The sequence below is a fragment of the Rhodococcus sp. PML026 genome, assembly GCF_000963615.1.
GTDB classification, from domain to species: Bacteria; Actinomycetota; Actinomycetes; order Mycobacteriales; family Mycobacteriaceae; genus Rhodococcoides; species Rhodococcoides fascians.
Genome location: NZ_KQ031371.1, coordinates 542567 through 589636, shown reverse-complemented (window position 1 = coordinate 589636; position 47070 = coordinate 542567). Strand labels below are relative to the sequence as shown.

39 protein-coding genes and 1 pseudogene are annotated in these 47070 nt (G+C 63.8%); 18 read left to right on the top strand and 22 right to left on the bottom strand.

What is annotated here, in order from left to right:
* The coding region (locus VF34_RS10255; RefSeq protein WP_045841387.1) for a transposase at positions 1–478 on the top strand (478 nt) is incomplete at its 5' end.
* 459 nt (positions 479–937) lie between these two features.
* Here VF34_RS10255 and VF34_RS10250 read toward each other — a convergent pair.
* Complete coding sequence (locus tag VF34_RS10250; protein ID WP_231578188.1) at positions 938–2137, bottom strand: DDE-type integrase/transposase/recombinase; 1200 nt, start codon at positions 2135–2137, stop codon at positions 938–940.
* A 209-nt stretch (positions 2138–2346) separates the two neighbouring features.
* On the opposite strand from VF34_RS10250, the gene VF34_RS10245 reads away from it, so the two are divergent.
* The 3 genes from VF34_RS10245 (at position 2347) to VF34_RS10235 (ending at position 4075) form a co-directional block, all read left to right on the top strand.
* Positions 2347–3036 carry a DUF998 domain-containing protein gene (locus tag VF34_RS10245; RefSeq protein WP_231578209.1) on the top strand — a complete coding sequence of 230 codons (690 nt, stop codon included), beginning with the start codon at positions 2347–2349 and terminating at the stop codon, positions 3034–3036.
* Between the two features lie 64 nt (positions 3037–3100).
* On the top strand, positions 3101–3667 hold the full coding sequence (locus VF34_RS10240; RefSeq protein WP_082079178.1) for a DUF3558 domain-containing protein: 567 nt from the start codon (positions 3101–3103) through the stop codon (positions 3665–3667).
* Positions 3668–3679: 12 nt separating this feature from the next.
* A complete protein-coding gene (locus VF34_RS10235; protein WP_045841349.1) occupies positions 3680–4075 on the top strand; it encodes a hypothetical protein in 396 nt (131 codons plus the stop codon).
* A gap of 60 nt (positions 4076–4135) precedes the next feature.
* Here VF34_RS10235 and VF34_RS10230 read toward each other — a convergent pair whose 3' ends face one another.
* Entirely contained in the window at positions 4136–5509 is a 1374-nt protein-coding gene (locus VF34_RS10230) for a dicarboxylate/amino acid:cation symporter (protein ID WP_045841348.1), read from the bottom strand.
* Between the two features lie 314 nt (positions 5510–5823).
* On the opposite strand from VF34_RS10230, the gene VF34_RS10225 reads away from it, so the two are divergent.
* From VF34_RS10225 to VF34_RS10215, 3 genes are all read left to right on the top strand, one after another.
* On the top strand, positions 5824–6501 hold the full coding sequence (locus tag VF34_RS10225) for a SanA/YdcF family protein (protein WP_045841347.1): 678 nt from the start codon (positions 5824–5826) through the stop codon (positions 6499–6501).
* Positions 6498–7199, top strand: coding sequence for an aminoglycoside 3'-phosphotransferase (locus tag VF34_RS10220; RefSeq protein ID WP_045841346.1), 702 nt, complete (start codon positions 6498–6500; stop codon positions 7197–7199). Before VF34_RS10225 ends, VF34_RS10220 begins: the two co-directional genes overlap by 4 nt.
* A 91-nt stretch (positions 7200–7290) precedes the next feature.
* Positions 7291–8886, top strand: a complete 1596-nt coding sequence (locus VF34_RS10215) for an ABC-F family ATP-binding cassette domain-containing protein (RefSeq protein WP_045841345.1) — start codon at positions 7291–7293, stop codon at positions 8884–8886.
* 9 nt (positions 8887–8895) lie between these two features.
* On the opposite strand, the gene VF34_RS10210 is transcribed toward VF34_RS10215, so the two are convergent.
* The 8 genes from VF34_RS10210 to VF34_RS10175 all read right to left on the bottom strand — a co-directional run bounded on the left by VF34_RS10210 (position 8896) and on the right by VF34_RS10175 (position 18969).
* Positions 8896–10512 carry an AMP-binding protein gene (locus VF34_RS10210; protein WP_045841344.1) on the bottom strand — a complete coding sequence of 539 codons (1617 nt, stop codon included), beginning with the start codon at positions 10510–10512 and terminating at the stop codon, positions 8896–8898.
* Between the two features lie 20 nt (positions 10513–10532).
* A complete protein-coding gene (locus VF34_RS10205) occupies positions 10533–11849 on the bottom strand; it encodes a DUF2786 domain-containing protein (protein WP_045841385.1) in 1317 nt (438 codons plus the stop codon).
* Positions 11850–11939: 90 nt separating this feature from the next.
* A complete protein-coding gene (locus VF34_RS10200; protein WP_045841343.1) occupies positions 11940–12749 on the bottom strand; it encodes a serine hydrolase in 810 nt (269 codons plus the stop codon).
* A 174-nt stretch (positions 12750–12923) separates the two neighbouring features.
* Positions 12924–14522, bottom strand: a complete 1599-nt coding sequence (locus VF34_RS10195) for an FAD-dependent oxidoreductase (RefSeq protein WP_052054977.1) — start codon at positions 14520–14522, stop codon at positions 12924–12926.
* Between the two features lie 61 nt (positions 14523–14583).
* Positions 14584–15603, bottom strand: coding sequence for an AurF N-oxygenase family protein (locus VF34_RS10190; protein ID WP_032364396.1), 1020 nt, complete (start codon positions 15601–15603; stop codon positions 14584–14586).
* Positions 15604–15695: 92 nt separating this feature from the next.
* Complete coding sequence (locus VF34_RS10185) at positions 15696–16994, bottom strand: T3SS (YopN, CesT) and YbjN peptide-binding chaperone 1 (RefSeq protein ID WP_052061240.1); 1299 nt, start codon at positions 16992–16994, stop codon at positions 15696–15698.
* 91 nt (positions 16995–17085) lie between these two features.
* Complete coding sequence (locus VF34_RS10180) at positions 17086–18246, bottom strand: hypothetical protein (protein WP_052054975.1); 1161 nt, start codon at positions 18244–18246, stop codon at positions 17086–17088.
* 48 nt (positions 18247–18294) lie between these two features.
* The gene (locus VF34_RS10175) at positions 18295–18969 is read right to left on the bottom strand and encodes an NUDIX hydrolase (protein ID WP_045841341.1); all 675 of its coding nucleotides are present in this window, start codon (positions 18967–18969) and stop codon (positions 18295–18297) included.
* A 62-nt stretch (positions 18970–19031) separates the two neighbouring features.
* On the opposite strand from VF34_RS10175, the gene VF34_RS10170 reads away from it, so the two are divergent.
* Complete coding sequence (locus VF34_RS10170) at positions 19032–19958, top strand: ADP-ribosylglycohydrolase family protein (RefSeq protein WP_045841340.1); 927 nt, start codon at positions 19032–19034, stop codon at positions 19956–19958.
* Positions 19955–20464: an O-acetyl-ADP-ribose deacetylase gene (locus VF34_RS10165; protein ID WP_045841339.1), complete on the top strand. Its 510-nt coding sequence runs from the start codon at positions 19955–19957 to the stop codon at positions 20462–20464. Before VF34_RS10170 ends, VF34_RS10165 begins: the two co-directional genes overlap by 4 nt.
* Here VF34_RS10165 and VF34_RS10160 read toward each other — a convergent pair.
* Complete coding sequence (locus tag VF34_RS10160) at positions 20461–21159, bottom strand: excalibur calcium-binding domain-containing protein (RefSeq protein WP_045841338.1); 699 nt, start codon at positions 21157–21159, stop codon at positions 20461–20463. The genes VF34_RS10165 and VF34_RS10160 overlap by 4 nt on opposite strands.
* Before the next feature lie 164 nt (positions 21160–21323).
* Positions 21324–21674: a VOC family protein gene (locus tag VF34_RS10155; RefSeq protein WP_045841383.1), complete on the bottom strand. Its 351-nt coding sequence runs from the start codon at positions 21672–21674 to the stop codon at positions 21324–21326.
* 149 nt (positions 21675–21823) lie between these two features.
* On the opposite strand from VF34_RS10155, the gene recC reads away from it, so the two are divergent.
* Genes recC through recD form a run of 3 tightly spaced genes read left to right on the top strand, consistent with a single transcriptional unit; the run spans position 21824 to position 30290 of the window.
* Entirely contained in the window at positions 21824–25102 is a 3279-nt protein-coding gene (recC, locus tag VF34_RS10150) for an exodeoxyribonuclease V subunit gamma (RefSeq protein WP_045841337.1), read from the top strand.
* Positions 25099–28431, top strand: coding sequence for a UvrD-helicase domain-containing protein (locus VF34_RS10145; protein ID WP_045841336.1), 3333 nt, complete (start codon positions 25099–25101; stop codon positions 28429–28431). Before recC ends, VF34_RS10145 begins: the two co-directional genes overlap by 4 nt.
* A complete protein-coding gene (gene recD, locus VF34_RS10140) occupies positions 28428–30290 on the top strand; it encodes an exodeoxyribonuclease V subunit alpha (RefSeq protein ID WP_045841335.1) in 1863 nt (620 codons plus the stop codon). The genes VF34_RS10145 and recD overlap by 4 nt, the downstream gene beginning before the upstream one ends.
* 4 nt (positions 30291–30294) lie before the next feature.
* Here the strand turns inward: recD and VF34_RS10135 are convergent, their stop codons facing one another.
* From VF34_RS10135 to VF34_RS10120, 4 genes and pseudogenes are all read right to left on the bottom strand, one after another.
* A complete protein-coding gene (locus VF34_RS10135) occupies positions 30295–31137 on the bottom strand; it encodes a TY-Chap domain-containing protein (protein WP_052718656.1) in 843 nt (280 codons plus the stop codon).
* 79 nt (positions 31138–31216) lie between these two features.
* Positions 31217–32386 (bottom strand): annotated as a pseudogene (locus VF34_RS10130) (sulfite reductase subunit alpha); the annotation flags it as partial.
* Between the two features lie 111 nt (positions 32387–32497).
* Positions 32498–33970 (bottom strand): DUF2079 domain-containing protein, encoded by a 1473-nt coding sequence (locus tag VF34_RS10125; RefSeq protein WP_197077452.1) that lies wholly within the window; start codon positions 33968–33970, stop codon positions 32498–32500.
* A 50-nt stretch (positions 33971–34020) separates the two neighbouring features.
* Positions 34021–35001 carry a GTP pyrophosphokinase gene (locus VF34_RS10120; protein WP_027497694.1) on the bottom strand — a complete coding sequence of 327 codons (981 nt, stop codon included), beginning with the start codon at positions 34999–35001 and terminating at the stop codon, positions 34021–34023.
* Between the two features lie 90 nt (positions 35002–35091).
* Here VF34_RS10120 and VF34_RS10115 point away from each other — a divergent pair, with 90 nt between their 5' ends.
* The gene (locus VF34_RS10115) at positions 35092–36066 is read left to right on the top strand and encodes a sigma-70 family RNA polymerase sigma factor (protein WP_045841333.1); all 975 of its coding nucleotides are present in this window, start codon (positions 35092–35094) and stop codon (positions 36064–36066) included.
* 6 nt (positions 36067–36072) lie between these two features.
* Here VF34_RS10115 and VF34_RS10110 read toward each other — a convergent pair whose 3' ends face one another.
* Both VF34_RS10110 and VF34_RS10105 read right to left on the bottom strand, forming a co-directional pair.
* Positions 36073–36480, bottom strand: a complete 408-nt coding sequence (locus VF34_RS10110; RefSeq protein WP_032364405.1) for a VOC family protein — start codon at positions 36478–36480, stop codon at positions 36073–36075.
* A 166-nt stretch (positions 36481–36646) separates the two neighbouring features.
* Positions 36647–36916, bottom strand: a complete 270-nt coding sequence (locus VF34_RS10105; RefSeq protein WP_032364406.1) for a hypothetical protein — start codon at positions 36914–36916, stop codon at positions 36647–36649.
* A gap of 267 nt (positions 36917–37183) precedes the next feature.
* Here VF34_RS10105 and VF34_RS10100 point away from each other — a divergent pair, with 267 nt between their 5' ends.
* Both VF34_RS10100 and VF34_RS10095 read left to right on the top strand, forming a co-directional pair.
* The gene (locus VF34_RS10100) at positions 37184–38365 is read left to right on the top strand and encodes an NAD(P)/FAD-dependent oxidoreductase (RefSeq protein WP_045841332.1); all 1182 of its coding nucleotides are present in this window, start codon (positions 37184–37186) and stop codon (positions 38363–38365) included.
* A 58-nt stretch (positions 38366–38423) separates the two neighbouring features.
* Positions 38424–39650 (top strand): hypothetical protein, encoded by a 1227-nt coding sequence (locus VF34_RS10095; RefSeq protein WP_045841331.1) that lies wholly within the window; start codon positions 38424–38426, stop codon positions 39648–39650.
* Here VF34_RS10095 and VF34_RS10090 read toward each other — a convergent pair.
* Genes VF34_RS10090 through VF34_RS10075 form a run of 4 tightly spaced genes read right to left on the bottom strand, consistent with a single transcriptional unit; the run spans position 39567 to position 44551 of the window.
* On the bottom strand, positions 39567–41009 hold the full coding sequence (locus VF34_RS10090) for a GntP family permease (protein WP_045841330.1): 1443 nt from the start codon (positions 41007–41009) through the stop codon (positions 39567–39569). The genes VF34_RS10095 and VF34_RS10090 overlap by 84 nt on opposite strands.
* Positions 41006–41644 carry a bifunctional 4-hydroxy-2-oxoglutarate aldolase/2-dehydro-3-deoxy-phosphogluconate aldolase gene (locus tag VF34_RS10085; protein ID WP_027497688.1) on the bottom strand — a complete coding sequence of 213 codons (639 nt, stop codon included), beginning with the start codon at positions 41642–41644 and terminating at the stop codon, positions 41006–41008. The genes VF34_RS10090 and VF34_RS10085 overlap by 4 nt, the downstream gene beginning before the upstream one ends.
* Complete coding sequence (locus tag VF34_RS10080) at positions 41641–43254, bottom strand: N-acyl-D-amino-acid deacylase family protein (RefSeq protein WP_045841329.1); 1614 nt, start codon at positions 43252–43254, stop codon at positions 41641–41643. The genes VF34_RS10085 and VF34_RS10080 overlap by 4 nt, the downstream gene beginning before the upstream one ends.
* 13 nt (positions 43255–43267) lie before the next feature.
* Entirely contained in the window at positions 43268–44551 is a 1284-nt protein-coding gene (locus tag VF34_RS10075) for a type III PLP-dependent enzyme domain-containing protein (protein ID WP_045841328.1), read from the bottom strand.
* A gap of 114 nt (positions 44552–44665) precedes the next feature.
* Here VF34_RS10075 and VF34_RS10070 point away from each other — a divergent pair, with 114 nt between their 5' ends.
* From VF34_RS10070 to VF34_RS10060, 3 genes are read left to right on the top strand one after another with little or no spacing between them, the layout of a single operon-like run.
* Positions 44666–45688: a sugar kinase gene (locus VF34_RS10070; protein ID WP_045841327.1), complete on the top strand. Its 1023-nt coding sequence runs from the start codon at positions 44666–44668 to the stop codon at positions 45686–45688.
* Positions 45685–46437 carry an IclR family transcriptional regulator gene (locus VF34_RS10065; RefSeq protein WP_045841380.1) on the top strand — a complete coding sequence of 251 codons (753 nt, stop codon included), beginning with the start codon at positions 45685–45687 and terminating at the stop codon, positions 46435–46437. The genes VF34_RS10070 and VF34_RS10065 overlap by 4 nt, the downstream gene beginning before the upstream one ends.
* 41 nt (positions 46438–46478) lie before the next feature.
* The gene (locus VF34_RS10060; protein WP_032384918.1) at positions 46479–46880 is read left to right on the top strand and encodes a RidA family protein; all 402 of its coding nucleotides are present in this window, start codon (positions 46479–46481) and stop codon (positions 46878–46880) included.
* Positions 46881–47070 lie beyond the last annotated feature (190 nt).

Genomic DNA, 47070 nt, shown 5'->3' with positions numbered 1-47070 from the left:
TACCGCCATCGCGGACATGGCTGCGCATTCGTCGTTCACTCCGGTGGTGACCCGGCTGGGGTGCCTTCGTGGGGTGGCGACGTTGACAGCGTTCGGTTTGGCGACGGAGATCGGTGAGTGGGACCGGTTGACCGGCCGCTCGATCGGTGCGTTCGTCGGGTTGATCCCGACCGAGCATTCTTCCGGTGAATCCCGGTCGCAGGGCGGTGTCAGCAAAACCGGCAATGCTCACGTACGCCGACTGCTGGTCGAGGCTGCCTGGCATCATCGCAAGCCGTATCGGCCGGGGCGTGAACTGGTGGCACGGTGGAAGGCGTCGACTCCCAAAGCCAAAGCGCGAGGACATCAAGCGAACCGGCGGCTGCACGCACGGTGGGAACATTTCGACGAACGCGGTAAACGTGCGGTGGTCGCCAATGCCGGGATCGCACGAGAGCTGGCCGGCTGGTGCTGGTCGTTGGCCACGCTCGAGGAATGACTGAAGCTCCGACGCCGAAGTAGCGATCTGCGTCGGGATAGATGTCCGGAATGAACGGTCGACGACGATGTGGGATGTGGCCGAGCGTCTGGGAGTGACCCGCTAGCCGCCTATGAGCAATCCTCAACTGCGCGTTGGGATCACGCTCGACTCATAGACTTGCGATCCACTCCAGCCGAAACAGTCCGTCCTGCGGTAACCAACCCGCGTATATGAGAGTTGACGACGCGTCGAACACTACGACACGCTCACCTCCCACTCGCATCGATCACCATCCCGGCAACAGGAAGCGGTGGCACACACGACGGTGCGTGCCACCGCTTCACCATGCCGTCGTTGACAGGCCGACCTCCATATGAGAGCGGCTTCGCCGCATGTGCGCGGAAATTCGTAGCAGAGACCGTGTGCTGTCTTGATACATGTGGGACACGGGTGTCTCGATACATGTGGGACACGATTCTAGGCTGCGGGGCGGTGGAGTTGTCCTTGGTAGCGCTTGTCGGTGTTCAGGTGCAGGTGGCCGAGGACGTCTCCGCTTGCCGTGTAGGCGGTGACGTGGTTGCCGTCGCGTAGGACGGTCACGCGAGTGTAGGCGTGGGGTCGTCCGACGGAGATCGTGTGGTTGCCGACGGCGATCACGCCGGAGTCGGAGACGCGATGGGTGCCGACGGAGGCGTCGACCTGGGCGGGTAAATGCTGTGGACCGCCGAGGGTCGCAGCTCGGTTCCATGCCTGATCAGGGGGCATTTTCACGGCACTGTGGCGGCGGTCGGTGTTGTAGAACTTCTGGTATCGGTTGCATGATTTCTGTAGTTGCGCTGCGGTGGCGGGCCGGGTGGGTTGGTCGGTGAGCCACTCTTTGAAGGTCCGGTGGTGGCGTTCGACTTTGCCGTTGGTCTGCGGGTGGTACGGACTCGAGTGGATGAGCCGGGCACCGGAATCGGTGACGAATGCACCGAACTTCGAGCGGCCCTTCGATGCGGTTGCGCAGAACGCCATTCCGTTGTCGGACAACACTATTGCTGGCACACCATAGTCGGCGAACGCTGTACCGATGGCGGTGATGGCTCCGGCGGTGGTCTCGGCGTGGCAGACGTACGTCGCGACGAGGGTGCGGGTGCAGTCGTCGAGAACCTCGAAGACGGTGGCTTTCCCACCGCCGGCGAGTACGACTTCGGTGGCGTCGATCTGATAGCAGTCACGGGGTCGGGCGTATTGGAACCGGCGGTAGGACGATTTGGGTCGCTTCTTGGGTTCCGGGGTCACCAGGCCGTGGCGGGTGAGGATGTTGTTGATGGTCGATCGGGCTGGGATCTTCCAGCCTTTGCCGGCCCAATCATGTTCGGCGGCAATCTTGGTCAGCTCGTAGCGGATGTTGTCGGCACCGTTTTCGCGGCCCAATTCGCCGCGGAGCGCGATGATGTGGGCTTCGACAGTGTCAGGGGTGCGTGCCGGGCTCGAACGAGGCCGGCGGGAGTCGAGCTCCCACCGGCCCCGTTCCCGGATCCGGGCGGCGTGACGGTTGGCAGTACTGCGGGAGAGCCCGTGATCGGCGCAGAAGCCAGACAGGCCTCGTTCGTCGAAGACGTCAGCTCCCTCGATGATCCATGCGGTCAAGGTGGCGTCGAGCAGGTTCATCCGGGCATCCGATCTGGCCATGGATTACTCCATAGCCGGTCACAGTGCCCCGCAGCATCACCACAGCCTGTGTGTCACATGTCCGTGGACATCTCGTGTCTCATATGTCCCCGGACTGAACACGTAGCAGAGACCGAGTTTCCGCGCACAACGATCCAAGGGGGTTCGAGCAACGGTTCGGGCACCATGGAGGTCGGACGCGACCGACGTCGTTCGTGAGAGGGGTCTTCGTGTCGATTCGTCCGGCCGAGGTCGGCACCGTGTCGATCGTGTTGGGAGCGCTGGTCGTTCTGGTTCTCGATGCTCACACTGCATGGCAGACGCCTTCGCACCTTCGGCGCACGATCAGTGAATACGGACTCGGCGCACAGCAGTGGGTGTTCTCGATCGGGGTCGTCCTGCTCGCGTTGGGTTCTGCTTTCACTCTGCTGGCCGCGGTGCGACAACGGCTCACCCGACATACCTCGGTAGCGTCCTTGTGTCTGATGCTGTGGACTATCGGCCTTGTTGCCGTTGTCGCCGTGCCGAAGCAAGATTGGTCGAACGACGCGTCACTGAGCCTCGGCGGGACGATCCATCGACTCGGTGCGGCAGTGGCGTTCGTCAGCATCCCCGTCGCGGTCTTCGCGTTCTCGCGGCCCTGGATTCGTCAGGGTCCATGGACTGTCCGGGCACGAACGACACTGTGGCTGAGCGTGCTGTCCGTCTGCACGCTGCTCCCGATCGCATACGCACTCGTTGTCGGTGCCGTCGGCACGCGACCCTGGTATCGGGTGGTCACCCTCGGCTACGTGGAGCGCGTGCTCGTCGTTGCCGAAGTGATCGCATTGATCTCGCTGGCCTTGTGGGTGTGGGCAGCCGAACGTAGGAGTCCTGCTTCCGTGAAGTCGCAGGAGATCGAGGCCTCGCGGCCCGTCTAGGGAACCGATCGCGCGTTGCGTGCGTCCAACCTGTCAGTGCCGTCGGAGTCGAGAGGTTGAATGAATGCGTGTGATGTCTGGACGTCGAATTGCTGTGGCGTGCAGCGCGGTGCTGTTGCTGACGGGATGCGCCGGCTCGACGAATGAAAGCCCGGTCGCGAGCGAGGACACATCCACGTCGGCGGTGACACCGGGTCCACGAGAGCCATTCGATCCATGCACTATCCCGAAATCTGCGGTGACAGCAAGCGGCTTGGACGTGAGTACGGAACGACCCGACTTCGCTGGAATCACCACATACCCGGGTTGGAAGAACTGCACGTGGGATGCACGAGGGCCGGAGGCCTGGTACTACCTGTCCGTCATGTCGTCGATCAACTCGATCGACGAGTATCTGCGTAGCCCACAGAACGAGCGGCAACTCTCAGTCCAGGTCGGCTCGCGTGACGCAGTTCAATACAACTCCGACTACCAAGGAAACCCGCCGACTGGATGTGACATCGCATTTGACGTGAACGGAAATCTGATCATTTTCGTGGTGGACACGATTGGTTCAGAAGACACCTTGGGTGATCCGTGCGAAGAGGTTATGGAGCACGCAATCAAGCTCGAGCTGCACCTACCGAAGTGAGGAAGTAGACGCATGACCGACAGATCGTTCGGACTCACCGACAACCTCATTCATTGGCAGATGCTGCGGGACCGAGCCTCCGCAGGCGAGCTCTCGGTCGAATCGGACGTTGCCCAGCGGTGTGACAGGGCATGCGAGATTTATTTGCTCGACCTGTCCAGGATGCTCGAGATGACCAAGGGTCTGTCGAGGCCTGAAGCTTTTGGCAATCTGCCGTCAGCCCAACAACTCGGAGCCAAATTCCATCGCCTTGCTGTCGGCGAAGAAGGCTCCGCTCGCTTTGCGATCAAGCAGCAGATCGAGATCATCAAGACCATGCGCGAGTTCTTTCGACACTATTTCGCGAGTGTCGAGGCCGTGGACAGTGCCACCGCGGCAACAGTCGAAGCGCTGTCGCCACCGCGATAGACGAAAAATCCCGACGACCCAGTTGCTCGGTCGTCGGGATCGGTCGTTCGAAACGTGCTGCTAGCGAGCCAGTTCCACTTCGGCTTCCTCGTCGACGAAGGGATCGCCGTTGCGCGGAGCGTTGTAGCGCTCGAGATTCAAGATGCCTTCCCGCTTGGCGACGATGGTCGGCACCAGAGCCTGGCCGGTGACATTGACCGCGGTACGGCCCATGTCGACGATCGGTTCCACTGCGAGCAGCAGGCCGACGCCGGCGAGAGGCAGGCCCAAGGTCGACAACGTAAGAGTCAGCATCACCGTCGCGCCTGTCGTTCCTGCTGTTGCCGCTGAACCGATCACAGACACGACGATGATCAGCAGGTAGTCGGTGATGGTCAGGTCGATACCGTAGAACTGCGCGACGAACAGTGCTGCGATGGCGGGATAGATTGCCGCGCAACCGTCCATCTTCGTCGTCGCCCCGAGCGGTACCGCAAACGAGGCGTACTCACGCGGCACGCCCAGGTTGCGTTCGGTGACGCGCTCGGTGAGAGGCAGAGTGCCGATCGACGATCGCGAGACGAAACCGAGCTGGGTCGCGGGCCACACGCCCGAGTAGAAGGCGCGCACCGAAAGACCATGAGCGCGAACGATCAACGGGTACACCACGAAGAACACAACAGCCAGGCCGACGTAGATCGAGACGGTGAACACTCCGAGCGAACCGATGGCGTCCCAGCCGTAGGTGGCCACAGCATTGCCGATCAGAGCAGCAGTGCCGATCGGCGCGAGGCGAATGATCCACCACAGCACCTTCTGGACAATGGCCAGCAACGAGGCGTTGAACGCGAGGAAGGGCTCGGCCTTCTTGCCGACCTTGAGTGCAGCGATACCGATGGCAGCGGCGATCACCAGCAACTGCAGGATGTTAAAGCTCAACGACGTGGTCGCGGTACCGCTCTCGGCAACCGTGGTCTTCGCACCGAGCGCGAGGAAGTTGTTCGGCACCAAACCGGTGAGGAACGACCACCAGGATCCGACGCTGGACGGATCTCCTGCCGAGTCCGCCCCAGCGCTGGTCCGCGATCCGGGCTGGGCGACCAGACCGATGACGATGCCGATGATCACCGCGATGAACGCCGTGATGGCGAACCACCACAGCGTCTGGATTGCCAGACGTACAGCGTTCGTGACTTCACGAAGATTGGCGATGGAACTGACGATGGCCGTGAAGACCAGCGGAATGACCGCGACGGTGAGCAGCTTGACGTAGCTCGAACCGATGGTCGAGAGGGTACCGACCAACCAGTTTTCGTTGCCGTCGGCCGCGTCGGGCATCGATCGAGCGATCAGCCCGAACACGACACCGAGTACGAGACCGGCAACGATTTGTGGACCGAACGCGGTTGCCCAGGTAGGGACACGGCGCGTACGGGTAGCGCTGGGCGCAGACATGGTTATGCCTTTCGAAAAGAAGAGACGCCGACAGAGGTGGGCGAGAAAGTGCTCATCGGGACGATGTGCCCGACGGAGAGGTTGCGGTCTAGAGGACCGTCAACAGGTAGCGCTGGCTTGCAGACGCAAGTCGACGTAGCGTCGAGAGGTCAGCAGCGGATTCACTGGTAAGACGGTACTCGTCCGACAATCGCCGCGACGGGCAGGGTTCTTCTGAGGGTTCACTGTGGAATCGATGAGGGTGCGCTGCGCGATCGACGGTTCGCCGATTTCGTGAGCTACGTTGAGTTTTCCGCAGCCGACGAAACGAGATCATGAGTACGACAGCAAAGCCTCGAGGACTGGTTCGGCGACTACTACAAGCGATGTGCGCTGTTGTCGCAGCGCTGGTCGCGGTCGTTCTGGCATCGGCCGGATGGGTTGCGTACGCGACGGCGGGCAAGGTCTACGACGTCGACGACGCACCGGACGCGCCAGTAGGGATCGTTCTCGGTGCCCAGGTGCGCGACGGCAAACCGATGCGCTTTCTCGCCGGTCGGCTCGACACCGCCATTCAGTTGATGGAGGCCGGAAAGATCAAGGCAATCCTTGTCTCCGGTGATGCAGACGGCAAGTCCGGCAACGAGATTCAGGCTATGACCGAGTACCTGATCGAGCATGGAATCGACCCTGACGTCATCATCGGAGACGATCACGGCATCGATACCTACGACACGTGCGCCCGCGCGAAAGAGACGTTCGGCGTCGAACGTGGACTCATCATCAGTCAACCCCTTCACGTCTCGCGCGCCGTGGCGCTGTGCGAGGACATGGATCTGGAGGTCGACGGCGTGACCGCCGATTGCATCGACTGCAACACGCTCGCTGTTGTGCGGAACTACGCACGAGAGTTGTTGGCACGCCCCAAAGCAGTTCTCGATCTGTGGTCCGGACGCGATCCAGTCGTTGTGTCCCCGCCGAACGATTCACTTGCGACAATCACCGGCAAATGAGCGTGCCCGACGGCGATATCGCGGTCCCGACCGTCGTACGAGAGTTGGCAGGGTACGACGGAATCGAACCTGTGTGGTCGAATGTGCTGGGAGGCATGACATTCCGCCTCGGCCAGGCGCGCTACGTCAAGTGGACGCCGGTCGAAAGCTCGATCGACCTGGAAGACGAGCGGTGTCGTCTGGACTGGGTAATTCGGTACACCCCGGTTCCGAAAGTCCTCGAAACCGGTTCGGACGCTACCGGGTCCTGGATGATGACTGAGGCTCTGCCGTGGGAGAACGCCGTCGCCGATCGCTGGATGGAGGACCCGGCCACCGCGGTCCGAGCGGCGGCAACCGGCCTTCGCGCGTTTCACGATGCAGTCCCCGTCGCGCAGTGCCCGTTCGACTGGTCGGTGGTCTCTCGTATCGGCGATCGCGAGTTGCCGGTGAAATCTCCGTCGGTCGATCGACTGGTCGTGTGTCACGGCGACGCCTGCATGCCGAACACCCTGATCGCCGCCGACGGATCCTGCGCAGCGCACGTGGACATGGGCAGCATGGGCGTCGCCGATCGTTGGGCAGACCTGGCACCGGCAATCTGGAGTACCGAGTACAACTTCGGCCGGAGCTACTGCGATGCATTCTTGGATGCGTACGGCATAGACCTCGACCGTGAACGGCTCGATTACTACTTGTGGTTGTGGGAGTCGACCTGATCGGCGACGCGGAGTGTTCGCGCAGACGCGACTACAGTGAGCGAGTCGGTTCGACGACTCAGCGAACCCCGTGCTTTACAGGAGTGGACGCTTGAGCTGGATTCGCTTGAACGACGTTGCCAAGGGATACGACCAGAAGGTGATGTTGCGTGAGGTGTTCTTCCGCCTCGCCGACGGCGATCGCATCGGTCTGATCGGCCGCAACGGCACAGGCAAGACCACCCTGCTGCAGCTTCTCCTCGGCCGAGAGACCCCGGATTCGGGGGGCGTCGACGTCACCGAGGGTGCTCGCATCGGCTACTTCTCGCAGTTCTCCGAACTGGACGGCGATCGCAGCATTCAAGCGGAGCTCGAATCTCTCTTCGGTGCCGTCCACGCAATCGAGACCGAGTTGGCCGAGGTCGAGGCCGCATTGGGCGGTGACCTGGACGAGAAGCAGATGTACAAGCTCGTCGATCGTCAAGCCGAACTGCTCGACGCCATGGAGAACAGTGGCGGTTGGACCTACCACCAACAGATCGACACCGTGTTGTCGATGCTCGGATTCAACGCCGAACGACGGGAGCTCCCCGTCGATCGACTGTCCGGTGGTTGGCGCAACCGCGCGGCGTTGGCCAAGATCCTCATCGAGGCCCCGGACGTCCTGCTCCTCGACGAGCCGACGAACTTCCTCGATGTTGCCGGAATCGCGTGGCTCGAACGCTGGCTACGAGACTTCCGCGGTGCGCTACTCGTTGTCTCGCACGACCGCGCATTCCTCGAGCAGGTCGTCACCAGCATCGTCGAAATCGAGAACCATCACCTGCAGACCTATGACGGTAGCTACTCGGAATACGTGCAGCAGAAGCAGTTTCGACTCAAGAACCTCGAACGTGAGTTCAGCAACGAACAGCAGCTGCTGGCCTACGAGCAAGAAGCGATCAGTGATCGTAAGGAAGCAGTGAAGAACCCCAGCGGAGTGCTCAAACGTCGACTGGCGAACATCAAGAAGAGCAAGAGCCCCCGCCCGGTCGACACGGTGGTCACCGCAATCTACGGCGGTTTGCATGTGCACGACAACCTCGCGGAGATCACGGGAATCGCGAAAAGCTATGGCGAGCAACGACTCTTCGAGAACATCTCGTTCACCGTGCACCGCGGTGACCGTATCGCCATCACTGGGCCCAATGGATGCGGAAAGACCACGCTGGTCGACATCCTCGTCGGTGCCGAGCAACCCGACAGTGGCAAGATCAAATGGAAGACCAAGGCACCGTCCTTCATCTATTACAACCAGGTGCTCGCCGATCTCGATCTCGACGACACTGTCTCGCACTCGGTCAACGCGATGCCGGGCAGTCTCGCTCTGACGGCGACGAAGAAAGAAGTCCACCGCTTTCTCACGTTGCTGCAGTTCTCCGAGATGGATCTGAAATCGAAGATCGGCGTGCTGTCCGGAGGGCAGAAGGCACGAGTTGCATTGGCGCAGTGCCTGTTGTTCGGCGCAGGCGTCATCGTGCTCGACGAGCCCACCAACCACCTCGACCTACAGAGCACCCAGGTGCTAGAACGTGCGCTGATGGCCTTCCCCGGTGCTGTGATTCTGGTGAGCCACGACAGGTTCTTCGTCGAGAAGGTGGCATTTCGGCAGCTGTCGTTCGACGGCAAGGGCGGCGTCACCGAAATCGCCGGTGTGCAGATGGCGTGACCAGAGAAGCTATCCGTTGATCTTGGACGCGGACGTGCCCCACTCGGCGTCGCGCAACTCCTTTTTCCTGATCTTGCCCGTCGATGTCTTCGGCAGCTCGACGATGAACTCGACGTTGCGCGGAGCCTTGTACGACGCGATGGCCGATTTCACGTGCGCCACGAGCTCGGCTTCCGACACGTCCGCGCCGGCCACCAGCACTACGAACGCCTTCGGCCGTTCTCCCCACTTGTCGTCGGGCACCCCGATGACCGCAACATCCGCGACGGCAGGATGGCTCGCCAGTGCCTGTTCCACTTCGATGGTGGAGATGTTCTCGCCGCCGGAAATGACGACGTCCTTGGCGCGATCGAGTAGCTGAACGTAGCCGTCGGGATGCATCACCCCGAGGTCACCGGAATGGAACCAGCCGCCCGCGAAAGCCTGTGTCGTTCCGGCCGTGTCGTTGTAATACCCCTTCATGACGTTGTTGCCGCGCATGACGATCTCACCCATTTCGGTGCCGTCGGGTTCGACATCGATCAAAACCCCACCGGGGCCAGGCTTGTCGCGGACCACCCGTAAACGGTCCGCAGTGAGCATGCCGACTCCCTGTCGAGCCAAGCGACGGGCCTGTTCGTCGGCGTCCAGTTCGAGCCATTCCTGCTTCGCCTCGCACACCGAATACGGACCGTAGGTTTCGGTGAGGCCGTAGACGTGTACGAGCGTTGCTCCCAATGCTCGAATCTTGGCGATGATCGTCGGGCTCGGAGGAGCTCCCGCAGTGACGATGGTCAACGGTCGATCGAGTGAATGTGCCTCTGCAGCAGTGGCGAGAGTGGTCAACACGGTCGGCGCACCGGCAAGGTGATCGACGCCGTTGTCGATGGCCGACCAGATGGCGTCGCCGCGCACTCCGCGAAGGCACACGTGTGTGCCGGACGCGGCCGTGACCGCCCACGTGGTGCACCACCCATTGCAGTGGAACATCGGCAGAGTCCACAGATAGCGTGTGTCGACCCCGAATCCCTGGTGGTGAAGTTCCCCCAGGGAATTGAGGTAAGCACCGCGGTGGGTGTACATCACGCCCTTGGGTCGACCGGTGGTGCCCGAGGTGTAGTTGATCGTGATGGTCGACGTCTCGTCGTCGACCTCCCAATCCATCGGTTCGTCCGTGCCCCGTTCGAGGAACGCGTCGTATCGCGTGGTGTGCGGCAGCCTGTCGTACGTGCCGTCCACCGAGGGGGTCTCGACGATCTCGGTGACCGAATCTGCGATGGGATCTGTTCCGAGACCGGCCAGCAGTACCGAATCACCCACCAACAGAACCGAACCGGAGTGATCGCAGATGTACCGAACTTCGTCCGGCGAGAGCCTGGTGTTGATCGCGACCAGAACGGCACCGGCCAGTGGCACCGCGTAATGCGCGAACAGTAGCTCTGCCGAGTTCGACGCCATGTAGGCCACCCGATCGCCGTGGCCGACCCCCGACGCGCGCAGTGCATGCGCGAGCCGGGTGACGGCGGCGGCGAACTGCTCGTAGGTGAAGGTGCGCGGACCATCCTCCACGGCGATCTTGTGGGGATGAACCTCCGCAGCGCGTTCGAGAAAGCGAAGTGGTGTCAGCGGAGTATCCAGACCGGTCATGCCAGCCAATGTAGCGCGCACTACGAGGCCAGATCTGATTTGTCGATACGTTCGCGCCCACCGGTAAGGTCGGCGCGTTCGGCGGCGGCACGGCCTGCACGTCGACCCGCATGATCGCGTGCCTCGATACGCACCTCCGTTGTCGACGGATACATGGCCGTGAATGCCTTGTTCACGGCATCGCTGCGCTCGGCCAAGATCGGCAGCAAGGCGCTACCGTGATGCTCCGACGCCGCCTTTGTAGCTCGCTCCCGAGCTTCCAGCAAGCGCTGGCCGATACGGTGGGCGTACGCGATCAGAAAAGATTTTCTGAAGCTGCGACCTCGGGCTTCCGGTGATTCGGCGAGTTCGTCGAGTGCGCGAGAAGACTGCACGAGTAGCGATGTGAACAGCAGCTCGCACAAATCCAGATCGACTTCGAGCCCGACGATGTTGACCAGAGCGAATCGCTTGTACCACAGGGTTCGGGCACCATTCGCTTCGCAAACACTGTGCAGGAGAAGAGACTTGGCCTCCGAGTACGGACTGTCGACCAAGATGCGGCGGGTGGTTACGTCGCCGATCGAACCGCGCGGGTTGTCGGACTCGAGCAGCGCATGGTCGATGGCATAGCGGGTCATGAGATCTTGAGCCTTCGCCGAAAACGCCTCGGCCTCGGCCGGAAACTGGGTGGACTCCGCCTTTGCCAGTAACCCCCGGATCTTGCCCAGCATCTTGGGATCCGAGACGCCACTCTTGTGGGCCGACGACGGTGCTGGCGAGGATCGAACCGACGACCACTGCGATGGAATGGGAACCAGCTTGTCGAGTGAACCCAGTGAGGTCGTATGACCGAGGACGGTCAACACCGTGTTCCAGGAGTCGGACGTGGAGACCCGAGGTCTCGCACACCACCTTCGGAGGCGTTCGACGGACACGCCTGCGGTGGAATCGATTTTCAGATCGATCAGTTGCTCTCGCCAGGAATCGGGTGCGTTGGTGAGGGCAGAGGAACGCCCCGCATGGGTGGCGATCGCCTCCACCACGAGCATCCCGGCCGCGCCCCCGGCCATCTTTCGAGTAGCGTGCGCGAGTTCGGCCGGCTGCCAACCGATCTCGAACAACCTGTCGACAGAGTGGTCGAGTATCCGTGCTGATACGGCGTACGCAGGATCGACCTCGGGCGTGTACTCGAATTTCGCGAGACGGTCTGCAACCAGCCGAACGTACGCCTTCCACCCTGACCCTCGAGTGGCGTAGTCGAGGCCCATTTCGACGAGGCGAACCGGATCCGCGTCCGGCCGGATTTGACCGGTGCGGTGAAAATTTTGAAAGCTGTCCAGATCGATACGACTCATCGTCGTCCCCTCCACGTCCCCCGGTGTGGTCCCCGAACTTTTCGGTGAATCGCAGAGTAGGGGAGGGGTCCGACAAGTTATTCGAACATGTCAGCGAGGAGCGAGCATCAGCAGCAGTTCTTCCACCGACGGCAGGCCGGGAATCACGGGAAGGTTCGGTACAGGAGAAGCAGCGGGCGGTGCCGTCAACTCGACGCCGCCCAGCGCTGCCAGGACGTCGTCGGTCTGTGAGCGGCGCGGTCCATACGTGTTGGAAGCCACGACGAACTCGTCACCGATCGACGTGGACGCAACCACGCTCGATCCGTCGTCGGCCCATCCCCATTTGCTACCGGTCACGCCGGGTAGTTGCTGGGTGCCCCAGTCCTGCACGGTTCCGTCGGCTGCAACCGGTGCGGCGGAGTTCATCCAGCCGAGGACCGGGCTGGCGGGGTCTGTTCGCTTCTTCGCCGCCAGGAATCGCACGGTGTCGGCTGTGCTGGTGTAGGAACTGCCCCAGAAACCGCCCCGCGAGGTAGAGGTGAGTCCGAACTCCGTTGCCGTCGAATCGATGGCCTGGGGATATTTGTTGTCGAGTACCGAGGCGGCACCGTCGTCACTGACCTGGACCATGCGTGCGGCCAGGTCGCGATCTCGCGGCGAACCGTCTCCGAAGCGCACGACGTAGTCGGCCATGTAGAGCTTGACCGTCGACAACCCCGGGCGCGCCGAATTGTCCTCTGCGCTGCCGACGTACGTACCCGTCGGGACGTGTTCGTACGAGATCGACGTCCGCGCCGGCACATCTGCCAGATCGCCCGGTGTGGGCAGAGCCTGCGCCGGTGCGGCGCACGCGAGCGCCATGGCAATTCCGACAAATGGGACAGCGGCTGTGGTTGTGATGCGACGCAGGCCCGGCATCTCGGTCTCCTCGAGGTGTTGGCCCGCCGCGAATCGGTGGCCGATACACCCCAATCTACCCCGATGGTCGTCGCTTCAACCTCACGCCCGGACCGGATGAATGTGGCTTTGTTGCACTCAGAACGACTGACAGTCGCATTGATCCCGACCGGGTGGGGTGTCGGAGCCGATCGGTCAGGATCGGCGCAGTGCCAGCAATTTGTCTTTCGAGCGCCGCAGCGACCCTCGACCCGAGCTCGCCGTCCATGCGCTCGGCAGATCGATCGGATCGGTCAGGCGGCCTGCGTTGAAGTCGTCGACCAGATGTCCGACGGTCTCCTGGGCACACGATTTGTTGGTGCCGATGAAGCCCGAAGGTCCTCTCTTGATCCACCCGGTGACGTACGTACCGGTCGACGGGGATCCGCCCACTTCCTCGAGTACGCGGCCGCCGAGGTTGGGGATGATGCCGACTGCGTGATCGAACGGAATTCCTGGCAGCGCGACGCCGCGGTATCCGATCGAGGTGAGGACGAGGCCGGCGTCGATCGTTTCGATCTCGCCGGTGGCGGTGCTGCGCACTACATCGTCGGTGTCGGCGGTCAGACCCATGCGCTCGAACTCGACCCCGGTGACCCGATCCGTGCCCAGGATTCGAGTGGGGGAGAGCAGGTAGCGCAGCGTGACGCGCTTTCGGCCGTCGATGTGCTCGGGTGACTCGTCGACGTGCCGCAGCAGTTGCAGCTTCTGGGCGACCGCGTGAGGCAGGTCGTTGGTGCCGGCCAGTCGTACCGTCACCGGATCCAGTGCGAGCTCGCTGCGATCGACGGTGAGATCGATATCGGGGACGGTCAGCAGTCCCGCGAATTCGGGCACGGTGAACGCGGATTGCGCCACGCCACGCCGACCGACGACCATTACCTCTCGAATGGCACTGTGGCGCAGTGCTTCCAAGGCGTGGGGGGCGATGTCGGTCGCGGCGAGTGCGTCGGGGTCCATGGTCAGGATCCGGGCCACGTCGAGTGCGACGTTGCCGTTGCCGATGACGACCGCTCGTTCGTGTGACAGATCGAACGTCCGGTGAGCGTGATCGGGATGGCCGTTGTACCAGGCGACGAAGTCGGTCGCCGACGTGCGCCCGGGCAGTTCGGCTCCGGGGATACCGAGTTCGCGATCCGACGACGCTCCGACCGCATAGATCACGGCGTGATGGGTGTCCATCAACTCGTCGTGCGTCACGTCTTTTCCTACCTCGACGCCGAGGTGATAGGTGAATCCCTCTTGCGCCGAGATGGTTTCGAACAGCCGTGACACTTGACGTGTCTTCTGGTGGTCGGGTGCAACACCCAGGCGTGCCAGACCGTGCGGTTGCGGAAGCCGATCGTAGACATCGACGCTGACCCCCGGCTGCGTGAGCAGCTCGTCGGCCGCGTACATCGCCGAGGGTCCGGACCCGACGATCGCCACCCGGAGCGGTTGGCGATCTCTCGACACCGAGGCGGCCGGCGTGACCGGAGCCAGAATCGGCCGTGGCGGCCGCTCCTGCTTGTAGAAGTCGGCATTGATGGTCAGGAACGGAAGTTGAGCCTCGGTCAGTTTGGCCTGGGGAACGATGGCGTCCACCGGGCAGGCCGACACACAGGCACCACAGTCGACACACGATTGCGGGTCGATGTGCAGCATTTCCGCCGTCAGGAAGTCCGGCTCGTCGGGGGTGGGGTGTATGCAGTTGACGGGGCACGCGTAGACGCATGACGCGTCGCTGCAACATGATTGGGTGACGACGTGGGGCATGTGGGGTTCCTGACGGCGGGCGCTGCTGTACGGATAACTGGCGCGTGGGGTGTCGAGAGGGCTATGCGGCGAACTGGCTGGAGCTGCGGTCCGGCTCACTACGGAAACGTGATGCCTTGCCGTCGATTCCGCACAGCTTCCACATCAGGCGAGCCGCCCGGTTCATCATTCCGGTATCGGTGGCCAGCATGCGCACATCACCGAAGTAGTCCTGCAGAGCGTGCTGCGACTGCTCGGTTCCCCAGAAGAGGTCCTTCTTGACGCTCTTCGGAATGTCGAACTTCGTCCAGAATTTCTTCGGCGGGATGACGATGACGTCGCACAGAATGCGCATCGTGACGGGGAAGGCCAGCGACAGCAGGAAGCGTCCGATCTTGGACATCTTGGGCACACGACGACGCAGGAGCTGGTGCGCGAAGGAGATGTGCCGAGCCTCCTCGGCCACGTGAATGGCCATCACGCTCTGCATGATCGGATGGATCTCTTCGCCCGAGCGAAGCACCGACTTCTGGATGTGGTCGATGGGTTCCTCGCCTGCGAGGACGCCGACGAAGAACAATTCGGGTAGCAGCGTCGCGAACAGGGGGATGAACGGCGAGAGCATCTTCATCGGTCGACTCATGCCGGGAGCGTCGGAACCCACCCGATTGACCATCTCCTGGAACATCAGGGTGTGGTTGCACTCTTCGATGGATTCGTGGGTGCAGTAGCGCGCCTCGGCCGAACCGTTGGGCAGCGAGAATACGTACTGCATCATGCCGCGGATCAGGATGTTCTCGAACTGCAGGCCGACCTTGGCGACATTGGCCTGACGCCACATACCGATCTCGATCTGCCGGTCCAGCGGCAGGGACTTGTACCAGTCATGGCCCCCGATGGGGTCGGTCTTGGCGGGCAGTACCCAGCGGGGATCGTTCGCGGGAACCGCGAACTTCTCGGACTCCCAGTCGATGTCGACGTAAGGATCGAAGTGTTTGTGCACCGAACCCTCGGACAGCAACGTGAGTGTTTCGTTGTACTGCTGCTCGTCCGTGGCGTCGATGTCCACCGAAACGGACGTGGTGCCGGTCGTCAGTGTCATGGCTTCTCCAAACGTGATGCGAACATGGAGTTAATGTAACCCCAGTTAACATGAAAGGGAAGCCCGTCGACATTTTTCTGTTTCGGATGGCGCTACTGATCGTCCGAACGCTCGTCGGACACCTCCGCGACTTCGTCGGTCTCGAACAGCTGCAATTGGATCGCCGACGGATCGACCACAGGAGTGACCTGTTCGGGGGTGCTCCGCAGCACCTCCCGCAGGGCAGCCACTGCGCGACCCCAGTTCGCGGCCTCGCGATCCGCCTCGTCCACATCGCAGTGTTCGTCGCCCAGGTCCGCGGCTACCGCCATGCCGCGCCACGATGCCTCCTGCTCGGCGCTGATGCGGAGATACGACACGACCACGTCACGGTCCGAAGAGCAGCACTCGAGGACGGTGCGTGGCTCGACAGCATCGGGCGAATCCGCGATCAGCTCTATCAACGCGAGCAGACCGTCCGGGAAGTCGTCACCTTCGAGGACCGGAGGAGTCGGTTCGCCGAGCCTGCCCCCGAAGTCCTCGGCGAACTTGTCGTCGACCTGCTCCCACACGTGCGAGAGCATCCGGACCGCCCACAGCAGGTGATCGGCCACGAACGGTGATCCGCTGACACGTACCTGGGCCACGATGCAGTCCTGGACGAGATGCAACATCACATCGGGAAGCTGCACGTTGAGATCGACCAGCAACTCGGCTGCACGGGTGCGACCGGTGACCGCGTGCACCAACGTCGAGTTGATCTCGACGACCGGCTCGGTGGATTTGACCGTGACGTATGCGGTGCCGTTGACGAATCGCAGAGGGATGTCGCCGTCGGGGTCGTGATCGGGCGGAAAGCCGAACCAGGGTTCGAGTGCACGATCGACGAGTTGCTGCAGGTGGTCCTTCCCTTTCGGCTGCACGCACAGTGGAACGACTGCCGAGACGGGTTCGGTGCTGGCCTCGAAGCTCGGCACGTCGTAGCGTCCGGTGGCCCGCGAACTCAGAAAAGACGGGTGTGGCAGGCCCCAGATGTCACGGAACACCGCGACCGTCTTCTTCGCCAGATCATCGGACCACGAGCGATTGCGGTCGACGTGGGGTGGCGTCGGCTCGGAATCCCGAGACGTTCGAAAGCCCAACGCGTTCAGTGCTTCTCGCTGAGCGTCGGTGATGGCGCGACTACTGTGGAGGTGCTCGTTGGCGGGCAGCTCGCAGCGAACCATGTCGAGATCCCATGCGTAGAACTGGACGCAGGCCGCGGTGTCCGGAACGCCGTCCGTGCTGTCGTATCGAGACTCGATCACCAAGGCGTCACCGTCGCGCATGGCGCTGACGTACTCGCCGAGCCGGCGCTGGAAGTGCATCCATGCCGAGTCGACGTCGAAGTCGAACTCGAGTGAATCGCTCATGTCGGCTCCTTACCCGAATCGCGCTGAGATAACGCGGCGTCGGTCACGCTAGCGGCGAGCACCGACAGAGTCTCGGCGCGCGCGAGTGCGTTCACGACGACGCCGAGTCCTCGAGCGGCTCGTGCGTCTCCTCGTCCAGCGCCCCGAAAGGGTGCGCCTCGGCCACCCCGTCCAGAACAGCGGGACGCAGCGCATGTGGAACCGCCAGGACCTCTTCGATTCGCACGAGAATGCCTTGCTCGATCAGAGATCGAACCCGATGGTCGATCAGCTGCGCCGTCCGCAGGTCCTCACCTTCCAAATCGGCGTAGTCCTCGCCCTCGTTGTTCAGAGGCAGCTCGTCGGTCATCGCGGCCAGCAGGGTCTGAACCGCGAACGTGTTGGCAAGCGAACGGGACACGTCGGGGTCGTCGGCGTCTCCGGACAGCTGCACTCGGACGTGTTCGGCAACCAGCTCATGAACGGTCTCCGCCTCACGCTTGGCCAGAGAGGGGGCGTTGTCGCCGAGCTTGGCCGTGTCGCCGTCGATCCGGACCAGTTCGGTCGCGATGGCCGTCGACCAGTAATCGACGGCTGCAACGTCCGAGGACTCGGTGAGTCCGGCGGGGTCGAGTGGGGCCGGGCCGACAGCGGTGCGTAGATGGACGTCGTCCGACACTGCGAGTCCGTCGGCGACGCGAGCAACGATGTCATCGAGCGCAGGCAACAGCGGCAGAGCCGAAATGGCCGCAAGCTCCTGGTCGAGCGAAACGTTCGGCAGATCGATGTCGTCTGCGTCGAGCATGTCGGGCTCGTCGCCCTCGAGGAAGTCGGAGAGGTCTTCCATGCAGTGTGCGTAGTCCTCGGGGCTGCCGTCCCACAGATCGGTCTCGTCGAGGAACGTCAGATACTGCAGTGACGTCAGAACGAGGTTCACCGCCGTGTCCTCGGCTGTCTCCGATTCCTCCTGCAGAATGCGTTCTGCAGCATCCACCAGCAGGTGCGCATCGGCGGGAATCCACGCGCTGGGGGAGAACCCGTGGCGCGCACCGGACAACTGGGTCAGTGTCGACGACACCAACCGTGAGATTGCCTCGGCCTGCTCCGACATCTCGCTCTCGTCGAGCCACTCGACGAAACCGTCGATCAGATCGCTGATCCGCTCGGATACGACACCGGTCGGTGCCGGCCGAGATTGCTGGTGACGCCGTTGCCGGGCCTTGGTCTTTTCTGCACGTTTCTGTCCGCGGTTGGCAGGCCGCTTCGATCCCATGGCTCGCAGCTTATCCGCTGACATGTCCGGTTTCGTCGCGTGACGCCTCTAGCCGCGAAGGAACGAGTCCGCGGAAGCGGCCAGTGCAGCATCGGGTGCCCGGCGATACAGCTCGGCCGGGCGACCGCCACCTGCCGTCGTCGTCGTGCTCGTTCCCTCGAGCGCGGTGATGACGTGGCGGCGAAACGTGTCTTTGGAGAACGCGCGATCGAAGACGATTTCGTACAGCGATCGCAGTTCGAGGAGCGTGAAGGTGGAATCCAGAAATCCGGCAGGGTCGATCTCTCGCGCGTAGCGAGCTCGGAGGTCCAGCACTGCCTCGGTGACCATCTCGCTGTGATCGAACGCCAGCGTCGAGCCCGGCACCACACCGTCGATGGCGACCGATTCGGATGTCGCAGGCAGTGATCGACTCGGTGTTGCTGCGCCGTGCGCCATCGACAGCACCCAACCGCGGTCGTCGCGGCCGGGCTCGTCGAAGAGCTTGAGCTGGTGGAACTGCAGATCGACGATGTTCGCCTTGGACTCGAGTGCGCGTTCGGCGGCTTCGGTCAGGGTTTCCGACGGGCGCAGAAACGTTCCGGGAAGCGCGAGGCCCCGCTCCGAGGGCACGACAACGACCTGCAACTGCTGTTCACGGACCGTCAGGACCGCGACATCGACCGCAACCGAAGGGCGCGGGTAATCGGTCAGAGCCTTGCCGTCTCGGTCCGTCCACGTCATGGGTTGCAGCTTAGCGCAAGTCTGATCTATTGTTAGATCAACAACGATCTAAGGGGCAGCGAATGAACTTGACCGACAATCAGCGGGATCGGGCGCGTGGGGTACTGCTCGGCACTGCAGTGGGCGATGCGTTGGGCGCGGGGTACGAATTCGGATATCCGACGCCGGAGACTGCCATTGCGATGATCGGCGGCGGCGCGTTCGACTGGGCCCCGGGGGAATGGACCGATGACACGTCGATGGCACTCTGCGTTGCGAGCGCTCTCGAGATCGACGGAGACGTCGATGAGGTGGCAGCGAACTTCCGCGCCTGGTTCGCGGTGAATCCTCCCGACGTCGGCAATCAGACCCGGAAAGTGCTGTCGCAGAGAGCGAGCACCGGATCGGAGATGGCCGCGGTCGCGGCGTCGCTGACCGGCCGGGCCGGTGGAAACGGCTCGTTGATGCGGACCGCGCCCGTCGCGCTGGCCTATCTCGACGACGTGACCGGATGCCGGGCTGCTGCGGAGCGGATCAGCGCGCTGACCCACTCCGATCCTCGTGCCGGTCAGGCATGTCAACTGTGGTCGCACGCGATCCGGCACGCGGTGCTACACGGAACGTACGACGGTATCGCCGACTTCCTGCGCCACGAAGAACCCGATGTCCGGGACTTCTGGCAGCCGCTGCTGGACAGCGCTCAGGAGGGCGAGCCGACCGACTTCCCGAAGAACGGTTGGGTCGTGCACGCGCTCCAGACGGCCTGGTGGGCGATACATCGCGCGGCAGACGCATCGTTGCCCCTTCCTGCCGCGCTCGAACTGTGTGTTCGAGCAGGCGGAGACACCGACACCACCGCCGCGATCGCAGGCGGACTTCTCGGTGCACGGTGGGGCGCGTCGGCGGTCCCGACGCAGTGGCGCGAGCTGGTCCACGGCTACCCGGGGCTGCGCGCCGACGACCTCGATCGCATCGCCATCGCGATCGCCGAGAGAAAGGACGACGCATGACGATCATCGACGTAGTGCATGGTGATATCACCGAGGTGGCCGCAGACGCGATCGTCAATGCGGCCAACACCCGACTCCTCGGCGGTGGCGGGGTGGACGGCGCGCTGCATCGGGCCGGAGGCCCCACGATCCTCGCGGAATGCAAGGCGTTGCGGGCCACCACCCTGCCCCACGGCCTCGACACCGGTGCCGCTGTGGCCACCACCGCAGGCAGGTTGCGCGCCGAATGCGTGATCCACACCGTCGGCCCGCGCTATTCGAAGAACGAAGACAGATCCGAACTACTACGCCTGTGCTACCAGCGCAGCCTGGCGCTGGCGGCGTCGATGAATCTGAAATCCATCGCCTTTCCGCTCATTTCGGCCGGGTCCTACGGTTGGCCGATGCACGACGCCATCACTCGACAGGTCCTTGCCGTCAAGTCGGCGCGGCCATCCGTCGACCTCGTCATGCTCGTCGCATACTCTCGCGAGGCTGCGGAGCTGACACGGCGGATGGTGAACTAGTTCTCGCAGCCGACCCCGTCCCCGTCGCGGTCGAGTTTGCTGCTGTATCCCGGGTCGCCGGCGTAAATAGGGGCTGCGCCTGCTGCACGCACCGCGGAGCAGTTTGCGTAGTAGGCGCTCTCCGGCACCGCTGCCAACGGCGCGGGAACGGTGTAGACGGGCTCGGGTGTGTACACCGGCTCCGGGATGTAGACAGGTTCGGGAATGTAGACGGGCTCGGGATCGGGGATGTACTCCGACGTCGTCGGTATTTCCACGATCGCGGCGACGGGCTCTGTTGTGGGTGCGGCCGTGGTTGTCGTGGTCGGTGCCGGCGTGGTGGTCGTCGGACGTGCGGACGTCGTCGTCACGGTGGGTAGCGCGGGCACGGCCGCGACCGGGGTGACGGCCACCTTCTCGGGTTCGGTCGATCCCGTCAGTCCCATGACGATCAACGCCGGAAGAACAGCGATCGCCGGTACGGCCCAGCCCTTGCGTCCACGCTCGGGGGACAACCGGAGGTACGCGACGCCCGCAGCGAGCATCGATGCGCCGACGAGTACCGCACCGAACTCGAACGAGATTATGGCTCCGATCAAGAAGATCGCGCCGAAAATAATTGCCGCCCAGGCGAAGATCTTGCCGACGAGGGGTCGTCGAGAAGGAGCTGGCTCGGGTGCGGGGCGCTGGAACGGTGGTGGGTAGGCATTGGTCATGTCGGATCGTCCTCGGGTCACGGGGTGTCGGTGTCGCGGCGAAGGGTGTCCGCGAGACGGGAGCAACCCCACGTTCTTCCGAACCGGGCGGTCGCATTTCCTTCCACCATGTCGCACCGCGTGCGAGCGTCGTTACACCTCGAGCCGAGACGGCACGCCCCGGCTCAGTAGTGCTCGCGAAAACCGCCGATAGCGGTGATGGAATTGCCGTCGGGATCCGTGGCCGTGGACAGCCGAACGCCCTTGTTCGCTTCGACGATGTCGGCGAAGTCGATTCCGCGCGAGTGGGCCGCCGACACGAACGGTTCGAGGTCGTCGACCGCCACATTGACCAGCGACGAGCCTGCACGCTCGGAATCGACGGTCACCTGCACCCATGCTCCGGGAGCGGCCTGCCACTCCACCAGTGTCGACATCGGATTGTTGTCCGCCCGGCGGTCGAACAACTTCTCGTACCAGGCGTTCGCGATATCGATGTCCCGGACCGCCACGACCGCCAAAATGTGTCTGAACATGTCGTTCTCCTCCGTTGCTGTCGGGTTCTGCACATACGGACCGGTGCCGAGGGCTCGACTCACCGGACAGAACTTGTCGGTGGCTCGAGTAGGGTCGTCACCAGTCCGAATTCGGGCGTTCTCAGACGAGCAGGCAGGGGACTTCGACCGTGTTGACGCTCCACCGCGCCGAACGTGCAGGAACGCTCGCTGCAGCCCTCGCCGATGTTCTGTCGGAGCCGTTGCCCGATGCCTTCGTGCCCGAAATCGTGTCGGTGCCGGCAAGAGGTGTCGAGCGGTGGCTCACCCAACGTCTGTCGAGCGTCCTGGGCGCTCCCGACGGTGATGGAATAGCCGCGAACATCGAGTTTCCGAGCCCGGCGAGGTTGGTCGCGCGCACCATCTCCGAGGTCGACGGCATCGATCCCGACGACGACCCGTGGTCTCACAATCGAGTGCTGTGGACCGCGCTGTCGGTGATCGACGACTGCCGCACCGAACCGTGGGCCGCGGTGCTCTCCAAGCATCTGGGTTCGGGATCGGACGATCATCGGGTAGGGCGCCGCTGGTCGACGGCCGCGCACATCGCGGAGCTGTTCCGCGCCTACGGATCTCAGCGACCCCAGATGCTGCGCGACTGGCGCGCCGGACGATTCACCGACGGGCTCGGCCAGGAACTGGACGACGACCTGACGTGGCAACCGCGGATATGGAGCCTGGTACGCGAGCGGATCGGCAGTCCGAGTCCCGCCGAGCGCCTTCCCGATACGTGTTCGACACTGCGATCGGAACCGAACGCGGTGGACCTACCGTCCAGGTTGTCGGTGTTCGGTCCGACTCGGCTGACCGCCGACCAACTCGACATCCTGCACGCGCTCGCGCACCACCGCGACGTCCACATCTGGATCCCACACCCCAGCCCGTCGATGTGGGCCACACTCGCCGACATCCCGGCGGCCACCCGACGGCGCGACGATGTGACCGCTCTGGCCGTCGAGCACCCGCTGCTGGCGAGTCTGTCGCGCGACGTGCGGGAACTGCAGGCAACCATCGGCTCGATCACCGATCACACCGTGCACCACGAAGGGCCCGAACCAACGCGGACCTTGCTCGGAACGATCCAATCCGACATCGCCGGCGACGAAGTGCCCTCCCGCGCAACGACGGTCGGCGAAGCGGCGCTCGCAGACGGCACCGTGCAGATTCACGCATGTCATGGGCCTGCCCGCCAGGTCGAGGTGCTGCGCGAGTCTCTGCTGCATCTGTTCACCGACGACCCGACTCTCGAACCCCGTGACGTGCTCGTCATGTGCCCGGACGTCGAGACCTATGCGCCGCTGATCCGTGCCAATTTCGGCCAGGCCACATTGGTGCATCCCGGTCATCGGCTGCGGGTCCGGCTTGCCGATCGGGGCCTGCGTCGCACCAATCCGGTACTGGATGTAGTGGCTACGGTGCTCGACTTCTCCGAGGGGCGAGTGACGGCCAGCGAACTACTCGATTTCGCGGCGAGCGGCCCGGTGCGGCAGAAGTTCTCGTTCACCGACGACGACCTCGAACGCCTCCGCGAATGGGTCGCCACGTCCGGAGCCCGCTGGGGTTTGACGGTACGACAACGAGAATCCTTCGGTTTGAACAACTTTCGGCAGAACACCTTCAAGTCCGCACTCGACCGTATCCTCCTCGGGGTAGCGGCGGACGAGAGTGGGAACGACTATCTCGACCTCGCGCTGCCCCTCGACGACGTGGACAGTAACGACATCGGGCTCGCGGGCCGATTCGCCGAGCTGGTCGACCGGCTCGCCTCGGTACTACGGGCGCTGTCCGGGCGCGCCCCGGTGACCGAATGGACGCGGCAGCTCGGCCGCACCCTCGATCTGCTTGCCGACGTGCCCACCGCCGACGAATGGCAACTGGCGCAAGCGCATCGTGAGATCGCCGAGGCCACCGAACACGGCGACACCGCCGAGCTGCGGCTGGCGGACGTGCGCGCCATGCTCGGTGGCCGGCTCACCGGCCGCCCCACCCGAGCGAACTTTCGCACCGGAGAGCTCACCGTGTGCACGATGGTGCCGATGCGATCGGTCCCGCACCGCGTCGTGATCCTTCTCGGTCTCGACGACGAGGTGTTCCCCCGCGTCGGCAGCCTCGACGGAGACGACGTCCTCGCACGCGACCCGGCCGTCGGCGAACGCGACATCCGCAGCGAGGACCGCCAACTACTGCTCGACGCCGTGATGTCCGCCGAAGAAAAGCTACTGCTCTTCTACACCGGTGCCGACCCCGTCGACGGATCGACCAAGCCGCCCGCGATCCCGCTGCGCGAGTTGATGGACGTCCTCGACGTGACCGCCGGCAAAAGCGTCGAACACCGGCATCCGCTGCAGCCCTTCGATCCTCGCAATTTCGAGGCCCGACACCCGTTCAGTTTCGACACGGTGGCGTTGGCGGGCGCAGTGTCTCAGCAGCGACCGTCCGTACCGGTGCCGTTGTTCTTGCCAGATGCATTGCCCCCAGCGAATTCGGGCGACGTGGAACTCGCCGACGTGATCGCGTTCGTGGAGAATCCGGTTCAGGCGTTTCTGCGTCAACGTCTCGGGTTTCGAGTTCCCGAGCTCGAAGACGATCTGGCGGACAGTCTCGACATCGAACTGGATCCGTTGTCTCGGTGGAACATCGGCGATCGGATGTTGGCGGCGGTGCTGGCCGGCACGGACATCGGCGAATTCGCCGACGCCGAATGGCGGCGAGGCACGTTGCCTCCGTTTCATCAAGGTCGGCGCGAGATGTCCGACATCCGCCGAGTCGTCGGAATCATCGCCGACGCGGCCGCGCCGTTTCACGACGGCCCGGCCGAGACCACCGACATCGTGGTCGATCTCGGTGATGGGCGACGTCTGACCGGTACCGTCACCGGCATTCACGACCGGACACTCGTGCGTTCGTCCTATTCACGGCTGGCGGCCAAGCACAGGCTCGCGGCGTGGGTGCGTCTGCTGGCGGTGGCATCGTCCGAGCCGGGGGAGTGGAGCGCGGTCACCATCGGGCGCGCCAGCGGAATGCGTCCGCCTCGCCGGTCCCGCCTGACGACCCCTCCGAATCCCCTCGCGGTACTCCGCGACGTGGTGGACCTGTGGGATCGCGGATTGGTTGCGCCGCTGCCGATCTCGACCGGAACGACAGCTGCCTACGCGGAGAAGCGGTTCGGCGGCGGATCGATCGAGGACGGTTACGAATCTGCCGGCTGGGCGTGGCGCGGCGATTTCGGTGACGGCACCGACCGATCGTTGCGATACGTGTACGGCCCGACGCTCTCGTTCGGAACGTTGCTCGATCCGAGCCCTCTCGACGACGAGACCGACCCCGCGAACGAGCAGAGCCGCTTCGGAGTTCTCTCCCGCCGGTTGTGGGATCCATTGCTGACCGCAGAGAACATGGGGAACGCATGACCGCCGCACGCGGATTCGACCTCCTCGGTCCGATGCCCACCGGGACGACCGTGCTCGAGGCCAGTGCCGGAACGGGCAAGACGTACGCGATCGTCGGACTTGCGGCGCGGTACATCGCCGAAGGACTGGCCGAGATCTCGGATCTTCTGCTGGTGACATTCAGTCGGGCGGCGACCCAGGAATTGCGCGATCGCACCCGCAGCCGGTTCGCGTCGATCGCCCGAGACCTCGGTGATCCGGACGCTGCGCGTGGTGCGCGTGACCCTCTCGTCGCCTTTCTCGCCGCGGCAGACGACGACGAAGTGGACAAGCGGCGCCGGCGACTGCGTAAAGCGCTGTCGGACTTCGATGCCGGGACGATCGTCACCACGCACAGCTTCTGTCAACGCATGCTCGACGGGCTGGGTATCGCGGGTGAGCGCGAACCCGAATCCACGTTCGTCGACTCGGTGTCGGATCTGCTCGATCAGGTGGTCGACGATCTGTATCTGCAGATGTTCAGCGGCGACGACGACGCACCTCCGTTCGGGCGACGCGACGCCCAACAACTGGCCGCGGCTGCCGTCGGAGATCAACAATCGATCCTGTACCCCGACATCGACGACCTCGACGGTGACGACGGCAACCGGGAAGCCGCCCTGCGGGTGCAGTTCGCTCGGGAGGCCCGCCGTGAGGTCGAGCGTCGCAAACGTCTTCTCGGCATCCGCGACTACAACGATCTACTCGGACTGCTGCACTCGGTGTTGTCCGATCCCGTGCACGGGGAGGCAGCATGCGCGCGCGTGCGAGACCGGTTCCGTGTCGTGTTGATCGACGAATTCCAGGACACCGACCCCATGCAGTGGGACATCCTGCGCCGGGCCTTTCACGGCTACGCGACATTGATCCTCGTCGGAGATCCGAAGCAGGCCATCTACGCTTTCCGCGGTGCCGAAGTGCTGAGTTATCTGGATGCGGTGCAGTCGGCCGATCATCTGTACGAGCTGACGGCGAATTGGCGTAGCGACTCCGGGCTCCTCGACGCGTTGGACCATCTCTACGGAGGTGCCGCTCTCGGACACGACGATATCGTCGTCCATCGCGTCGAAGCGCGGAACCCGTTCTCGCGCATGGCAGAACATTCTCCGCTGCGGCTGCGCTATCTGCCTCGCACCGGAGCAGGACCGTTACGTTCGGGATTTCCGGCGGTGGATCGACTTCGCTCTCGGGTGGCTGCGGATGTGGCGGCCGAGATCGTGACGCTCCTGTCCGGGAACGCCGTCATGGACCGGCCGGACGGGCCGAGGACGGTCGAACCGCGGGACATCGCGGTGTTGACTCGCACGACCAAACAGGTTGCGCTGATTCGAGATGCACTCGACGCAGTAGGTGTGCCGTCGGTGGTGTCGAGCAGCACCAGCGTCTTCGGCACCGACAGTGCTCGACACTGGTTGTGGCTACTGCAAGCGATCGAACAACCGCACCGCACCGACCGCGTCAGACTCGCAGCCCTGACACCTTTGCTCGGTTGGACTGCCGCCCAACTCGATTCCGGGGCCGAGGACGCTCTGTCGCAGGTGAGCAGCCGGCTGCGTGAGTACTCCGTGCTGTTCGACGAGGCGGGTTTCGCGGCAGTGTTCGAGCGGGTGTCGGCGCAGTCGGGTCTCGATGCTCGGTTGCTCGCGGTCGAGGCGGGGGAGCGCACGATGACCGACCTGCGGCACATCGCCCAACTGCTCAATCGTGCAGCGGTATCCGAATCGTACGGAATCACCGCTCTCACTCGGTGGCTCACCGATCGAATCAAGGAACCGGCAGCCGGCGGTTCAACCGATCGCAGTCGCCGGCTCGACAGTGACTCGGCGGCAGTGCAGATCATGACAACGCACGGGAGCAAGGGGCTGGAATTTCCCGTCGTCTACCTTCCGTACGCCTGGGACACGCTCTACTTCAGCTCACCGTCGACCCTGCTGCTGCACGAGGACGGCCACCGCATCCGGGACGTCGGCGGTCCCTCCGGGGCCGGCTACGCAGCACGAAAGCTTGTCAACGATCGTGAAGAAGCCGGAGAAGAACTACGGCTGCTGTACGTGGGACTCACCAGAGCCCAGTGTCAGGTGGTGTTGTGGTGGGCACCGGGACGCAACACTGCTACGTCGTCGTTGCACCGCATGCTGTTCGGCCGCATTCCGGGGATTGCGCAGCCGGAGCCGTCGTACAAGGTGCTCGACGACGCCACTACCGCCAACCGCTTGCAATCCTGGGTCGGTCCGTCAGCGGATCTGATCTCGATCGAGGCAGTCGGCCCCACACCACCCTCGGACCAGCAGTGGGTGCGCCCCGAGGAGGAACACCGCGACGTCACTGCCGCTCGCTTCGGGCGTGCTCTGGATCTGCTGTGGCGTCGAACGTCCTACTCGGCCTTGACGGCTCACGCGCACGATGCGTCGCCCGTCGAGCCGGAGGTGGGGGTGACCAGTGAGGCCGAGCGGCCCGAGAAAGCGGATGAGCCTGTCGAACCTCCGCTGGGAAGCGCGAACTCGGACGAGTCCGTGGACGGGATCGAGTCACCTATGAACGGCATGCCGGCCGGTGCCGCATTCGGAACGCTGGTGCACGAGGCCCTAGAGCACGTCGATACCTCCGCAGCCGATCTACTGTCCGAACTCGAGCAGCGCTGCAGAGCTGCCGTTGCCTCACGGATGGCAGATGTCGATCCGACGGCTCTGGCAGCCGCCCTGTTGCCGGTGATGCAGACACCGTTGGGCTTCGGGACGCTGGCCGACATCGCGCCGAACGACCACCTGGCCGAGCTGGATTTCGAGCTGCCCTTGGCCGGAGGCGACGACCCGGTGGAATCGAGCGTGACTCTGACATCGGTTGCGCAGCTGCTGCGTCGACATCTCGACCCGGCGGATGTCCTCGCGGACTACGCCGATCTGCTCGATGCAGTGGAAGCCACCCCACTGCGCGGCTTTCTCACCGGAAGTATCGACTCCGTTCTTCGGGTACCCGGCCCTCGCTACATCGTGGTCGACTACAAGACCAACCGCCTGGCCCGAGGCGATCTGACGACCGGCAATTTCACGCGCGAGAAGATGGCGCAGGAGATGATGCGGTCGCACTATCCGCTGCAGGCCATTCTGTATGCCGTTGCGTTGCACAGGTATTTGCGATGGCGTCAACCGAACTACCGGCCGGAGACGCATCTCGGCGGAGTACGGTACCTGTTCGTTCGGGGCATGGTGGGGCCGCAGACTCCGGCCGGCTGCGGTGTGTTCGACTGGGATCCGCCTGCGGCACTGGTGGTCGAGTTGTCGGATCTGCTCGCCGGAAAGGTACAACGATGACGAGTGTCTCGACGGCGCTGCGCGGCAGCGGAATTCTGCGGTCCTTCAACGACGCCGGTGTACTGACAGCGGCCGACGTGCACGTGGCGTTGCGGCTCGGTGCCCTGGCCGGGGAAGCCTCCGAACCGGTGCTGCTCGCCACGGCTCTGACGGTGCGCGCAGTGCGATCCGGATCGATATGTCTGGACCTGCAGCGACTGCGGGATGTCACGGTGGACGAGGAATCGGACGTGGATCCGAGCCTTCTTCCCTGGCCCGATCTGTCCGACGTTCTCGACGCGTTGGCGGTCAGCCCGCTCGTGGTCGGCAGCGCCAACGGGCCGCTGACGCCGCTGAAGCTGGTGCGCACCGACCTGGGTGAACTGCTGTACCTGGATCGATATCACCTGCAGGAGAATACAGTTCGAGGCATACTCGACGCTCGATCGCAGTCGCACCCCGTCGTCGACGGTGCAAAGATCGACCGTGCGTTGGCCGAATTGTTCATCGACGAATCCGGCGCACCCACCACCCCTCCCGATCGACAGCGGATTGCAGCAGCCCTCGCGGCGACGCACTGGACCACGGTCATAGCGGGCGGGCCGGGCACCGGTAAGACCCACACGGTGGCTCGAATTCTGGCGCTGGTGGTTCGAGAACACGGCAGCGATGTGAGAATCGGTCTTGCCGCCCCCACCGGCAAGGCTGCCGCTCGCCTGCAGGAGTCGGTGGCCGAGCAAGCGGGACTGCTGGGTCTCCCGGCAGAACTGAAAGCAATGACTCTGCATCGCCTGCTCGGGTGGAAACCGGGCAGCAAGACCAGGTTTCGTCACGACTCCCACAATCGACTGCCCTACGACGTGGTGGTCGTGGACGAGACGTCGATGGTGTCGTTGACGATGATGTGTCGCCTGCTCGAAGCAGTTCGACCGGAATCGCGGTTGATACTCGTGGGCGATCCCGATCAGTTGACGTCCGTCGACGCCGGAGCAGTGCTGGCCGACCTCGTGGCACGGCCGGTCACCGGCACCGAGAACCCAGTGTTGGCGCACCTGGTCGACGCGGATTTCGACGCAGCCGAGGATCCGGACGAGGCGGCGCTCAGTGCGTTCGAGCGAGACAGGTTGCGCGGCGGAGTGGTTCGGCTCAGCCGCGGTCGACGATTCGGTGGCGCGATCGCCCGTCTGGCCGTCGCAGTTCGAGACGGCCGCGGTGACGAGGTGATGAAATTACTCGAATCCGGTGACGACCAGATCTCGTTCCATGCACCCGAGGACACCGATGCATTGCGGGCCGACGTGGTCGATACCGCCGCCGAGGTCACAGCGGCGGCAACCCGCGGTGACGCCGCCGCGGCGCTGCTGGGACTGGAGAAGCATCGACTTCTGTGCGCGCACCGTGAGGGGCGGTGGGGCGTTGCGCTGTGGGATCGGCGGGCACTCGAGTGGGTGGGAGAAGCGAACAAGACCTTCCTCGACCCCGCCTACTGGTACCCCGGTCAGCCGCTGCTGGTGACGGCCAACGATCACGAAGCGCGAATCTACAACGGAGACACGGGTGTTGTGGTGTCGGGTGAGAACGGAACTCCGATGGCTGCTTTCGCGCGGGGTCGCGGCCACGTTCTCATTCACCCGAACGTCCTCTCTGCCGTCCAGACCGTGTACGCGATGACGATTCACCGGAGCCAGGGCAGTCAGTACGACACCGTGTCGGTTCTGTTGCCCGCCGAGGCATCGACTCTGCTCACTCGCGAGTTGCTCTACACCGCGATCACCCGTGCGCGGTCGCATGTACGGGTGATCGGCACCGAGGAGGCCATCCGAGCCGGAGTCGAACGTCAGGTCCTGCGGGCCAGCGGATTGCGGCGAAGGATTCTGTAGCAGTTCAGCGACAGGCGTGCCGGTCCGATCCGGCTGCAGCTGCGATACTGCGGGCAACCAACAGCCAAGTTCGGGCCAGTCCTGTCCAGACCGCGATCGAGGTGCCTGTTCCCTCGGCTGCGCTGCGGTCCGAGTGTGCGGCCGCCGAGCGATGCAGGGCGAGCGCGTGTACACCGAGTTCGTCGATGTCCGCCCCCACGCACACCGAGTGCACTGTTCGCGCGTCGAGTTTGCGACCGGTCAATTGGCACAGGGTGTGCAGTGATCGCAGTTCGTCGGGAACGTCGGTGATGTCGGACGGGGGATCGGTCGGCGTCGAGTCGGCACTGCCGTCCTGGGCAGTGCTGGACCGGACGCCGACGATTCCGCGCTGGAGGTCGATCGGTCCCGAGGCGGCTCCGTCTGCGGCGACGCCCCACACGCTGAGAAACGACGGGTGGGGAACGTTCCACAGCTCCCGGAACGCCCGGGTCACCATTTCGGCGACGAGTGCAGCGTCGGCCCTCGAATCCGTTCGGGTGAGATCGATGATCGACCCGTCTGCGACGGGCTTGCCTCGGTCCAGCCACCCGAAGTCGAGCAACTGAACGTCGAGGGTGACCGACTCGGGTGCCTCTGGATACAGCAGCGAGGGCAGCGACGCGATCGACACCAGAGCCCCGTCTCGAGTTGCTGCGATGTCGATGTACGGCCGGAGCCCACGCTCGCCCGGGCTGGCCTGCGCGGCCGTCACAGTGATGTAGTCCCGCATCGGCAGCGACCGCAGGTGCGCGTGCAGATTCTCGGTGAACGTGCCCCATGCACGCGCGGTGGTGGAGTCGAAATGGTCGTTCTGCACTGCGTTCACGGTGCACACCCTCTACTCGGACGAGAACTTCATTGCTGTGCCCGTGACGGTAGCGAGGGGGTCCGACAAGAACGGCCCGTCAGTACACGTCGCGCAGATAGCGCTTGGCGCGCTTGAGGTCGTTCACGTAGTCCTCCGCGGCGTCGGAGGAGCGCCCACCGTGTTCGGCGACAACCTCGTGGAGTGCCTCGTCGACTCCCTGCGCCATGCGTGACGCGTCTCCGCAGACGTAGATCTGTGCGCCTTCTTCGAGCCAGCCGTACAGCTGCCTTCCGGCCTCGCGCATGCGGTGCTGTACATAGATCTTCTCGAACTGGTCACGCGAGAACGCCAGATCCAGCCTGGTCAACAGACCGTCACGCTCGAAGTCCGTGAGTTCGTCCTCGTAGAGGAAGTCGCTCGCTCGATGTTGGTCCCCGAAGAACAGCCAGTTTCGGCCCGACGCACCGCGAGCCCGACGTTCGTGCAGAAACGCACGGAACGGTGCTACTCCGGTGCCCGGACCGATCATGATGATCGGAGTGTCGTCGGAAGGAAGTCGGAACGACTTGTTGGCCGAAAGAAACACTCCCGCTTCCTGCGCGTCGCCGACACGATCTGCCAAGTACGTCGAGCACACCCCGCCGCGATCTCGTTCGGCCGATCGGTATCTCACGGTCGACACGGTGAGGTGCACGCTTCCCTCGTGCGCTGTCGGCGACGACGAGATCGAATAGACGCGGTGCTGCAGGGGACGGAGCAGGCCCAGGAATTCGGCGGGGTCGAGAGCACCCGACCGATCGAGGTCGAGAACGTCGACGACGTCGCGTCCCCATGTCCACGCGTCGAACGACGCCCGGTCGCCGTTCTGCAGCACGTGGTCGAGTTCGGCATCACCGGCCCGCTCGGCGATGGCTTCTATCAGGTCCATCGACGGTATGCCGATTTCGTATTCGGTGGTCAGGGCCTGGGCGAGGCTGATCTCTCCGGACTTGGTGTGGACGGCCGTGTCTGCGGGGACACCGAGACGGTCGATCACGGCCGAGACCAGTGCGGCGTCGTTGACGGGTTTGACGCCGAATCCGTCTCCCGCCTCGTAGGTGATTCCGCTGTCACCGAGGTCGATCGAGAAGTGTCGTACTTCTTTTGCAGAGGTGGGACCGGACAGCAATCGGTTGCTCGACACCTGCGCGCGGTACGGATTCTTCCGATTCCACGGTGACCGCTTCGATGCTGTTCGGGTGGTGCCGAGGTCGCCGGTTCGAGCGTCGATGTCCTGTACCTGCCTTGCCGTAGCTGTCGTGATCGGTCGAATGTCGAGAGTTCGAGAACCCCGTGGTATCGAAATGCCCGAACTGATCGAAACCTTAGTAGGGACCGCTCAGTTGCGGTGCAGCACCTCGATACCGTCCACGGAGTAGACGACGTCGTATCCGGTGGTCAGTGCCCGGTCGATCGCCTGCCGATCGCCGCGTTCGTCGGTCGGCCAACCCGCGGGCCGTTCTCGGTTGACGACGATCCAGTCCGGGACGGTCGAGTCGGTCGGTCGCTGCGGAAACACCGAGACGTCGTGGTCGGCGACGAGTTGTGCCACGAGGTTGTTCGACGCTGCAACACGGTCACCGGCCGGGATCCAGGCCGAGATGTCGCGGGCAGTGGCTGCTTGTGGATCGACACGCCACTCCTCGGCGTGCACCATCCGCGACATGGGCAGGAACGGTAATGCCACCAGTGCGAACGCAGCGACGAAGGCGACGATCGCTCGTCGACCTCTTTCGGTCAGCTGGGCGTGGCGCTCGCTGCGTGCCAAGGCGTCGATCAGCGCGACGAAGACGATCACCATCAGAATGGCGTTGTAGTGGTAGATCGGTTTCCAGAAGTTGGTGTTGTCGCTGAGGAAGCGCCAGGCAACCGTCGGTACCGCGACCAGCAGGAGTGGAGAGCGCAGCGCGAAGAACCCCGTGACGGAAAGCAGCAGAAACGCCGTTGCGGCCCGGGAGTCTCCGGCAACCAGCCCGTGCGCGGTATCGGCGATCCCTTCGCCGATGGGCGGCAATTTCGAGCCCTGGCCGTACGAGTCGTCGGAGCTCAGCGCGGGAACGATCACCTTGACGGTCACTATCACCCAGGTCAGCCCCCACACCGCGGTCATCGCGCCCAGGATGCGCGGGCGGCCGGTGGTGAACAGGGCAACCAGTGCGCCGATGACGACGACCGTCAAACCCATGTCCTCTTTGACGAACACCAGCGGAAGAGCCCAGGCCAGAGCGGGCACCCAGCGTTCGCGAACGAGAGCCACCAGGGACATTGCCAGTAACGGCATCGCGAAGGCCACTTCGTGGAAGTCGAAGTTCAGCGCGGCTTGTACGCCCCACGACAGGCCGAACGCGCCGGCAATCACTGTTCCGACGACAGTGCCGAATTTCTGCACCGCCAATCGACTGATCGGAATCACCGCGAGCGCGAACAGAACCGCCTGAGCGACGAGCAGCGTCTCGGCATGAGGGAAGACGCGGTACACCGGACCCAGCAGGGCCGTGATCGGCGAGAAGTGATCACCGAGGGTGTTGTAGCCGGTGCCCAGCAGATCTGAGGTCGGAGCCCGAAACTGCGAGTACGACGCGACCTGCTGCACGAATATTCCGAGGTCGAAGCCCGATGTGCGCAGTTGACGGTGGCCGAGAACGGACATCGTCGAGTACAGCGATGCAAGGAGTACGAACGCGACGGTCGGGACCATCACATCGGGAGACCGGAGTCTCCTGCGCAGACGGCCGATGGCACGTGTGCCGGTCGTAGTTGCGGCGACGCTATCGCCGTCGGTGACGACCTGGGATTTCTCGGTAGTGGTCACGAGATGGCATGTCTACCGGACCGACGTGAGATCTTCCTGAGAAACGCCGGTCAGCGCTTGCGTTTCTTTCCTTGCGTGCGTCGCGGCGGCTGCGAGGTCAGGTGGTAGTACAGCGCGTCCTCGGAGTCCTCCACGACGACGTCGATGTAGTCGCCCACCTCGAGGTAATCGTTGACTGCGATGCGATCGGTCGAGCCGATCACGGCTTTGACCGACCGTGCGGGGACGAGCCCACGGCGCCCGTCCGGACCGACGGCCAGGGCGTAGCGAGGGCCGGTGCGCGTGACGCGTGCCCGGATAAAGTCGGGGTCCTTGGGGATCGGGTCGGGTGCTACCACGCTGCCGTCCTTCGAGGCGGCGGTCAGCGAGTCGAGCTGCGCGGCGAGATCGTCGGCCATGGCGTCGACTTGATCGAGCAGGTGCGCCATGTGCGCGGCGTAATCGGTGTGCTTCTTGGTCGGTTTGAGTGCTTCACCGGGCTTGTACATGTCCTCGTGGGTCAGCTCGCCCCACGCGTCCTGCAGCCGCGTCTTGACCTGAACCTCCACCTTCACGTCGAGGTCGCCCTGATGAGTGGCCACTCGTACGACAAGCACAGCGTGATATGCCCGGTATCCGCTCGGCTTGGGAAACGAGACGTAGTCGGTGGGCGGCTGCGCGAACCGCACCGAGCATTTCGGATCGGTACACGCGCGCTCGAGTGCGGTGACGAACGAGAGCTGGTCCCGTGGGGTCTTGCACAGCACCTTGATGCCGACCAGATCGGGCAGTGCGTCGGCCACGGCGTCGGCGTCGTGCGGTTCGCTGATGCGTCCCTCGGACAGATATCGACGGAGTTTGTCGGCAGATCTGCCAGGGTCCTTGATCCGCGCGGTCTGGGCATTGAGTCTGTCTCGGTCGACATCTTCGAGTATCTCGTCGGCGATGGTCTCGAGAAAATTCTGTGCGGTGACGAGTGCGGCTTCCCACGCGCGACGACGATGCAGATACAGCTCTTCTACCAAGTCGTCGATGCTGCTGAGCGATGTCACGAGCCGAGGTTAACCCAGAGGCCCGACCAATCCCGGCGGTGGCGCGCGATCGGCCGTCGATGCGGGCGAACCCGGTTTAAGCTCTTCCGCATGACCGTGGCATCTGTGCAGAACGACGACTTCGTCGCGCAGTTCGATCCGTTCCGTCGCGAGCTGTTGGCGCACTGTTACCGCATGACCGGGTCCATCCACGACGCCGAGGACATGCTCCAGGAGACCTACATCCGCGCCTGGCGGGGGTACGCCAAGTACGAGGGCCGATCGTCGCTGCGCACCTGGCTGTATCGAATCGCAACGAACACGTGCCTCACCGCCCTCGAGGGACGAGCCAAGCGTCCGCTTCCTACCGGACTCGGCGCGCCGAGTTCGGGCCCGACCGACGAGCTGGTGCAGAACAACGAGGTGCCGTGGCTCGAACCGATTGCCGACTCGGATCTGGCCGACTCGAACGACCCGGCCACGTTGGTGGTGGGGAGGGAGTCGGTTCGCCTCGCGTTCGTCGCGTCGCTGCAGCATCTGTCGTCGAGACAACGCGCAGTGCTGTTGATGCGCGAGGTGTTGCAGTGGAAGGCCTCCGAGGTCGCCGAGGTTCTCGCCACGACGACCACTGCGGTCAACAGCCTCCTGCAGCGGGCCCGCGAGCGACTCGAAGAGATCGCTCCGGAACTGGACAACGTGGAACCCATCGAATCTGCCGAACTGCGCCAGCTCCTGGCCCAGTACGTGGAGTGCTTCGAGCGTTACGACATCGACCGGCTGGTCACACTCTTCACCTCGGACGCGGTGTGGGAGATGCCCCCGTTCGTCGGCTGGTATCAGGGAGCCGAGACGATCGGATCGCTCATCCGAAACAACTGCCCCGCCCAGGGAGCGGGCGACATGCGGATGGTGGCGACATCAGCGAACGGTCAACCTGCGTACGGGCTCTACATGGTGGGCGAGGACGGAATACATCGACCGTTCCAACTACACGTTCTCGACGTCGACGCTCGAGGCGTCGGGCATGTCGCCTGCTTCTTCGATCTGTTGCTGTTCGATCGATTCGGACTGCCCGACCGCCTCTGAGCGACATCAGCTCGTCGGAACGGCCGAGGGGTCCATCCACATCACTTCCCACACGTGATCGTCCAGATCACGGAATGCTCGGCCGTACATGAACCCATGATCCTGCGGTTCCATCCACTTCGATCCACCCGCGGCGATGGCCGCGTCCGTGAGTGAGTCGACCTCGGCGCGGCTGTCGGCCGAAATGCACATCAGTACCTCACGAGCCGACGTCGTGTCGCAGATCGAATCGGAGATGAAATCCCCGAACCTCGATGTGGCCAGAAACATCACCGTGGCCTGGTCGCTGACGATCATCGAGGCGGTGTTTTCGTCGCTGAAAATCTCGTTGAACTCGAAGCCGAGACCCTCGAAGAATGCGCGGGTGGCCACGACATCGCGGACGGGCATATTGGCGAACAGCAAACGGGACATGGATGACACCTATTCGTCGGGTACCGGCACGACCGTCGAACAACGGTCGTGCCGGTACTGACAACGGTCCGTCGACAAATTCACCGGTGCCTTGCCCAGACACGACGCGACCCCGCCGAGACGTGCTCGACGGGGTCGCGGACTGCGAAATAAAGGGGGAAGGACGTTACCGGGTGATCTGCGCGAGGCGGGAAAGCATCCGCGAGAAAACTCGGCCGTCGTTGCCGAGATCGGCGTAGGGGTCTGCTGTGGTGTCCGACACGGTGGCGTCGGGCGTCACGGCAGCGAGGGTGCGCGCCAAGCGGGTGCGGCGCTCGATGGCGTCGAGGATGTTGGCGTCCAGCGTTGAAACTTCGTCGAAGAGTTGGTCGACGTCTGCGATCGCGTTGTCGGCATTGCTGGTGCCGGCTGCGAGCGAATCGATCTGAACAGTCACATCGTCTCCTTTTGTTCGCGTCCTGAGGTGTGAGTCGTTCGTCCGAGCCGAACCGTTACAACCCAAAATGTGTGAACGCGATGTTTCGTCTCGCAAACCAAGATGCCCACTGGACGGGCCTGGGCCAACCTTTACGGGGTGTGATGCTGCATACAGTTCGTTCGGTTCGATTTTCTCCGGCCTTCCGAACCGAGGCGTCGGAGTGGTTGCGCTCACGCCGTTCCGGGTAGCCAGGTCGTCGATACCCCCACGTGCAAGGAGTGAGCGATGCGATACGACTACCTGATCATCGGCGGCGGAATGGTTGCCGACAGTGCTGCTCGTGGGATTCGTGAACACGACGCAACGGGTTCCATCGGGATCTTCGGAGCCGATTCCGACGAGCCGTACACGCGCCCCGCGTTGTCGAAGAAGTTGTGGACCGACAGCGACTTCGGCCGTGATCAGGTTCCGCTCGGCACCGCCTCGGACACCGGTGCCGAGGTCCATACGGGTACGCGTATCGCGTCGGTAGACCGGTCGAAGCAGGCGGTCACGACAGCGGCCGGTGAGACCCACGAGTACGGAACGCTCTTGTTCGCAACCGGCGCAGCGCCGACGCAGATCGACCTGTCGCCCAGTCCACGAGTGATCTACTTCCGCACCTTCGCCGATTACCGGATGTTGCGGGAATTGACCGAGACCGCGGAGCACATAGCGGTGGTGGGCGGCGGCTACATCGGAACGGAAATCGCAGCAGCGCTGTCTCAACAGGGTGTCAAAGTCACCCTCGTCACGTCCGACGACGTCGTGGGCAGCCACATGTTCCCCCGCTCGCTGGCCGCCGGATTCGACAAAGGGTTCTCCGATCACGGGGTCACCGTGCGCCGAGGAACCAAGGTCACGTCGGGTGCGGAGGCGTCGGCTCGTGTCCAGCTGCAATTGGACGACGGGTCCGCGGTGGAAGCAGATGGGGTCGTGTTCGGCCTCGGTGTCCGGCCCAGCACAGACCTGGCCGAGGCGGCAGGTCTCGAGGTGGACAACGGCATCGTCGTCGACGAGTTCCTGCGCACCGCGGACGAGCACATCTACGCGGCCGGCGACGTGGCCAACTACCCGGACGCCATTCTCGGTCGCCGACGCATCGAGCACGTGGACAACGCAACCGAGATGGGCAAAGCGGCGGGCCGCAACATGGCAGGTGCCGGCGCGGCCTACACCTACACTCCGTACTTCTACTCCGACGTGTACGACGACGGCTACCAGGCAATCGGAACGGTGGCAACGTCGCTGAACACGGTGGAGAACTGGAAGACGATCGGCAAGGAAGGCGTCGTCTACTACCTCGACGACGATGCCGTCGTGCGCGGGGTACTGATGTGGAATGTCTGGGAGGGGCTGGACGAGGCGCGCACCTTGCTGGCCGAGAAGAAGCCGCACACGGAGGAAACCCTGAAGGGGTTGATCTGAACTTTCTGGAACACTCGACGGCGAGCACGCCGGACCGCGGTGCGACCGAGGAGAAATCATGTCTCAGTTCGATGCAGGCGATTCGGCACAGCAGCGCGCTCGATTCGATGACCGGGTGCATCGCCTCTGTGCCGACTGTCGGCTACCCGGCCATTCCGAGCCCTTGTCCGACGCCGCCGCAACGGCCGTCGCGGCGGGCAGGGTCGACGGAGCAACCAGAACGGTGCTCATCGCTCGGTGGCGTGCGGGGCGTTCTCTCCCGTCGGTCGGGGGATTCGGAACCTTGCGGCAGTTGGTGGACGAGCGAGATCGATGGCGTGCCAAGGATTCGTCGGGTAAGCCCGGCGCGGCCTTGGTCTACAAGTTGCGAGTCGCGGAGTCGAACAAGCGGATCGAGCATCTGCGAACCACGGTGGTGATGTCGAACCGGCATTACGCCAACGGCGTCCGCGCGGCACGCAAGGAACGTCGCGAAGGTATCCATCTCGACCTGGAACAGCGCGACGCGGTCTTCGATGCATTGATGCACACGCCCGCACCCCTCAAGTACGGGGTGCTCGCCGAGCGAGGTCTGACGTTGGCGGACGCCGCAAAGGATCGAGTCAGCACGCTTGCACGTAGAACGCCCATCGACAAACGGGTGCAGTGGGCAGCCGGGGTGGTCGATCAGTTGATCGATCGCAAAGACGACCGATTCTCGGACCGCTACGACACGCTGCTGTTTCTCGCGGGCACCTCGTTCGATCGCATACATCGCTCGCCGGCGTGGCAGTCGACGTACTTCGAGTTTCAGCGAAGCCAGGTCGATCTGTTCGTCGAGCTCGCCGAAATCTCGGTCGATGCAACGTCTTTGCGCTCGGTGGGGGACGAGTTGATCCGTATAGGTCGGACGATGGTCGACGAGGACACGGCGGAACAGGTCGAATCACGTCGCCGCGCACTGGAAGTCGTATGGACCCAATTGACGGGACGAGTGGCTGCGTTGGTTCGTTTGGCCGATCTGGTCGAGTCCTCGGAGGGTGAAGCACGTACGTCGGACGCCATGGCTCGTGCCCACAGCCTCGACGATCGAATAGACGATCTCGTCGGACGGTCGGGGAGCCGGGAGATGTCGGCAGAGAACACGCATTTCGTCGGTGATCAGGTGCACTCCCAGTGGCGCGATCAGGTGCCGACATCGACACCCGACCGCGCCGTCGAGCTAGGCGATGATGGCGAAGAGAATGCCGGCAACCGCGAAGCTGACCACGGACAGAATCGTCTCGAGGACGGTCCACGTCTGTAGCGTCTGCTTGACGGTGAGGTTGAAGAACTTCGAGATGATCCAGAAGCCTCCGTCGTTGACGTGGCTCGCGATGATCGAGCCCGCTGCGATGGACATGGCGATCAATGCGACGGCGGGGGCCGAGTAGTCCTGCGCTGCGACAAGTGGGCCCACGATGCCACCGGTGGTGACGATCGCGACGGTGGCCGAACCCTGTGCGACACGCAGTGCACAACTGATGATGTACGCCAGGACGATGATCGGTAGACCTGCCGCCGCCATGGTGTCGGCCAGTGCGGTGCCGATCCCTGTGGCAGAGATGACCTTTCCGAAGAAAGCACCCGCGCCGACGACGAGCAACAGCATGCCGACCGGGCGCAGCGACTCACCTGTGAGCTTGCTCAGCTCCTGAACGGTGGACCCGCGGCGGATGCCCAGAACGTAGAACGCGATCAGCACGGCAATGAGAAGTGCGACGGCCGGAGTGCCGAAGAATGTCAGCACTTCGAGCAGATTGCCCGGGTCGAGCAGGATGCCACCGAAGGTGGCACCGAGGATGAGGACCAGCGGCACCGCGATGATCGCGCCGATGGTGCCCACCGAGGGAGGCGTCGTGACCAGCGGTCGTGCGGTGGTGACGGCACCGGTGCCACCGTTCGAGTCGCGGGGCGAGTCGTCCCCGTCGTTGATGAAGTCGTCCGGAACCTCGACGATGATGCGCTTGCCGATCCAGTTTCCCCACACCAGGCCTGCAGCGATGAATCCGGGTATGCCACAGATGAAGCCGAACAGGATCAGCCAACCGAGATTGACCTCGAGCAGTCCACCGAGTGCCACCGGCCCGGGGTGCGGCGGCAAGAATGCGTGCGTCATCGACAAGCCGGCGAGCATCGGCAACGCGTACAGCACCAGCGACCTTCCGCCTTGGCGCGCGGCGACGTACACCAGCGGGGCGAGCACGAAGATGCCGATGTCGAAGAACACCGGGATACCGAAGATCAATCCGAGCAGGCCCATCGCGACGGGTGCGCCGCGTTCGCCGAAAATTCCGAGCAACTTGGCGGTCAACGCCTGTGCGCCGCCGGACTTCTCGAGTATGGCCCCCAGTACGGTGCCGAGGCCGATGATGACGGCGATATGCCCGAGAATTCCGCCGAAGCCGGTCTCGAGCAACGACTCGTTGCTCTTGATCGCGGTTCCGACGATTTGATTGACCGGTAAACCGGCAGCCAGGGCCAGGCCGAGTCCGACGATGAGCAGTGCGACGAACGGTTCCAGTTTGATCTTGATGATCACGACGAGCAACACGGCGATTGCTATGCCGCACAGCACCAGAAGGCCGGGTGTCGAGGTTCTCAGCCAGTCGACGGCAGAATTCATGACAGTTCTTTCTCGTTGGCGGTTTCGATGGCGTGGACGAATGCCCGGGCTCGTGCTGCGATGTCGTCCCACTGAGCGGTAGCAACAGAATTCGGCGGCACCACATCCGTGCCGGCAGTTACTGCCACTGCTCCGGCTGCCAGAAAGTGTGCGGCATTTGCGGCGTTGACGCCGCCGGACGGGACCAGACGTGCATCCGGGAACGGACCGAGCAGATCCTTGAAATAGGCCGGTCCGACGGTGCGCGCCGGGAAAATCTTCACCGCGTCTGCACCGAGGTCGAGCGCGGTCATCACCTCGGACGGGGTGAGTGCCCCCATCATCAGCGGTATGCGCGCGGCGGTCACCACGGCGGCGACGTCTGACCGCAGCCCCGGTGTCACGACGAAACTGGCACCCGAGTCCAGGGCGGCCCGGGCTTGATCGGCTGTGAGGACCGTTCCGGCCCCGACGATGGCACCCGCATCGGATGCGGCCCGGATGAGGTCGAGGACTCCCGGCGTGGTGAACGTGAGCTCCACGGCGCGAATTCCGCCGCCGGCCAGGGCGTGTGCGAGTGCGGCAGGATCCGAGATGTGCGGCGCGCGCACCACGGCAAGTGCGCGGTCTTCGAGAATTGCCGTCAGTGCATTCACGACGTCTGCTTTCTGGCTGAGTCCATACGCAGGGCATGGCCTGCCAAGGAGTGGGTGGGAAGGAAATCGTCTATCGCGAACGAGCCGTTCACCATCACGTGGCTGATTCCCGCGGCCTGCTGTTTGGGCTCTTCGAACGTGGCGGTGTCTCGAACGGTGTCCGGGTCGAACACCACGAGATCGGCAGCATGACCCACGGCGATCGTGCCGCGCCTGCGCAGTCGTAACCGTGCAGCCGGACGACCCGTGAGGTGATTGATGCACTCCTCGAGTGAGAGCAGTTGCTCGTCCCGCACGTAGTGGCCCAGATAGCGGGGGAACGTTCCCCATGCACGCGGATGTGGCTTTTCGCCTACGAGAATGGCGTCACTGCCGCCCATGTGGCGCGGATGCTGCATGATCTCGCGAACGTTCTCCTCGTGCCCGACATGCTGCAGGATGGTCGTGGCCAGAGCGTCGCGGCGTAGAAAGTCGAAGAACACGTCGACCGGCTCGAGCCCTTCGTCCGCCGAGATGTCGGCCATCGTGCGACCGACGTACCGGTCGAGTTCCGGGTTCGATACTCCACTGAGCTGAATCGTCTCCCACTCGACGGTGACTCCGTGGCAGCCGTCCGAGCCGTCGACATCGACGTCCTGCGCTATGCGGCGACGCTCGGCCGGATCGTCGAGTCGTTCCAGCGCTCGGTCCGGCCCACCCGACATCGCCCAACTCGGCAGCAGCGCAGACAGAGTCGTGGCCCCGGGTAGGTACGGATACGTATCGAGCGTGACGTCGCAGCCGTCGGCGATCGCGGAGTCGACAAGATCGAGAAATTCACGTGCCCGACCACGATTGACACCGAAGTTCATCGTTGCGTGGGTCAGATGCAGGGCGCATCCGGTTTCTCTGGAGAGATCGAGCATCTCCTGGTAGGCGTCGAGTGCACCCGCGCCGTACGACCGGGTGTGGGGAGCATAGAACCCGCCGAAGTCTGCCACTACCTCACACAGTGCTCGCAATTCGCTTGTGTCGGCATACATTCCGGGTGTGTAGGTGAGTCCGCTCGACATTCCGACGGCACCGTCCTGCAGACCCTGTGCCAGCAACTCCTGCATGTGGGTGATCTCGGACGGCGTTGCTGGGCGTCGATCGGCACCGACGGCCAGGTAGCGCAGCGTTCCCTGCGGAACCAGATATGCAGCGTTCGGAGTGATGCCACGGTCGAGTCGGGCGAGATACTCGGCAACCGTCCGCCAGGAGAAGTCCAGATCGACGGGATTGCCGTTCCACCCGGCGATCTGTCGCCGGATGACGTCCAACGTCGCATCGTCGATGGGCGCGTACGCGATGCCGTCCTGTCCGATCACCTCGGTGGTGACACCCTGGCTGATCTTGGCGAAGTGCCCAGGATCGGTCAGCAACCCCAGATCGGAGTGCGCATGCATGTCGATGAAGCCGGGGGACAGGACGTGACCTGGTGCTGCATCGACGATTCTGTCTGCACTGGAAAGGCTTCCGGGCTCGACGAGTGCTGCAATGGTGCCATCACGGACGAGAACGTCCCGACGCAGCCGCGCGGAACCGGTGCCGTCGATGACGTCGAACCCGCGAAATAGTGTGTCCGCCATCAAGTTCTGCTTCCTAGAAAAAGGTGTGTATCAGATCGACCACGAGTGGGTCGTCGCTGTCCGAGTCGTCCACGACGGGGATCAGACGCCATTTGTCGAACGCAGTGCAGGGGTGCGAGAGGCCGAGCCGCAGCACCGCCCCCACCGGAAGTGCGCCGGCGTCGTCTGCCGGTAGTCGAAGAAAAGCATGCTGGTCGTTGAGTGCCGTCACCTCCGCGGCCGGATCCAGGAGCTCATTACCTCGAACACGTTGCGGGACGGGCATTCCTTCGTCGAAAGGAAAGTCGCGCTTACCTGCGTCCAGCAATGCGAGGCCGGGCTCGGGGCGTGACACCACTCGCGCCCATCCGTGCATCGCAGAAACCAACGGCGTCTCGGTTCGGGCGGGAGTCAGCGGTGAGATCTGCGAATAGAAGCCGTCGTCGTGCGCCACGTAGGCCCCGGATCGGAGCACGACGTCGGTGCGCACGCCGTTGCCCGAGGTCAGAGAATGCAGGCGTTCGACCACCAGATCCTGGTACGCGCTCCCGCCTGCGGTCACAATGGCGTGATCTCCGTATAGTCCTTCGGCATCGAAGGTGCGATGCAGTGCGGCGAGAGTGTCGAGGTAGGTGCGTACTGCCGCGAGGCCGGCCTCGGAACGGTCGTGGCTCAGGGCACCCTCGTAGCCGCCCACACCGGCCAGTGCGAGGCGCGGTGACGCGGCGATCTCCCGTCCTACTGCGACGGCCTCCTCGGTCGTTCGCGCGCCGGTTCGTCCGTGCTCGCCGCCGAGTTCGACGACGACGGACACCGGTCGATCGCCGTGGTCGGCAAGGATGCGGTTCATCTCTCGCACCGTGGCGACGCTGTCCGCCCAGCAGTAGAACTCGAACTCGGGATGCGAGTCCAGTTCGGCAGCAACCCAATTCAGAGCAACAGGATCGACTTCGGCATTGGCGAGAACGATTCTCTCTACACCGAATGCGCGTGCCACCTGAACTTGCCAACCGGTAGCGAGGGTGATGGCCCAGCAGCCCGCATCCAGTTGCTGCTTCCACAGTTGGGGAGCCATGGTCGTTTTGCCGTGGGGTGCCAGGAGGACGCCCGCCTTCTTGGTCCACTGCGCCATCACATCGACGTTCGATGCGATGCGTGTCCTGTCGAGGGTGAGTACTGGGGTGGTGAACTCCGACAGCCGCGGCGCGGTGGCCAGAAAGCTCTCGGCGCTCTGTCCCCACGATCTCGCTGGAAACGATTTGTGTTCGGGCCCCAGGAGTCGTCGACTCAGCGCCTCGACTCCGGCAGTGTCGATCACGGCAGTCTCCTCGAGTTCTGCGTTGCGCTATATGCAACGACGGTTGCGTATCATGTCTTTCATTTGTAGTCTGCATCCAACGATGCATTCCCGCAAGAGTTCGAGGAGACGGACATGGCAGCCCCCCGGGTGGTGTGTGTAGGCGAAGGCCTCGCTGTCCTCGTCGCGGACCCTGGCCCACTGGAACGGTCGGAGACGTTCCATCGGACGGCTGGAGGTGCGGAAGCCAACGTGGCTCGTGTCCTCGTCCAACTGGGAATCGAGGCTGCGTGGGTCTCGCGGGTGGGTGACGACGGGTTCGGCCGATATCTGGTCGCGGAACTCGACGCTGCCGGTGTGGACACGTCGGGCGTGATCGTCGATAGCGGGCGGCCGACGGGCCTCTACATCAAGGAGCGCGGATCGGGGTCCGATCACCGTCACGACCTGCCTCTGGGAGACAGCGCGATGACGTACTACCGGTCTCTTTCGGCTGCTACTGCGCTCTCGCCCAACGATATTCACGACGAGGTGCGAGCGGCGATCGACTGCGCCGACATCGTCCATTTCACCGGCATCACCGTCGCCATCTCACCCACTGCGGAACAATTGACGCGAAGCCTGATGGCCGGCCCCTCCACTGTCAGCTTCGATCTCAACTATCGGCCGGCCTTGTGGGCCGGGCGTTCGGACGACGCGGCCCGCGTCCTCGGTGAGCACGTCCGCGGTAGCGACATCGTGTCGATGGGTGCCGACGAGGCCGCTTCGGTGTTCGGGACATCGAGTCCAGTGGAACTACGCGAGATGTTTCCCGAGCCCCGTCATCTGGTGATCAAGAACGATGCGCACACGGTGACGGCATTCGAGGGAGTCGTGCGAGTCGACGCCCCCGCATTGACACTCGACGTCGTCGAAAAGATCGGTGCAGGTGACGCTTTCGCCGGCGGCTTTCTGGCCGCGTTGCTGATGGGATACAGCGCGGCGCAGCGTGTGCGATTCGGACATCTCTGTGCCGCAGGCGCATTGACCGGCCACGGTGATGTAGCGAAAGTCCTGCCGCACGACGAACTGGCAGCACTGGCCGGAATCGACGACAATGCGTGGGCGACACTCGACTACGCGGCCGTGGCAGCGGTGCACACCGAGGCGGCGTTGTGAGCCAGAGCTTGTCGAGGGCGCTGACGATCCTGGGTTTGCTCGGGGACGGATCGAAGTCACTCGACGAACTCGCCGCAGTCCTCGGTGTACACAAGACGACGGTGCTGCGACTGCTTCGGACCATGGAATCGGACAGGTTCGTCAGCCATGGAGCAGATCACCGGTACCAACTCGGTTCGAGGCTGTTCGAGCTCGCAAATCACGCGCTCGAGCAGCGAGACGTGCGCACCGTCGCGCGACCGCATCTCGCTGCACTGAACTCCGACACGGGCCAGACGGTGCACCTGGCCACGTACGAGGCGGGGGAGGTCATCTACATCGACAAGTTCGACGCACAGCAGAGCGTGCGGATGTACTCACGCGTCGGCCGGCCGGCACCGCTGCACTGCACCGCGGTGGGAAAGATACTGGTCGCAGGCCGCCCGCGCGCCGAACGAGAAGAGATCGCTCGACGCATCACGTACACGCCGTTCACGGAACGCACGATCAGCACACCGGAGCAATACCTGCGCGAGCTCGAGCTCGTGGACCAGCAGGGTTTTGCGGAGGACCGTGAAGAACACGAATCTTTCGTCAATTGCGTCGGCTGCGCGGTGCGCAACGGGACCGGAGACGTGGTGGCCGCGGTGTCCATGTCGGTACCGGACATGTTGCTCGACCATCAGCAGGTACTGGCTGCGCTGCCCGCAGTGCGCGGCACGGCAGCGGCAATTTCCGAAGGACTGGGCTGGCGGCCGCCCGATCTATAAGACCGCCCACTGACAAACGACAGTTCGATGGAAGGAAAATCATGAGCGAAAAGATCGAAATCCGCACCACCGGTGCCCCGGCCCCGGCACACACCTTCTCCCAGGGGGTGCGGAAAGGGCCGTTCGTGCAGGTTTCGGGTCAGGGCCCGGTGGATCCGGCGACGAGCGAATACCTGTTCCCAGGTGACGTCGCCGCGCAGACCACTCGAACCTTGGAGAACGTCAAGGCAATCGTGGAAGCCGGCGGCGCGACGTTCGACGACGTCGTCATGCTGCGCGTGTACCTGACCAAGCGTGAGGACTTCTCGATCATGAACGACGCCTATGGCGAGTTCGTCTCGGCGAACACGACAGGCGACGTGCTGCCGAGCCGCACGACCGTGTTCACGGGGCTTCCGCGCGAGGAGATGTTGGTCGAGATAGACGCCATCGCCGTCGTCTGACTGCACGCTCGACCCAGATGTTCACACGAAAATTACATCTGACCAGGCGATTTGCGTAAGCGTTGGTCTTCGCGTAACTTTTGTCGAGTCAGAGCGACACGGACACCGACCCGGTCTTCACAAACCGGGACAACGAGGTTGTACGGAGTACGTCCTGAACAACCCAGACAAGGCAGAGGTTATCAGCCAT

Bases quoted from the DNA above. Each gene is read 5' to 3' on its own strand.
- VF34_RS10250 (WP_231578188.1), bottom strand. From the start codon at position 2,137: ATGGCCAGATCGGATGCCCGGATGAACCTGCTCGACGCCACCTTGACC.
- VF34_RS10240 (WP_082079178.1), top strand. From the start codon at position 3,101: ATGCGTGTGATGTCTGGACGTCGAATTGCTGTGGCGTGCAGCGCGGTG.
- VF34_RS10235 (WP_045841349.1), top strand. From the start codon at position 3,680: ATGACCGACAGATCGTTCGGACTCACCGACAACCTCATTCATTGGCAG.
- VF34_RS10230 (WP_045841348.1), bottom strand. From the start codon at position 5,509: ATGTCTGCGCCCAGCGCTACCCGTACGCGCCGTGTCCCTACCTGGGCA.
- VF34_RS10225 (WP_045841347.1), top strand. From the start codon at position 5,824: ATGAGTACGACAGCAAAGCCTCGAGGACTGGTTCGGCGACTACTACAA.
- VF34_RS10220 (WP_045841346.1), top strand. From the start codon at position 6,498: ATGAGCGTGCCCGACGGCGATATCGCGGTCCCGACCGTCGTACGAGAG.
- VF34_RS10210 (WP_045841344.1), bottom strand. From the start codon at position 10,512: ATGACCGGTCTGGATACTCCGCTGACACCACTTCGCTTTCTCGAACGC.
- VF34_RS10205 (WP_045841385.1), bottom strand. From the start codon at position 11,849: ATGAGTCGTATCGATCTGGACAGCTTTCAAAATTTTCACCGCACCGGT.
- VF34_RS10200 (WP_045841343.1), bottom strand. From the start codon at position 12,749: ATGCCGGGCCTGCGTCGCATCACAACCACAGCCGCTGTCCCATTTGTC.
- VF34_RS10195 (WP_052054977.1), bottom strand. From the start codon at position 14,522: ATGCCCCACGTCGTCACCCAATCATGTTGCAGCGACGCGTCATGCGTC.
- VF34_RS10190 (WP_032364396.1), bottom strand. From the start codon at position 15,603: ATGACACTGACGACCGGCACCACGTCCGTTTCGGTGGACATCGACGCC.
- VF34_RS10185 (WP_052061240.1), bottom strand. From the start codon at position 16,994: ATGAGCGATTCACTCGAGTTCGACTTCGACGTCGACTCGGCATGGATG.
- VF34_RS10180 (WP_052054975.1), bottom strand. From the start codon at position 18,246: ATGGGATCGAAGCGGCCTGCCAACCGCGGACAGAAACGTGCAGAAAAG.
- VF34_RS10175 (WP_045841341.1), bottom strand. From the start codon at position 18,969: ATGACGTGGACGGACCGAGACGGCAAGGCTCTGACCGATTACCCGCGC.
- VF34_RS10170 (WP_045841340.1), top strand. From the start codon at position 19,032: ATGAACTTGACCGACAATCAGCGGGATCGGGCGCGTGGGGTACTGCTC.
- VF34_RS10165 (WP_045841339.1), top strand. From the start codon at position 19,955: ATGACGATCATCGACGTAGTGCATGGTGATATCACCGAGGTGGCCGCA.
- VF34_RS10160 (WP_045841338.1), bottom strand. From the start codon at position 21,159: ATGACCAATGCCTACCCACCACCGTTCCAGCGCCCCGCACCCGAGCCA.
- VF34_RS10155 (WP_045841383.1), bottom strand. From the start codon at position 21,674: ATGTTCAGACACATTTTGGCGGTCGTGGCGGTCCGGGACATCGATATC.
- VF34_RS10145 (WP_045841336.1), top strand. From the start codon at position 25,099: ATGACCGCCGCACGCGGATTCGACCTCCTCGGTCCGATGCCCACCGGG.
- recD (WP_045841335.1), top strand. From the start codon at position 28,428: ATGACGAGTGTCTCGACGGCGCTGCGCGGCAGCGGAATTCTGCGGTCC.
- VF34_RS10115 (WP_045841333.1), top strand. From the start codon at position 35,092: ATGACCGTGGCATCTGTGCAGAACGACGACTTCGTCGCGCAGTTCGAT.
- VF34_RS10110 (WP_032364405.1), bottom strand. From the start codon at position 36,480: ATGTCCCGTTTGCTGTTCGCCAATATGCCCGTCCGCGATGTCGTGGCC.
- VF34_RS10100 (WP_045841332.1), top strand. From the start codon at position 37,184: ATGCGATACGACTACCTGATCATCGGCGGCGGAATGGTTGCCGACAGT.
- VF34_RS10095 (WP_045841331.1), top strand. From the start codon at position 38,424: ATGTCTCAGTTCGATGCAGGCGATTCGGCACAGCAGCGCGCTCGATTC.
- VF34_RS10090 (WP_045841330.1), bottom strand. From the start codon at position 41,009: ATGAATTCTGCCGTCGACTGGCTGAGAACCTCGACACCCGGCCTTCTG.
- VF34_RS10080 (WP_045841329.1), bottom strand. From the start codon at position 43,254: ATGGCGGACACACTATTTCGCGGGTTCGACGTCATCGACGGCACCGGT.
- VF34_RS10070 (WP_045841327.1), top strand. From the start codon at position 44,666: ATGGCAGCCCCCCGGGTGGTGTGTGTAGGCGAAGGCCTCGCTGTCCTC.
- VF34_RS10060 (WP_032384918.1), top strand. From the start codon at position 46,479: ATGAGCGAAAAGATCGAAATCCGCACCACCGGTGCCCCGGCCCCGGCA.